Genomic DNA, 41389 nt, shown 5'->3' with positions numbered 1-41389 from the left:
TCGCGGGTATAGGTTTTTCGCTCTTGCATGGAACCTCCTGAATTGGGCGAATCATATCGCCCTTAAGAGGTGTCCGGGATCATTAGGCCAGTTCAGCTTGCCCGCGACGGCGGTGGGTCATTCAACGTCGCGGCGCCGGACCTGACGCGGTCGCGGGCAAGCGCGCTCCTACGGGGATCGGCAGTCCGGCTTGCCGGCGATTGCGCACTCGCAATCGCTGACGCCGGCAAGCCGGACTGCTACACAGCGTCGTGTTTCAGCTCACCGGCGCAGCATCCCTGCGATCACCATGATTTCGATACGGTAATGCTCCTTGGCCATGGGCGCCTGCACGCACGCGCGGACAGGTGCCTGCACGCCATCGAGCCAGGCGTCCCACAGCTGGTTCATCGCCGCATAATCGGCCATGTCCTTGAGCCAGATCTGTGCGCTTAGCAACTGGCCCTTGTCGCTGCCAGCCCGTTCCAGGGCCTGATCGATCTGTTCCAGCACATCAGCGGTCTGGGCCTGAATATCGCCGTCGACGATTTGCGACACCTTGCCCGACAGGTAAACGGTCTGGTTGTAAATGGCAGCTTCGCTGAAACGTGGGGTGGTGCCGATTTTCTGGATCGTTTCCAACATTGCAATGCTCTCGGTCAGATGAAGAAGTATCAGATGTTGTCGCTCGCGCCAGCCCCAGCACCTGTCAGGCGCGAGGCTTCAGACGCAGGCACGTAGGTGCGCGCTGCCAGGCTGTCGAGGTAATCATGCACGCTGGTGGCGAGGGTCGGGATCGAGCGCTTCGGCGTCTGTTCAAAATCACTGGCCGTCGCGATGCACCGGCAACTGACGCTCTCGACCTGCTGGCTGGCGAAGCTCTCACCGCCCATCAGCAGCCACTCCCCATTCGGTGAAAACTCAAGCACGCACCCCTCCCACGCCAACTGCAGCATCACGCCCGACTGCCTGGCACTGGCGCTGGCAAATGGCATCAGCAACTGCGGCTGACTCACGTTGCCCAGCAGAATCTCGCCCTTTTCGCGTAACAGGTATGCATGGTCGCTCAGCGTCACCCCGGCGATCAGCGGGCACATCGCGCCGTGCTCCGACGCCCAACGAGCGGTGCCGATGTCAGGGATCAGTTGCGAATACGCGCAGCCATCGTCCAGGCGCAATTGCGCAGCCAGCAGCTGCGGTCCGTCCAGGCCATTGCCGCTGAGCCAGCGTGCGGCCTTGCCGGCCTCTTCAGCCAGCCCCCAGGACAATCCCGCACCGCGAGCAGCCTTCTTGCAGAGGTTTTCGATTTCATTCAACGAGGCATTCACGATGCTGCTCCTCAAGGTCGAGACGCGGGCAGGACCAGTCGTCCGCCGGCAGGGTCGCCAGTTCATGGGGGAACGGCGCACCCTGATACAGGGTGATACGCACCCAGCGATCCGAGCGCGGGTCAAAGTGCGTGGCGCCGAAAAACGACAGCTTGCAGCGCAGCAGGTCGATCGGCAGCAGGGCCTCATCGATCAGGTTGTCCTGAATGTCTGCGTAGGGGAACGCCGGCGCCAGCTGTGCCCTGCGCACGGCGTGACGATGCTCCGGATGCTGGAGCAGGAACCCCGCCAGCCGTTGCTCATCCGCATAACCGGCCAACGCAGCCTGCAAGCGGCGAATGTCCCGGGCCACGGCCAGGGGCTGTTCAAGCTCCTGCCCCGGCTCGTTGAAGCGCTGACCGATTCGAGGTTCGAGCTTTTCTTCGGACACGTACCAGAACAGCGCCTGGCTGCTCTCGCGGGAAAAATCGATACCGGCAACCCAGCTGTAATGCGCCCGCAGGATGTCCCGCAACTGCCCTACGCTCATGCCACCCTCGATCACGAAACTCTGCTGCTCGTCCGCGTGCATGCCCTCGCCCAGCTCGTCCACCAGATCGGCGTAAGGCTCCAGCAGCAACGACACCAGGCACTCCTGCGCCTCCAGGGACAGCGCGGACTCAGCCCATCGATAGAGCCCATCCCAGGGCGCGGGCTGATCCAGCATGCCGTCGTCCAGCTTGCGTTGAACCCACGAAAGATCCTCCTGCAACTGCAGAATGCGTGCGTGTTGCAGTTCGTGTTCGCTGTGCCAGTTTCTGACGCTGGCCTGGGCCCGCTTCAGGTAGTCGGCAAACACCCGACGTTCCTCGGCACTGGCTTGCTGCAGCCCGCGAACCCGTTGCAACGCGGTCTCCCGCGCGCTGACCCAGTTATTCAACAGCACCGGGTGGTTGAGCAGAAACGGCGCCATGCCAAGACCTGTGGAGTTGCCGATGCCAAAGCGGCGGCGCAACTCCGGTGCCAGCGCCACGGCACGCTGCGGTGCGCGAACCCGGGCCAGGTGCTCAACCAGGTCGAGGGTAAACGCCCGAATCAGATACACAGTGAGCATTTCGGCCTGAAACGGTGCCGCGAGCTCCGCCCGGTCAGCGATGCTTTCACGGTCTGCGGCGCCGAACTTGCCACTGCCATAGACCGCAGTGGTGCGCATCAGATAGCCCACTTCATCGATGGCCTCACGCTCCGGCTGGTGACCTTCGGACAGAGCCTGCACGACATGGTCGAACAGCCGCACCGAGCGGTTGGCCCGTGCCATGCACAGTTCTCGGGACGAAACACGCCCGGCTTCCTGGCGTGGCACGTTGGCTTCCAGCCGCGCCAGATCATCGGCATCGGGGATTCCGTCGAACAGCGCAAACGTCGCATCCCAGGCTGTGGCGATGACCCGGTCCGAGCGCAACGCCGGGTCCAGGTCATGGGCGAAGGCCACGAGGCTGTAGCTGCGTTGCGGCCCGGTCGCGATGTACACGGCTCGCCCTACGCCCTGATCGTCGACCGTCCATACCGAACGCTGGAACTGCCAGCGCTCGGCCTTCAGGCGGCGCAGCAACTGGCGCATGAACGACAAACGGGATTGGTGGAAGGCGCCCAGTCGCGAAGCTTTCATGACGGTGGCCGGTGGTCGCATATTCATTCAGTTCACTCCCTGCTCGCGGGCCATCTGCCTGGCAATACGGATCGCATCCCAGACCGACGGCAGTATCAGCAGGGAAACCGGAACAGCCGTGATCACGATGAATGACTGCAACGCACTCACGCCGCCCTGGCCGAGCGTGATCAAGGTGGCTCCGACCAGGCCCATGCCTGCGCCCCAGAACACCCGCAGCCAGGCCGGCGATTCACCTTCGCCGCGGCTGACCGCCATGGCCACCGTGTAGGACATCGAGCCGGCGCTGGTCACCACCGAGAAGAAGCTGAGAAACAGAAACAGCGCAGAAATCAGGTTCGGCATGGGCATCGACTGGGCGACGCCGAGCAACAGCGCTTCGGGCTGCACGCCATGGCTGATCACACTGCCGGGTGACTGCAGCTCCACGCCGATCCCGGTGCCACCCACCAGCGTGAACCAGATCATGGTAATCACCGGTGCGGCCACGGACATCAGGGTAATCACTTCGCGAATGGTCCGGCCACGAGACACCTTGGCCACGTAGATGCCCATCATCGGCGCGTAACCGATGAACCAGCCCCAGTAGAACAGCGTCCAGCCATTGAGCCACGAACTGTCGTCGCGGTACATGGCCGTCTGGAAGAAGCGGGTGACGTGCAGGGCAAGACTCTGGGCGAAGGTCTCGGAAAGGAACAGCGTCGGACCGAAGATGAACAGGAACGCCGCCAGGCCCAGCATCAGCCACACATGCACCTTGCTCACCAGGCGCAGCCCGCCCAGCCCGATCACACAGGACAGGGTGTAGATCACCGTCACGGCGAGGATCACCATCGACTGGACCATGATGGTGTTCGGCACACCCCACACCGAATGCAGCACAAAGGAGATCTGCAAGCCCAGAAACCCCACCGGGCCGATGGTACCGGCGACCACCGCGATGATCGCCGAGGCGTCAGCGAACACGGCAATCGGGCCTTTCAGCGCACGCTTGCCCAGCAACGGATAGAGCAAGGTGCGCGGCATCAATGGCAGATTCTTTTCGTGGTGCAGGTACATGTAGACCACGGTCAGCAGGCTGCCGAGCACGGCCCATGCCATGAAGCCCCAGTGCAGAAACGATTGTGACAAGGCCGCCACGCCCGCAGGGGCGGTTTTCGCCACCACGCCAAAGTAAGGCGGCGGCGTGATGAAATGCATCATGGGCTCTGCGGCCGCCCAGAATGCGCCGCCGCCGGCCAGCAGGGCGCACATGATCATCGACACCCAGTTGAAGGTGCTGATGCTCGGTCTGTGCGTCACGCCACCCAGGCGAACCCGCCCCAGACGGCTGTAGCCGATGTACAGGCTGGCGGCAAAGGTCGCCAGCATCAGGAGCTGCCAATACAACCCGAAGAATCGTGTGCTCCAGGAAAAGGCGGTGCCGATCAGTGAAGAAAGCGTGTCCAGGTCGATCAGGGCAATGACCAGGAACAGCAGGAAGAACCCGCCGCTGATCCAGAATATCGACCAGTCGAGCGCATCAGCCGGGCTGTTGTGCCGTGCAGCTGTCTTGATTCCCGCGTTGATTTCGCCAGGGATTTCCATAGTGCCTCCGCAAAGTGATGGCATTCGCTGATAATTGTTATGGGTGCGTTTATTGTTCTTGGTGCTTTGCGATGCCCTTGGCAGGGCTTGCGTCAGGTCAAACGGTCAATGCTCGGGATCCTCAGACCGCGATCCCGCACGACGGAGCGCTGGGTTGGGCAACTGCCTGAACCTGCTGCTGCGCCGGGGTGAAACTCTCTTCGAAAAACCGCAGCCAGTTGCCGCCCATGATCGCGGCAGTGTCGGCCGCGCTGAAGCCAACGGCGCGCAGCCCCGACTCGATGTTGTGAAAGTCGCGGTTATCACGGAACCACTGCGGCTGGTCGGGAAACCCCGGCTGCGCCTTGGAGCCTTCGCCGTAATCGACTTCCAGGGTCCAGCGCCCGACGCGCATCCAGTCCACCACGCTATTGGGCTGGTCCTGGCAGAGGTCCGAACCGATGCCCAGATGCTCGACGCCCATCAGGTCAGCGCAGCGCGCGATCATTTCGCAGAAGCTCTGCACCGTGCAGTCGCTCTTGTCCTTGAGGTGATGGGGGTACAACGAGAAGCCGAACATGCCGCCGCTCTCCCCCAGCGCCTTGAGCACCACGTCCGATTTATTGCGCAGGGCCGCATGCCAGAACCCGGGGTTGGCGTGGGTAATGGCGATCGGGCGCTGGGAAAGCTCGATGGCTTCCAGGGTCGAGCGCTCGGCCGAGTGGGACATGTCCACCACCAGCCCGACCCGGTTCATCTCGCGGATCACCTGCTTGCCCATGCGGGTCAGGCCCGGATCGTTCTGCTCGTAACACCCGGTCGCCAGCAGCGACTGGTTGTTGTAGGTCAGCTGCATGAAGCGCGCGCCGAGGCTATGCACCACCTCGACAAGGCCGATGTCATCTTCGATCGGCGACGGATTCTGGAAGCCGAAGAAGATCGCCGTGCGCCCGGTCTGCCGCGCCAGGGCGATGTCACTGGCCCATTTGCCGTGCAGGATCAGGTGCCCGTAGCGCTGGAATCGTTGGTTCCAGGCTTCGATGTTGGCGACCATCTCGCGAAAGTTTTCGTGGTAGGCGATGGTCACGTGCACCGCGTCGACACCGCCGGCGCGCATCTGCTGGAAGATTTTTTCCGACCAGTTGTCGTACTGCATGCCGTCGATCCGCGGCCCGCGGGCGTTGAATGTCTGCGCCAGGCTCATAGCGGTGCTCCTGCGGCGATGTAGCCGGTCTTGACGTGGGTGTAGAACTCGACGGCCGAGCGGCCTTGTTCTCGGGGGCCGTAGCTTGAGTCCCCGCGCCCACCGAACGGCACGTGGTAGTCGGTGCCTGCGGTGGGCAAGTTGACCATCACGCACCCGACCCGGGCGTTGCGCCGGAAGTGAGTGGCGCGGGCCAGCGAGCGGGTCATGATGCCGGCGGTCAGGCCGAACCGTGTGTCGTTGACCAGACTCAGCGCCTCGTCGTAACTGCTGGCCTTGATCACACAGGCAATCGGCCCGAACAGCTCTTCGCGATTGATGCGCATGCTGTTATGGCCACCGATGAACAGCGCCGGTGCCTGGTAAAACCCTGGCGTGGACCGCTCAAGGCGCTGGCCGCCGGTCAACAGTTCGGCGCCTTCCTCACGGCCCAGCCGGATGTTCGACAGGTTGGCCTGCAACTGCGCCTCACTGGCTACGGGGCCGAGCTGGGTGCCGGTCTCCAGGGCATGACCGACCTTCAGCGCCGCTGTCGCCGCGAGCAGCTTCTCGACAAAGGCGTCGTGAATGTCCGCGTGCACGATCAGCCGCGACGATGCCGTGCATTTCTGCCCGGTGCCACCGAAGGCGCCGTTCACCGCGCAGTTCACGGCCAGGTCCAGGTCGGCATCGTCCATCACCGCCAGGGCGTTCTTGGAGCCCATCTCCAGTTGGACCTTGGTCAGATTGGCCGCCGCCGAAGCGGCGATGCCCTTGCCCACCTCCACGGAACCGGTGAACGAAATGGCGCCGACGCCGGGATGTTCGATCAGCGCCTGACCGATCTCGGACCCTGCGCCCATTACCAGATTGAAGAGGCCCTCGGGCAGGTCCTGACGGGAGATGATTTCCGCCAGAATCACCGCGCTGGCCGGGGTCAGGTTGGCGGGCTTCCAGACCACGGCATTGCCGAACGCCAGCGCCGGGGCGATCTTCCAGCAGGCAGTGGCCATCGGGAAGTTCCACGGCGAGACAATCGCCACCACACCCACCGGCTCGCGACGGATATCGATCTCGATGCCGTCGCGCACCGAATCGGCGGTGTGACCCAACTGGCGCAGGGTTTCGGCGGCGTAGTAGGTGAAGAACTGCCCGGCGCGATACACCTCGCCACGGCCCTCTGCCTGGGGTTTGCCCTCTTCACGGGACAGGACCTGACCGATTTCCTCGGCGCGCTTGATCAGCTCCTCACCGATGCTCATCAGCGCCTTGTAGCGTTGCTCGATCCCGCTGCGGGCCCAGACTTTCTGCGCGTCGTGGGCGGCGGCAACCGCACTGTCCAGTTGCGCCCTGGACGCCTGGGCGTACAGACCAATCAGATCATTGGTGTCGGAGGGGTTGCGATTTTCAATCTCGTTGACGCCTGCAAGCCATTGGCCGGCGATGTAGTTGCACTGTATCTGACTCATGAAACTCTCCTGAGCGGCACACTCGGCGGGACGGCGCCTCGGTGTGGTTTGAGAGAATTATGAGCCGGTGACAATTTAAGTAAATCTAATATAATTTAACGCTTGTTAAGTATTATTTAATCGAAAATCCACCCACCAACAGGGCGTGCCATGAGCATCAAGATCTCCAATTTGCAGTTCTTCGTCGCGGTCGCCACTAGCCAGAACCTGTCCCAGGCCGCCCAACGCCTGCACCGCACGCCAGCGGCGGTGTCCTTGTCACTCAAGCAGCTGGAAGAGGAACTGGGCGGTTCGCTTTTCGAGGGCGAGCGCAAGAACCAGCTCAGCCCGCTGGGACGTTTCGTATTGCTCGAGGCGCAACGTGAACTGGCGCACTTCGAGCACACCATCGGCACCATCAAGGCCTACGCCAAGGCCGAAACCGGGCTGGTGCGGGTCGCGGCAGTGCCCTCCTTCGCCATCACGCTGCTGCCGCCGATCCTTGCGCAGTTCCATGAACGCCATCCGCAGTTCCACCTGGACATCCGCGACATGGATTCGGCGCGCGTGGTGCAGGCGGTGCTCAGTGGCGAGGTGGATATCGGCATTGCGACCGTGCCCGCGATCATTCCCAACATCGAACAGGAACACCTCTTCTCAGATGCATTCTGCGTCGTGTGCAGCAGCGACAGCAGCCTCAATCAACTGGGTCGGCCAGTGCGCTGGAGCGACCTGCAAGGGCACAACTTCATCAACAGCGGGCTGGGCGCCGACATCACCGCCGCCGAATTCCGGCACATTCGTGACCAGTCGACCCTAAGCGTCAGGAACACCAACTCCCTGCTGGCCCTGGTCGCCCAGGGCATGGGCATAACCTTGTTGCCGGAGTTGCTGAGCCGTTCGGGGGCCAGCGGAAACCTGAGTTTCCTGCCCCTGGAAGACCGCAGCATCAAGCGCTCGGTGAGCGTGATTACCCAACCCAGGGAGACGCTGAATCATGCGTCCTATACGTTCCTGAAAGGGCTTAAGGAGACACGGTTTAGGTAGGCGCGACAGACGCTCTGCCCTATGTGCGGGACGTACAGCCTTCTTCACTCTGGAAAGCTGAATGTTTAGCCACGGCCAACCTAAAGATCATCAGTTCTATGCTTGCTCCCATCCCGCGCCCCGTGTGAGCATCGGCGCATGATTTCCCGTCAGATCATCGCGCCCGCTCCATCCCATTCCGCAATGCCGAAAGCCAAGGCACTGGCGGGCGCAAATCCCCTTGTCCATATCATTCTCGCCTTCTGGGCGCTGTGGCATTGCCGCCATGCCCGTCCGCCGGATCTCTCGCTCGCTGTCCACTGACACGCGTCGGCATCTTTGCCGTTACCTCCTCGACCGCCCGTAACCCAACGGTGGTCCTGTGCGCCTCTGTGCGCGAGCGAATTCGACATGCACTTTGCATCTGTAGAACAGGCAACCCGTTTCCTCAGTGAAAACCCCGATATCGAACTGTTCGAGCTGTTCATCCTCGACGCCAACGGCGTGCCGCGGGGCAAGCTGTTGCACCGCGACGAGCTGTTGGCCGTGTACCAGACCGGGCGCCCCCTGCCCAGCACCATTCTGGGCTTGACCATGAATGGCGACGACGTGGAAAACTCAGGGCTGGTGTGGGATGTGGGTGACATCGACTGCCGCGCCTATCCACTCGATGGCAGTCTGGTGCGTCTGCCCTGGCGGCGGATTCCGACGGCTGCGGTGCAGGTCAGCATGCACCCCACCGAGGGCCTGCCAGCCAGCGTCGCCGACCCGCGCCATGTCTTGCTGCGCACGATCCAGGCACTCAAGGCCGACGGCTTGCACCCGGTGATGGCGTGCGAACTGGAGTTCTATTTGCTCGATCAGCAGCGCGATGCCCAGGGCCGTCCACAACCGGCGCTGGACAACGATGGCGGACGGCCGCGCACGACTCAGGTCTATGGCCTGCGCGAGCTTGAGCAGATTGAACCCTTCCTCGCCGACCTCTACGCCGCCTGCAAGGCCCAGGGTATCCCGGCGCGCACCGCGATCTCGGAATATGCGCCGGGCCAGGTGGAGATCACCCTGGAACATGGCGATGCGCTGGAAACGATGGACCAGGCCGTGCGCTACAAGCGCCTGGTCAAGGGGGTGGCGCATGCCCACGGCATGCAGGCCTGCTTCATGGCCAAGCCCTTCGCGAATCTGGCGGGCACCGGGATGCACATGCACCTGAGCCTGGCCGACAGCGAGGGCAACAACCTGTTCGCCAGCGACGACAAGGCCGGGACGCCACTGCTGCGTCAGGCAGTGGCGGGCATGTTGCGCCACCTGCGTGATTCGCTGTTGTTGTTCTGCCCCAACGCCAACTCGTTCCGGCGTTTTCAGGCCAACAGCTATGCCCCACTGGCGCCGACCTGGGGCATCGACAACCGCACCGTCAGCCTGCGCGTACCGGGCGGTCCGGCCAACAGCCGGCATGTCGAGCACCGTATCTGTGGCGCAGATGCCAACCCCTATCTTGCGGCTGCAGCGATCCTTGCCGCCAGCCATCACGGCATCCGCGAGCAGCTTGATCCGGGCGCGCCGGTGGAAGGCAACGGTTACGCCCAGGCCACCGAGCACCTGCCCACCGACTGGCTCACCGCCCTCGATGCCCTTGAGCACTCGGAATGGGCGCGGGAAGCCCTCGGCGACGGTTTTTTCGCCGTGTACCTGAAGGTCAAGCGTGCCGAGTACCGCCAGTTCATGGCCGAAGTCAGCGAACAGGACTGGCGCTGGTACCTGCATCAGGCCTGACCCCAAAGATTCGAACAAGGTGGAACCATGAACACAGCAACGCATTCCGGGCGGGCCCAGCGGGCGCCGTCCTATTACAGCGCAACCCTCAATGACCTTAGCGAATACCCGCAGTTGCACGGCACGGTAGAGGTCGATGTGGCGATCATCGGCGGCGGTTTTACCGGCGTCGCCACTGCAGTGGAGCTGGCGGAGCGCGGCCTGAAGGTCGCGATCATTGAAACCCACCGCATCGGCTGGGGCGCGAGTGGGCGCAACGGTGGCCAGGTCACCGGCAGCCTTTCGGGCGACGAGGCCATGCGCAAGCAGATGGGCAAGCATCTGGGCGCCGAGGTCGACGATTTCATCTGGCACCTGCGCTGGCGCGGGCATCAGATCATCGAGCAGCGGGTTCAGCGCTACGGCATCGCCTGCGATCTCAAACGCGGCCATCTGCACACCGCGATGAAGCCTTCGCACATGGAGGAGCTGCGCAGCTTCAAGGCCGAGGCAGAGCGCCGTGGCATGGGCGACCAGGTGCAGTTGCTCGACCGTCAGGGCATCGCCGAACACCTGCAAAGCCCGCTGTATCAGGGCGCGCTGAAAAACCTGCGCAACCTGCACCTGCATCCGCTCAACCTGTGCCTGGGCGAAGCGCGCGCGGCTCGCAGCCTGGGCGCGCTGATCTTCGAAAACTCAGAGGTGCTGGAGATCGTCCACGGCCCGCGCCCGGCCGTCGTCACCGCCCACGGTCGGGTCGAAGCGCGCCAGGTGATGCTGGCCGGCGACGTCTATCATAAGCTGGAAAAACCCAAGCTTGGCGGCAAGATTTTCCCCGCCATGGGCGGTATCGTCACCACCGAGCCACTGGGCGAACTGGCCGAGCAGATCAACCCGCAGGACCTTGCGGTGTATGACTGCCGGTTCGTGCTCGACTACTACCGCCTGACTGCCGACAAGCGCCTGCTGTTCGGCGGCGGGGCCAACTACTCGGGCAAGGATTCACGGGACATCGAAGGCGAGCTGCGGCCCTGCATCGAAGGCACTTTCCCGGCGCTCAAGGGCGTGCGGATTGATTTTCAGTGGAGCTGTGCGATGGGCATCGTCGTCAATCGCATCCCGCAGTTGGGCAAACTTTCGCCCAACGTCTGGTATTGCCAGGGCTACTCCGGACACGGCGTGGCGACCAGCCACATCATGGGCGAAATCATGGCCGAGGCCCTGACCGGCACCCTCGAACAGTTCGACACCTTCGCCGCCTGCAAGCACCTGCGCGTGCCGATGGGCAATGTGCTGGGCAACCCGCTGCTGGCGGCAGGCATGTGGTACTACGGAATGCTGGAGAAGCTGCGCTGAGATGAAGGCGGCATGATAGGGCTGGCACCCGAGAGATGAACCAATTGCATTTCAGTATCAAACTCTCAATAATCCGACCCAAGTGAGATAAGTTCTCTTTCGATAGTGTTTCTCAGGTAAGTCAAATCAATGCCGAACCCGCCTTCTGCGTCTGTCGAGCACCTTTATGCTGAGCACAATGCCTGGTTACGTCACTGGCTGAGCTGGCGTCTGGGGTCAAGTGTCGATGCGGCGGACTTGGCACAGGACACCTTCCTGAGACTGCTGCTCAAGCCTGTGCAGCCTGTTTTCGATAACGCACTGGCTGCTCGCGGCTATCTTCGCAAGATCGCGAATGGCATCTGCATCAACCTCTGGCAGAGGCGAGAGATCGAGCAAGCATGGCTCGACACCCTGGCCGCTCAACCAGAGCGCTACGCGCCGTCGGCAGAACAGAGTGCGGCCGTATTGCAAGCCTTGCAGGAGGTCGGCCAGATGCTGATCGAGCTGCCCGCCAAAGCTGCGCAGGCGTTTGTACTGGCGGTGGTGTGTCAGATGACTGACCGTGAAGTGGCAACGCAACTGGGCGTGTCCGATCGCATGGTACGCAAATACGTGGCGCGGGCGATGCTCGGCTGCCTGCAATTGCAGGCGGCGTCCGAGGCGACGGCGCTCTGCGCCGAGACACCCTACTGATGCCTGCCCAGTCCGGGTTCAAGGTCATGGAGCAGGCCGCCGAGTGGTATGCCGAATTACGCTGTGGCGAAGTCGATCCGGCGCAGCAAGAAGCCTGGCGTCGATGGATCGAGGCCGAGCCAGCCCATCGTGAGGCATGGGAAGCCGTGCAATCCATCAGCCTGCGCTTCGATCCATTGCGAAAGCTGCCGGACCGCCGTCGCGCTGCCGACGATCTGCTGATGGCGCATCAGCGCGTCAGACGCCGCGCCGTGTTGCGGAGTCTCGGTTTGCTCGCCGGCATCGGTGCCTTCTGGTCGACGTGGCGCCTGACGCCGCTGCCCACCTGGAGTACCAGCCTGATCGCCGATTACCGCAGCGGTATTGGCGAGCTGAGGAACGTGCAATTGCCCGATGGTAGCCGCGTGTGGCTAAACACCACGACGGCCTTTGATATGGACTTCTCCGGCAGCAAACGCCTGGTGCACCTGCTCATGGGCGAGATTCTGATCGATACTGCACACGATGCCGAGCGGCCCTTTATCGTCAGTACCGCACAAGGTCGCTTCCGGGCGCTGGGCACCGAATTCAGCGTCCGATTGCGCGACCAGGAAACCGATCTCACGGTTTTCAAGGGCGCAGTTGAAGTCAGCCGTCCCGACAGCAGCGAACATCGGGTCATTCCGGCGGGTCAGCGACAGACCGTCACAGTGGGTCCGTTACCACCGACGGCCCCGGCAGACCTTGCAAGGCGGGCGTGGTCCGGGGGCCTATTGCTGGCTCAGGACATTCCCCTGGGCCAGGTACTCGACGAACTGTCGCGCTATCAGTTCGGCCACATCTCAATCGACCCTGCGGTGGCGCAGTTGAATGTATTCGGCACCCTGCCGGTGCGTGATGTCGACGCCGCACTGTCCATCCTCGCCTCGTCTCTGCCGATCACCGTTGAACGGCGCATGCCCTGGTGGACCACGATCAGTGCCAAAAACAGTGCGCCCTGAATTTTTCCTCAAATACGGTTCCGCTTTTCAGTGCCTCGCCGGGTTTAGGAGTGAATCCCTACCCAACTCATCGTCTTGAGGACAAGGAACCGATGTTTTACCGTCCCCGTTGCGCCCCCCTGGGCCTGTGCGCCTCCCTTCTGACCTTCGCCGCCTGCTCGTTGCCCAGCGCCATGACCCTGGCCGCTGAAACGGCAACCCGCGACTACGACATCTCCTCCGGCCCGCTCAGTAACGTACTGTCGCGCTTCGCCGCTGAATCAGGCATCTATCTGGTGGGCCTGAGCGAGATGGCACAGGGACGCAACAGCCAGGGCCTGCATGGCCGCTATGAAATCAACGCCGGGCTGACGGTGCTGCTGGCCGGTACCGGGCTCACGGCGCAGAGGATCGGTAACAATGAATACCGACTGCAAGTGGCAGAATTCTCCGCTATGGAGTTGGGTGCCACCACCATCAACGCCCGGCTGGGCTCGGTCACCGAGGGCACAGGCTCCTACACCACCGGTGCGATCACCCTGGGTAAAGGCGAGCACAGCATCAGGGAAACGCCGCAATCGGTGACCGTCATCACCCGCAAGCGTATGGATGACCAAAATCTCAATACCATCGAGCAGGTGCTGGGGCAGACGCCGGGCGTGACCGTCACCGGCTCACCCATGGGCGGCAGCTACTTTTTCTCTCGCGGGTTTAGGATGGACGCGCCGTTCCAGTACGACGGCGTGCCGCTGGATGTCGGCGGCAACTACGTGCAGGCCAACAGTTTCAGCAGCGACATGGCGTTCTACGACCACGTTGAATTTCTGCGCGGTGCCGCAGGCATGATGCAAGGCGCAGGCACCCCGGCCGGCGCAGTGAATCTGGTGCACAAACGCGGCCAGAGCACGCCGACCACCACCTTCACACTGTCCGGCGGCACCTGGGACAACTACCGCAGCCAAATTGACGTCGGTGGCCCGCTCAACGAAGCCAGTACCCTGCGTGGCCGGGCGATCGTCGGCGAACAGAGTCGGCACTACTTCTACGACTACGGCAAGCGCGAGGACCAGGTGGCCTACGGCGCACTGGACTATGACTTCAGTGACGACACCACCGCAGGCTTCGGCCTGGCCTATGAAAAGCTGCAGGCCACGCCCTGCTTCGGCGGCCTGCCCAGCTACAGCGACGGCTCGGACATCAAACTCAAGCGCTCGACCTGCCTGGGCGCCAGCTGGAACCATTGGGACAGCGAGCGCACCACCGCTTTCGCCGACGTCAAACACCGCCTCAACGATGACTGGAACGCACGCCTGGCCGGAACCTGGACCCACAACCAGCAAAACATGAAGTACGTGCAAGGCGTCGGGGTCGGCACGGTAGCGCCGGGCGCGACATCTTCGTCGATCCAGTCCATCGGCGCGTTGTTCGACTACGACTCGGTTGACTACGGTCTCGATGGTTACCTGGATGGCAAATTCCGCGCCTTCGGCCTTGAGCATCAACTGACCGTGGGCGCCAACACCAGCTATTCCCACAGCCATGACGTCTGGGCGCTGGCCTTCATGCAGCAGCGTGAGGACGTGTTCAACCCGACGCACTTCGTCGAACCCAGCGACAGCTACATCGTCGACAACAGCTACCGCGGCGGTGCGCCCTACCCGGCCAAGACTACGGTCAAGCAACAGGGCGTCTACGGCAATCTACGTCTGAAACTGGCCGAGCCGCTGACCCTGGTGCTGGGCGCACGGGCCAGTGACTGGCACTACACCAACGACAGCCACGCCTTTGGCGTCGCGCCCACTGACGAGCGTCGGGAGACTGGCCAGGTCACACCGTTCGCAGGCGTGCTGCTGGACATCACCCAGAACCTGACCCTGTACGCCAGCTATGCCGACGTGTTCCAACCCCAGTCCGACATCGACGCCAGCGGCAAGGTGCTGGACCCCAAGACCGGCAAGAACTACGAACTGGGGATCAAGGGCGAGTGGTTCGACGGCGCGCTCAACGGTTCGGCGAACCTGTTCCGGACTTATCAGGAACACGCCGCCATTGCTGTCGACGATGCCACGATCTGCGATTCATGCTCGGTCGACAGCGGCAAGATCCGCGCCCAGGGTGTGGAACTGGAACTCAACGGTTCGCCCCTCGATCGCTTGCAGGTCAGCGCGGGCTACACCTACACCACCACCGAAACCTTGAGCCCGGTGGACAACCTCAACGTCGCCGTGAGCAACGGCACCACCTACAACACGCTGATTCCACGCCACTCGCTGCGCCTGTGGAGCGACTACCAGCTCGACGGTGACCTGAACCGCTGGACCCTGGGCGGCGGCGTCACCGCCCAGAGCGAAATCTCGCGCCTGGCCAGCGGCTTCAAGACCGAACAGGCCGGATACGCCTTGTGGAACGCGCGCCTGCAATACCGCATCGACGATCACTGGAGCGTGGCGCTCAACGGTAACAACCTGTTTGACCGTACGTACTACGCCACCATCGGTAACCGCACCGGCAGCAACTATTACGGTGATCCGCGCAACTACATGGTGACGTTGAAGGGAAGCTTCTGAACCGCGCAGACATGCTGGGGACAACCACTGGCGTGCCGCTTCCTTAGCCTAAGGTCTGTCGAGTGGCCCTTCGTGGTGTTCAGGGCAGTTCGATATGGATCTTCCACCTGCATTGCAGATCCTGAACGGCTGGGAGGTGTTAGCAGGGCAAGGCGGGGGAAAGACGCCCTGCCCTGACTGGCTGCTAGCGGACAGAAGCAGCCCTTGGTCGATCTACCATCATCCGGCACGTTGTTTTAGGTGTGGGGACTGCCTTCGTAATCAACCACTACGGTGCCGCAGGTAACCGATACCGAACCCCAGTCCCCTTTCAGGTGGTAAGTGGCACCTTCTATCCTGAATACGTCTACATTGCCTAAATCGGTGTCACCGTTCGCATCCCTAGATACCAAAACACTCCTTTCATGCCAAAGAACGCGCTGGGTCAGGCAGAAATGAATGTGTGCATTCCAATAGCAGTACGCTTCCCCATCTGCTGGTTTCACATAGAGGGGATGTGATTCGAGCAGCACCAACTCCATTGCAAATGACAAGGTTGATACGCCCTCTTCAATCGCAAGGACGTAGCTGTCTTCCAGATAAACACTGGCAAAGCAGGTTTCATCGTAGTAATTCATAAATCGCAGATTGTGCAGATCTCAAGTGGGATCGTAGCAGCTACTGTCAATCGCCACGGTCCGCTTCGGGTCGAAAGCGGTCGCTCGTTCCCGCCGCTGATCCGACTGTTCAGTCAAAAAAGCCAGGCAGGATACTAGCGCCACTGATAGGAGGCCGCATTTACGAGGTGCCCCCGTGCCTTTTCAGAAAGCCAAGGGAAACGTGACTCAAGTCGGGCATCTGCGAGCGAGCAAATGTTTTCTAGAGCTTTGCCCGCCCGCCAGCTTGGGCACTCGATCACCTCGACCCATAAGCTGCGAAGCAGCTCACGCGCATCATCATCCAGAGCGGATGACGCTGATAGCGTCTTGTAAAAACTCCAAGGTTGTTCCCAGCACTCGAATTTCTCTATCTCCAGCACCAGTATCCGATGCAGCTCCATGTTAGCCCCCGTGGTACGTGATGACGGACAGTCGCTCCGCTGGGCAATATAATCGGATATTCATTGTGCATGTGCGTCTATGTCAAAGACGTCAGAAATCTTCACGGCGCGAGAAAACCGCCTAGCGGTCCCAAGAACCCCGAGAGGCGCAGCCCAACACAAAGTAGAAAATGGTGCTAACACACCTGATCTCTACCCGCTGCTTGATCTTGCTTCGACAGATCACTTTCGGCCAGATGCAGCCACTTTGGCCTCATGCATTGTTGGGTATTAATGAGCAGGGCCGCACTCTGCGGTCTCGGTCTCGGTCTCGGTCTCGGTCTCGGTCTCGGTCTCAGGACGAGCTGTATCACGTATAGAGGAGCGCCGCTTGAGAAATTCGGCGATGGCGCTTAAATCGGTTTGCCAGCAGCATTAAAAAGTAGCGGTAGGGCACTGACTAAATTAACCTTCCAGATCAATTGGTCTCAAATATTCAATATCGAGATAGAGATAAACAACCCTGCAAAAAACGCCGGAATGTAGCTGAGCTCAGAGCCATCATAATGATGAACAGTAGCATAGATCGTCAGTACAAAAGTGACCAGTGCGATCCAAGGCTGAGCTCTCAAAAAGCGCAGACGCACTCTTTCAGAACGGCTAACAGCGAATCTTGCCAGCCTGAAAAAAACCCAGAATAAAAGAACGGCCGACAAAGTACTCACAGCATACATTGCAAGACCTATAATCGCGAGCATTGCCATGAGGGGTGCAAATTCCTTGACTAAGAGTAGTGGACAGTTATGTATTCTCAATACAGACGTGCTAATTATTGCCATATTTCGCAGATACTTTCCACAGATCTGAGAAATTCAAAAAAGTCGCCTAATTCGCATCTGTTGTCTACGGTGTCTTGTTAGAAAACCATAGGTAATTCGGTACTTGATCATGTGCGCCGCCATACGGAAAAAACAGGCGGCTATCCGCCATAACAGGTCACCCTGAGGGAAAAAATTGAGGGCATGCTGCTGGAGTGATAGACAGGCCCACCTCTGACAGGCTGTATTCTTCACCGCCAGTAACCGGCCAAGAGCAATCTGTCGATTTAGGTGGCTTCGCATATGAACAACCCGTAAAAGTCGACAGACGCCGGGGTGTACAATTCTGACAGTTGATAAACGGCTGGGTGCCCAATAACATCAGTGCACAGAACCACCGAGAGCAAGGCATGGAAACCGCTTGGGCGAAATTGCTCAGTCCTATACTCCAGGTATCATTGGGGCCGATTTGGCGAATCCTAGTAGGGTACTTCGCACCTGGACTTTTATGGACGAGCTGCTTTAAACGCGCAGCGATCAGCGCTAACGTCGATCCGAAATTAGCACTTGCCTTGGCAAGATCTCCCTCCCTCAAGCGGCTCATGATCAATACGTTCAAATCCGATCGCTCCGTACCTACGGCCACTTGTTTCGCTGTATCTCTGCTATTCGAACTCCATGAGCTGGATCTAGCTGCGAGCGACAAACCGTCATCTGCAAGCATCAGGCACTTCGCAGTGGATGCACGTCGGGCCTGGATTAACGGCCTGATAAATAACGTGATATTGAGGAGCCGTTTTCAATCGATCCGAGACGAGCATCCTGCAAAATCTATCGCGGTGAACTCTTCCTGCCTTGATGAGCAGAGCCTGAATTTGGATGATCTGAAAGCACTGCGATGCTGGTATTTTGAAAGTTTTTCGGCTCCAGACGCGACCGAGGTCGTGTGCGTATGGCTTCCAGACCATGAGGGGATTGTTCATTACGATGCGCAGAAAAGTCACAGGATTGAGGTCGCACTGAACACGTCGACCGGAGCCGATCGAGGGTTCTTTCGAGTCGGATTTGACTACTCCATAAAGCGGACGGGCGATCATCTCCACGTATGCTTCTTGAATACGCGGACAGAGATGGAAGCCGGACACTTCGGGCGATACTGTGTGGGGAGAGCAACTAAAACAACTTTGTGGGCTCGATGATCATCATCCATATCCAGCGTCTATCAACGCTTAAAGCCGCAGGGCCCCATGTGCCAAACGTCTGCTTCGGGCCGCAAGCAGACATTTTCGCCGTCGCGAGGAGGCTAAGTAATCAGGGATTCTGGCTTTGCGCGCGGGTTCTCAGATATCCCTCCATCGCAGCGAATCGGTTGCGGGTTCCCCTTTCGAAAACGCTGTTCACCAGCGGGTCAAGTACGCGTCCCAACCACCTGGGACGGAGTTGGACGCCAAACGTATAAACCAGCTCTGAGACCCTACCGTCAATGTCGCGATGCCGCATCGAAGCGGCCCACCAGTGGAAGCAACCCGCTGGTTCCACCAGCATAGCTGCTGCAACCTTAGCGGGTCGATAATTGACGAAGCGGGTACGCATCGTAAAAAGGCGTTTCCACCCTCGCCCCTCATTTACAGTAATCGCGCCAATGTAGGGGTGATTGCCTCCGCCCTCTACTGCTGCGTGGGCTAGCAATGTATCCCATTGCTTGCGAATGGTGTGATTGTGAAACGCTTCAAATACGTCAGCAGCGCAAGCTGGCATTACAAGGATGACTCGACGTTGTGTCATTGGGTTTCCTCCTCGATGTTGGAGGTGATCACCGTCAAACCTGCGACGTTTGAAAGCCGCTGGCAGATCCGTGCCCCAAAATTACCCCAACCACCGATTACGATGACACGCATGACTAGCCCTCTGCAGCAGCCCGCAGGCGAGAGTACAGGCGCGGGATAAGCACTTCAATCATGGACTAGATAATGAAAGGTATCGACCCAGAATGTCCGACCGGGATTCACTGTCAGCAATCGGCCATGAGCGGCCAATAGAGCTAGACTGGACCGGAGTTCTGTCAGGGATCGAATGCATGCTGATTGAGTGCAAAAGGTGTGGTCAAGGCTATGTGCGAGCAATGCTTGTCCGCGCTACAGAGACTCCGCTGTGGGTGTGCGACGAATGTGAAGCAACGTGGACAAGCCGGGCTGAGGTGAATATCTGTAAATTTATAGACTACGGTACTTTGATGGCCAGCGTTGGGCTCAGCGGCTCTTGGTCTGAATTAGAGCCGCAGTGAAATCCCCATCGTTTCCTTGCTGCTGAGGGGCCACAATGGGTCGATTGCAGCCGCAGGCGACTAACCGCTAAGATCAGCCAGCCGTGTGCGGGATAAGTCCGCAGTACAGGGGCGATTTTGCTCCTCAAGGACGAACCGGAGAATGAATGAGAGCTGAGATTAGCGATGCTCCAGAACGACTCACTCGAAAGCGCCACAAACGCAATGTTTTGCATACGCTCATCTGTCTGGCCATCGGAAGCTTGGTCACGATAGGTGCAGTCGGCTTGATAAACCGAGCGACGAGCACCGAGTCGACCTACAAACAGCCGAGGAGCCATCCGGGAAGTAATGACGAACTAACTCACGCAAGTGGCACGCCGCCGAGCCGCCACCTCGATTCGTCAGGGCTTCGCGCATCATCGGAAATCCGTCCCCAAAGCGATACAAATCGGCAAACCGCTTTCAATGATCAGAACTTCACCCCAAGAGGTTCTGACAACGTCATCGCCTTCCCGGCCAGCGCCGATACACCATCACGAGACGAACCCTCAAGGAAGGCGAAGCTAACGATCGTCCGGCAGTCGCCCAGCATGAAAGACCGTGCTTGCTGGCCATACAGGCAGGGAAGCATCGAGCGCCGAAACTGCCGTTTCTCGGTTGGCCTCAAGCACAGACACTAGTCGTGGCGTAAGCACAGTGATCGATCGCTTATGGTTTCTCGACCGGCTGCAAACGGCAATAACCAGAGATGAGGGCACAGAACGAAATGGCGGCGTCACATTCAGCACCCGCTGCTTAGACCGTTCCACTGGAGCAAACAGGGGCGTATTTGAAAATCGTTGTGGTCATAGGTCTGTATGCGTTGATGGGGCTAGGACTCTATGCCCTAGGCGGCGGAAACGTCAGCTTCGGCCTGACGCTGAAGTCGTTGCCGCCGTTCTCCTGGTTTTCTGTCAGCGACGGAGTCACCCGCTATGCGTGGGTGTGCTTTGTCTATGCGTCCCTTTTCCATTTGACGTGGGCGGTATCCGTTCGAATGAAGCCTGGTCAGTGGATTGAGCGTCACACTGTAGGGGTTCTGCTTTACTACTTGGGAAAGGCACTCTTTTTCTTTCTCCTGTCGGTGTTTATTCTCGCCCTCAGCTCCGCCAGTATCACGAAGCAACCCTTCAGTGACGGTGCTCTATACCGCTCGATACTCACCTCATGCTTTTTACTCGGAGCATGGTCGTGGAACGCAGGTGTTTTCATAAAATATCTTCATGGTTTTCTCAGAGGTGTCGGCAAGCGCTAGTAACTGGCCCGAACCTCAATGCCTAAGAAATGCACACGGGCACCGGCTTCAGTGCCAGCCATGACCGACTGCTATCGGCCAGAAGCGGACATTGGTGTCTACGTCCGCTGCGATTCTTCGTGATCTGGCAACTCGATCGCATCAGCCTTCGGAGAAAGGATTTTTCCGAATAATGTCTTTAGTCCCGGTGCTGTGGCCAACCTCAACACCGCGTGACCGAGCGCGATACCAAATCGCGAATGCGGTGATGCGAGTCTAGGAGCGAATTGGGGTACGTTTTGCGCCTGAACAACGTAGGGACGCATCAGTTTCTCGTAGGCCGCAAATGCGCGGACATGGTCGGCGTGGCGGCTCAGTTCGCCAGCCAACACATAGGCGCCGCACAGTCCCAGACTCGTGCCCATGCCGCTGATAGGCGATGCGCAATAGGCTGCATCACCCACTAGCACGATGCGCCCTTTGTTCCAGCGAGGCATTTTGACCTGACCTACCGCCTCCAGATAAAGGTCGGTCGTCTCCTCCAGCGCAGCGAGCACGCGAGGTGTCTCCCAACCGGCGTCGGCAAACTTCTGCTTGAGCAGCGATTTCTGCTCGGCCTGTGAGAGTTTTTCGTAACCGCTCGGTGCTTGCTGAAACGACAAGAAGGCTCGTGTGGTGCCGAGGTTATCGGGGCGCAGACAGACACAACGGCCGCCGGGGATGTTGTGCCAGCGCATGATCTGGCCATCGCCTAGCTGTCGAGGTACGGTGAAATAGGCGGTGTATAGATCAAGCGAACGACGCTCAACTTCATTGCCGAATACCCGATTGCGTGTGGTCGAACCAATCCCCTCGGCCACGATGACAAGATCGTAAACCTGCTCACCACCCCGCTCAAAGCGCACATGCACTTGCTCTCCAGTATCCTCGATGGTTTCAATGCTGTCGCCGAATCGGTAATTGACCCTATCCTGGCTGTGCTGGATCAACAGCTTGGCCAGTTCGCCACGCAAGATTTCCAGCTCAGCGATCGGCCCCTCACCGTCAAATGCGTTGACGGCAATAAACGCCTTAGTACAGTTGGCTTGATCAACAAAGGCGATGCCCTGCTCACGGGTGGTGTTGGCCTTAATCTGATCCTCTAATCCCATACGCTGAACGACGACGCGACCGGCGCCACGTACGTCGATCGTCTGGCCCCCATCGCGAAATGCAGGCGCCCTTTCAACCACGGTGACTTCCATGCCATACCGGGACAGCCAATAGGCAAGTGCTGGTCCGGCGATGCTTGCTCCCGTCACAAGTATTTTTTGTGTTTTCATCAGGCGTGCTGATTTTCAGGGGTGGAGGCAGTGCTGCCCGGCAAGGTGCTTCGGTAGACCTCGATCACCTGCCCAAGAAACGCCTCGACTACCGAACGATTCTGGCCTTCGAGTGCGCCAAGCACAGTGTTCAAACCATGAAGCATTGGTGCGATATGGCGGTAAACCTGCGCCACTGATTCAGGTTGAGGACACACCAACACCCGGCGCTTGTCATCGAGCTGGCGTTCACGTACCACATGCCCAGCGCGCTCCAGGCGATCGATGACCTGGGTAATACCTGCGGTCGTCACTGAAAGACGCGCTGCAAGCTCGGTCGGTGGCAATGGCCCGTCGGTGATCAGGTGCTCCAGTGCTGCCACGTCGGTCTGATTAATGCCCAGGGCCGTACCTAGAGTGCCGGCTGCTCTGCGCGTCAGGATGGCGATCTCTTGCAAATGCTGGCCGACTGTATCGCCGGCAATTTGCAAACTGCGCGGGTCTTCGGCTGGAAATGGTTGAGGCGAAGGAGATTTCATGCGGAGGAACTTTCCAGAATCAAGGGCTGATCATGCTAAGGAAAGCCAAACTATCATATAGCTAACTTGCTTAGCTAGTTTTATTGAAATGATGCAATGACTACGTCCGCGGGTTCAAACTCTGGCCACCGGCAGCTATGGGTCGAAAACTGCCCCTTGCGTGCCCACAGTCAGCACAGCAAGATTCCTTGGCACCTCAGAAATGTTTCGTACCCCATCAGGGAGGATTGACCGCAAATGGAGATTCATCTGGTCACGCACCTGCCACCACAAATTCCCGCCCTTGAAAAAGAGGCAGTGGCAGAAGGCTTCAGGTTCATCACCCGGCTGAACTCGGAATGGCATTCAGGTAGCAATCGCTTCGATGCGCCAGGCGAATGCCTGATGGCCGTGTATCTAAACCGCCAACTGGTGGGCATCGGCGGTCTGTCGGTTGATCCGTTCACGCAGGCTCCTACAGGAAGGCTGCGGCGTGTTTATGTGACTCCTGCGTCACGGAGGCAACAGGTTGGGAGAAAACTGGTGGGCGTCTTGCTTTCACATGCCGCTTTGCATTTTGAAACTGTAGGTCTCCACACCGACACTGCGCAGGGAACCGCTTTTACCTGTCCTGCGGCTTCACGCTAGCTGAAGAAGCTCAGGCGACGCACATCGTGCAGCTTAGAAACCTCTGACCCTGTCAGCTTTCGGCCAGAAGCGGACGCTCAACCAGGGGCCCATCTTTGTGGCTTGGTGGTAGGCTCAGCCTAAAATGATAAGTAGGAAGCGCTTTATCGATCTTGCGAGAAGGAATGTAATTGTATGGCGCTTACACCCGTGATGCCAGTAAACTTCGCTACGCGAAATTTCGTCTTTGACGAATCACAATGCACCACCTAAAGGAGTTTTCGTGGCCCTATACCTCTCCAGCATTCAGTTCAGCAATATTCGGGGCTTCAAAGACCTTTCATTGTCGTTTGAGGAAGGAAAGAAGCACCGACAGTGGACGGTTTTCATCGGCGACAATGGACACGGTAAGACCACGATACTCCGGGCGATAGCACTTGGGCTAGGTGATGAGGTGACCTCTAGCGAGCTCTTGGCGCTGCTGCCCGGAAAATTTATCCGAATGAACAAAAGAGGAATCTACGCTCCATCAAGCAAAATCATTATCACTCTTCGGAATAGCAGTTCAAAACAGATCATTATCACCACCGAGCTGAAACCGGACGAGCACGGTGGAGTAAGTATTAGTAAAGATGTAAGCGACCCTGGATTTAAGTGGAATGATATATTTGTCTGCGGCTACGGCTCCAATCGAGGGATTGGTGGACGCATGCACAGTCAGTATGCCCTGCGAAATTCACTAATGACGCTATTCAATGACAGAGCAGGATTATTGGAGCCGGAGTCGATACTTCGAGATTTTGCTTTGATGGCGGCACAGAAAAAGGAAAGTGTAGATGACCCATTAAGAGAGATGAAAGGCTATCTCTGGAAGTTATGGGGACTGAACCCAAATCACGCTTTAGACATTACCGCTGAGCAGGTGGTTATCCATGGGCCTTGGGGCGGGATGCCATTTCACGCTTTAGGTGATGGATATAGGGGAACTGGTAGCTGGCTACTAGACCTCATGGGAAACTGCGTAAAAGCTGGTCGCTGGAACGCTTCGCAAAAGTTGGCTGGCATCGTGCTGCTCGACGAAATGGATGAGCACCTACATCCAAGATGGCAAAGAACACTGATTTCCACCCTGCGACGACTTTTGCCAAACATTCAGTTCATTGCAACCACACATTCACCATTAGCGATCGTAAATACGAAACCTGGTGAGCTTTTTGCCACTAGACTACATAACGCAGTCGCTGAGTTAATTCCTGATGCATTGCCGTCGCCGGATGGCCGAGGGGCGAATGAACTCCTTCTTGGCGAGTGGTTCGGTTTAACTTCTACGCTAGACAGCGCTAGCGAAAGATTGCTAAACCGGTATCGCAAGGCCTTCCAGCATGGCGATAAGAAACTGCTCAGGGAATTAGAGCCTCAGGTACGCCAACGCATAAAATCTTTCTTACCATCTCAGCTCGACGACATAGCGCAAGCAGACTTGGACATGCGCCGCGCATCACAGGTTGACTCTGTACCTCCTGCGGAAGAAAAGAAGCTGGTAGCGAGTGCAATGAGCAAGCGTCTTAAAAGAATGAGCAAACCGGAATGATTGCCTTGAAGGGGCGACACCCAATGGAGCCAGCCTGCCTGGTAAAATCAAGTGAGGCAGCTGTCAAAGCTCTCTTGGCGCGAGCCATACCCAACACCGTATCAATATACAAAGAAGAAGACTTTCCGAACCATTGGGGAAAATACAAGCACCATTTCATTTTACCACAGTACAACGGTAAATGTGCTTACTGCGAAACGCCTACTATTTCCGGCAGTCCTGGTGATGTAGAGCATTTCCGCCCTAAAGCGTATTGCCAACAACTCAGCCTCGCGAAAAATCATGATGACTTTGGAGGCCAACCCCCAGGCAGGAGCAAAGGACCTGCGACCGAAGGATATTGGTGGCTGGCATATAAGTGGAGTAATTATCTGCTGAGCTGTAATCGATGCAATTCTATCTGGAAGAAAAACCAGTTTCCTGTGGCAGGTATAAGGGCCACTCGCAGCACCAAATTAGCTACTGAAAATGCCTTACTTATCAATCCTTTCAAGTTGAACCCAGAGCGCCACTTTGAATTCGATGCGCATACTGGCCAAATTCGCGGACTGACTCCACAAGGCGTGGCTACGATCGATGTCTGCGGACTTGATCGCAAATCGTTAGAGGTGCAGCGAGCTACCAAGGGAGCCAAGTTAAACAGAAGGTTCAAGGAACTTGTCATTGCTTTAAAAGACAAAAATACTGCTGCGCAAAATAATGCATTGAGAGCCATGCTGGACGAATGCCGTAGCAAAGAGCCTTATGCGGCGGTGGCGCGCTGCTTTGTAAAGGAAAAATTGAACATGAGTTATTCCGAATTATTGGCTATGAGGCGACAGCACCTGATCTAGGAATGCGCAATTTCTTAGCGTGAATTAGTAGCCAACATGTGGCGAACGCAGCCTTGTATGAGTAGCCACTTCAGGCCTAAGCTGTCCGTAGTGAAGGGCAGCTTTAGGTTGATAGCCGTCGCTCGCGGATGGAAACTCGCGATTCCAGTCACTACTCCGCTAACCTAAGCTGAATATTTCATACAACACAATTCTAAGATTCGCCAGCGCGTAAATGCAGTGTCCGCTTTGGGTCGAAAGCTGCCATTCAGTGCAGATGAAAAAGCCTCAAAATCAAGCCCGACGCTTTCTCGCCGTCAGCCTCATAAAGGCTACCCAATGCAGCCTGATCGGTAATTTTGTGCAGTTGGAAGTGGTTATAGAACGCTTGGCCCAGCCGCTGCTGCTCGAAGTTTCCCTGGATCCACAAACGCGTGAACTCTTCATAAGCGGCGCGTTCGATCTGCAACGACGAATCGTTTTCCATTTTCAGGCTACCATCAGCAAGACGACCGAAACGTACCAACTCGCTACCAAACCTTCAAGCTTCTCCCAGGCAGACTATCAGCTATCGGCCAAGAGCGGCCGCTCCTCTCAAGCCCGGCGCGCTCTCGCCGCCCGCATAGTGAACGAACGAATTTTTTGCGCAAACCGACGTTACTCCTCGTCTTACGGAGCATAAATGTCAACGTAAAGAGAGATGCCAAGGTCACCAAGCATTCGCATCATTTGGGGCGAAACCGTGACTCCCTCGATGGATTCGCGCATGAATCACCCACTAAAGATGTCTAATTCGAATCGACTCGCTACCAAAGCCCAGACATCCAATCTAGCGTCGATACTGCCCAATGGCCGTAAAATTTGACCATCAAAATCTGCGTTCTCAACTGGTTCAGCTTCGAGGATCCACCCACGAGTTTTCTTGGTAACAACCGCTCAATAGATCCACAACGGCATGAACGAAGAGTTTCCTCGAAAGCACCACTAAAATAAGCGAATACTCGAGCTGTCACTGAGAACTACAACAGCACACTACGCGAATGAACTAGACCGTCCAATGTCCGCTCTGGATCGATAGCAGCCACTGCAACCCCGGCCACCCCGTCGATACTGCAAACGAGTGTTAGAATCCCCCACGTCCAGACTACTTCGATAGATCCACCCATGCTTCTGAACCTCGAAATCCGCAGCTATGAGCGGGAAAACCGTCATCACTCCCATGACCATGCTCAGTTGGTCCTGCCGGTTCGTGGCCAGATGGAAATTGACGTGGACGGGCGTGGCGGGTGCATTGATCAGTCATTGGCAGCGGTTGTCACCCCGGGCTCGGTACACTCCCAGCTCAGTCATGCAGGCAGCCGCTTTCTGGTGCTGGACTGTGCGCCGAAGCTGCTGGAGACGCTCCAGATGGGGCGGCTGGCTCAGAAGACATACCTGCCTATTTCCCCTGCAACGCGGCGCTTGATCGAGTTCGCCGAGCTGATAGGCAATGAGCAACTGGCCTTCGGCGCTGCACAGTTAGGCTCGCTGCTTCTTTCTTCATTGGGCGCTGACACCTTCAGTTCTCCATCCCTATGGAGCTGTTGATTGCCCGCCTGCGGGCCAATCCGGGGGCGAACTGGAGCAACGAAGCCATGGCCCAGGCCGCGAACATGAGCATGAGCCAGATACACCAGCGATTCAGGCAGATGTTCGCGATGAGTCCTCAAGCCTGGTTGACGCAGTTACGCATCCAGGAAGCTCAACGATGGTTGCGAGGCACCTCCCTGCCGATAGCCGAGATCGCCTTGCGCGCAGGATTTTGCGACCAGGCTTCGCTGACCCGAGCGATGCAACGTATAAGCGCCACCACCCCGGCTGCCTATCGCAAGACGCAAAAACAGTCCGGGTAAAAAATCCCACAGTTACTGACAATACTCCCCAAGTCCCGCGCATCAGACTTCACGCTTCAGTCTTTGGAGCGTGGGTGAAATGTTGGTTGATCGGTCGCTGTTGAAGGGCATTGTTTACGGGGTTTGCGCGGGGCTGTGTTGGGGAGTGATCTTTCTTGGACCGCAGCTCACTCAGGGTTTGAGCGGCCTGCAATTCGCGGTGCTCAGATTTCTCTGCTACGGCGCGATTTCAGCGGCTCTGCTCATGCCCCGCTGGCGGCGGGTTTGCGCAGGTCTTGTCTGGGCTGACTGGAAGTCACTCTTCTGGCTCAGCCTGATCGGCAATATCGTCTATTACGCGCTAGTGGGCACCGGTGTGCAGCTAGTGGGTGTTGCGACGACGTCTCTGATCGTCGGGCTCATCCCGGTGCTGGTAACGTTGGCAGGTCGGCATGACGCAAATGCGGTCCCGCTCCCCAGGCTGCTACCCTCGCTGTGCTGCGCATTGGCTGGAGTCGTGCTCATTAGTTGGCACGCTCTGATCGATGGCGAGACGCCTGACACCTCGACAAGCATCGGCGGGATTCTATGTGCCACGGGTGCCTTGGTGACGTGGAGTTGGTTCGCCGTGAGCAATGCCCGGCGGCTGATTCAGGTCGCCAGCATCTCCTCCCATGACTGGGCCCTGCTGACGGGGGTCATGACGGGCGCTCAGTCGCTGCTTTTGGCGGTGCCAGTCCTGGCTTTTCAGGCAGAGACCCATGGCAGCGGCGAATGGCTGCACTTCTTCCTGGTGGCAGGTGGAGTGGCCCTTCTCTCTTCGGTCGTGGGTGGCGCGTGCTGGAATCAGGCAAGCCGACTTCTGCCGCTGGCGCTCAGCGGGCAAGTGCTGGTGATCGAGACGCTGGCGGCGCTGGTTTTCGGTTTTCTATGGGAACAGCGGTTACCCGATACCTACGAAATGGCGGCCATCGCACTCCTTGTAACGGGGGTGGTCTGGTGTCTGAATTGCCATCGCAGTCCACAGTACTCTCAAGCTGCCTAGCTCATGTACCGACTCTGAGCCCGAGCTTCACCCTCAGCTATTGGCGACGTCATGCCGACCTTTCAGTCGCAATACAATCACAACCCACACCAGAAACATAAGGCCTACAATTACGCCGCCAACAATAGCCGAGCTTTTTATGTTGAATCGATCCAGGGATCTGGTCCTTTCTGGATCACGTATGATGTTCGCGCCGTCATCGAGTGCAACCAGCTTGTTGTTCCTGATCCCGCCATAAACCGACTGACGATACCAGTGAGCCGTTACACGCTTACCGGTCAAAGCTCGAAGCTGCTCTTCTGAAAAACATCGCGTCGTGCCAGTGATACCCAGTGAGCAACTGAGAACGATGGCCCCCTGCTCATTGGAGATCGACAAGTACTCATCCCGCCCTCCACTTTTAACGGAAAAGGTCCCGACAACCGCCTCCAACTGTTCGGGCCACCTGGCCGATATCAGCTTGTCGACCACGAACAGGCATTCAATGCCAAAAAGCATAACTATCGTCATCAAATAACGTCTCAGCATCAAAGCCCTTCCTGGAAAATGATGAGCACGGCGTGAATCAGGCTGCTCCGCCAACCTCACATCACAGTAGATCAACGTTGGACGGTCTGTTGGTTCGAAGCAGACCCTCGCCCCGCCACGTGACCACCAAAACCGAAACAGGTCTTCCCATGGAATAAATACATCTGTAAATTCGTATATACGCAGAAACGAATATACAGGTCAGACATGCCGACTCAGCCCCACACGTTCTTCAAATGTCTCGGTGACGAAACCCGCGCCCGGATCATGCTCATGCTCGCTGCCGAGGGCGAGCTATGTGTCTGCGAGCTGATCTGGGCGCTCGACGATCATCAACCGAAAGTCTCCCGACACCTTGCACAGTTGCGTACCTGCGGGCTGCTGGAGGACCGCCGTCAGGGGCAGTGGATCTATTACCGCCTTCATCCAGAACTGCCTCAGTGGGCAGTGGATGTACTTCAAACGACGCTGGAGGCTAACCGTTCGTGGCTAGGTGATGACCAAGGCCGCCTGGCTGCCATGGAAGGTCGCCCGGTACGCCAGGTTTCCTGCTGCTGAGTGCTTCTGGAGAACTGACATGCTGCGGGCAATCCCAATATTTCTGGTCACGCTGGCACGGTCGGCCGCGTCCTCACCTCTCCCATTCATCTTGCGACACTGGCACTACTTGCCGTGCGCTTGAGCATCAGCGCGTAGGAGTCAGCTTATGAAAGTCCTGTTCATGTGTACGGCCAATAGCTGCCGTAGCGTCCTGTCCGAAGGGTTGTTCAATCATGTGGCCCCGGACGGGTTCACCGCCATCAGTTCGGGCAGCTTCCCCAGCGGCAAGCTCAATCCGCGTGCGGTGAGCACTTTGCAAGGATTGGGAATCGACACGTCCGGCCTGTACAGCAAAGGTTCGGAAGCCTTGGCAGACACACCACCCGATGTCGTCATCACCGTGTGCGACAAGGCAGGCAGCGAGCCCTGCCCGGTGTATTTCGGCGCGGCCATAAAAAGCCACTGGGGGCTGTCCGACCCGTCCGAGGCAGAGGGCACCGATGAGGATGTTCAGGCGGCATTCGATGCGACGGTTGAACACATCAAGAGGCGATTTTCCGCGTTCTTCACCCTGGATCTGAAAACGCTTCAGGGTGCTGATCTGAAACAGGCCCTGGACCGGATTGGAGCACTGTGATGAGCGAATTCGATACGGACTTTGCCGAGACCTTTCCAGCCCTTGATCTGTCGCTGATGGATTTGCCCAGCACCGACAAGCTGGGCCTTGCAGCTGCTTCGAACGTCAAGCCACGAATCCTTCTTCTCTATGGATCGACCAGAGAGCGTTCGTTCAGCAGACTGCTGACGCTGGAGGCAGCACGTCTGCTCCAGCACATGGGGGCCGAGACGATGATCTTCGATCCATCAGGGCTACCCTTGCCGGATGACGCGCCGGCCGATCACCCCAAGGTGAAGGAGCTACGCGATCTGGTGCTGTGGTCAGAGGGTCAGGTGTGGTGCTCCCCGGAACGTCACGGCGCGATGTCTGCGGTGTTCAAAGCGCAGATCGACTGGATTCCTTTAACCATGGGCGCCGTGCGGCCTACCCAGGGCAAAACCCTCGCGGTGATGCAGGTGTGCGGCGGCTCGCAGTCCTTCAACACCGTGAATCAGATGCGTGTTCTGGGTCGGTGGATGCGCATGCTGACCATCCCGAACCAGTCGTCGGTGCCCAAGGCCTATCTGGAATTCGATGACGCAGACCGAATGAAGCTTTCGCCGTACTACGACCGTGTAGTCGATGTGATGGAAGAACTGGTCAAGTTCACGCTGCTGGTTCGTGGCCGCGAGGACTATCTGGTTGACCGCTACTCCGAACGGAAAGAGAGCGCCGAGGCCTTGTCGGCACGGATGAATCAGCGCTCGATCTGAGCCCGTTCTGGCGAGGGCGGCTCTTACCTGAGCACCAGGTGTTCAGGTGCTCAGGCAAGATGAACCGCGCGTCCGCTTTCGGCCACAAGCTGACACTGAGAAGGCCAGGGTTCAGCACGCTCGCATGTTTTTCGATGATTGAGCGCATTGACCCCAGTGCATGCAGAAGCACACCCTAGTGAGTACTCACGTCGTAGGGGATCTAAAGCTTTCGATTCGCGGGATGATATGCCGGAAAAAAAACAGCTCCCGCGAATCCGTCCAAGTAGACAGAGGTGATCAACAGTCACGGGAGCTGGAAAAGAGCGAACAATTACTGCGTGCCTGGGAACCGATCCCAGGGCAGAGATTCTGGTGCAGGCTCAGCCCTGCCTTTCGAGCACGTGATCGGTCAGGTTCATGAATTCGACTGCACGCCCGATGACGTCTGTGTCGGCAAGGATGCGTCGATGGCCGAGCCCGTGGGTTTCAACCAGAGTCGAATGCACCCACGCCTTCTGCAGCGCCCGCGATTGCGCGACCGGCACGACCCGGTCATCGCGATCATGGATGATCAAGCCTGAATGTCCGAGCCCCATGCCCAGCGCGGGAAGATCGACAGACGCCAGCGTAGCTCCCATGAACGCCTCCACCCAGCTGCAGAAAGCGGCTGTTTGCCGATCGTCAAGACAGTGGGCACGTGCAATCCCCAGCACGACAGAAGTCATCGAACTGGGCCCGCAAACGTGAACGCTTCGCCGGGCCGACAACCCGTTGTTCAAGGCCCATAGCGCCGCAGTTGAGCCTGCGGAATGGCCGATAACCCCATGAACATCGCCCAAATGCTTCGCCAGTTTCAGTGCTGCCTTGCCCGCGTGAATCACGCTCGACACCTCTGCACCAGAGTGGCCGTGGCCCGGCGCATCGAACATGGCAACGGAGAACCCTGCGGCAACCAGTGGTTTTACAAACCCCATCAGGTGAGAACCCCGGCTGGACCAGCCGTGCATCAGCAGGATGAGCGGCCCGCTGCCATACATCCAGAAAGCCAGGCGCTCCGCGTCGACGTCCAGCGACGCCTGCCATCCCTTACCCAGAAAGCTCACTTCACTCCACGAGGCAGAAACCCGGTCGGGGACGGCAAACGCTCGGCACGCCGCTTCAAGATCGGGGTCGGCGACGTTCAATTCGGCAAGAAGGTTCACGATGCAGCTCCTTTGGACGATGACAGCACCGGGTCACAGGTCACTGAGGCACGGGGAAATCGACCACCGTGTCGTTGATGCGGTTGAACACGTTGGTGAAGGTAATCACCGAGATCGCCAACCCGATGTGAACGATTTCTTCGCCGCTGTAGCCTGCGGCCTGCAGTGCCTGGACATCCTCTTCCGGCAACGTGCCAGGCTTGAGCGCGAGGCTGCGTACGAAGCTGACCAGAACATCACGCTTGGCATCGCCAGTGGCGTTGCCCTGGCGAATCTGACGCAGGGTCTCCGGGCTTAGGCCTGCCATCTTGCCTACCATGCTGTGGGCGGCGACACAGTAATCGCAACCTGCCAACTCGCTGATGGTCAGTTTCACGGTTTCCTGATCCGCTTTGCTCAGCGGACCACTTGCCAGAACCTTGTCTGCCGAGAGCATCGCCGTCAGCGCTTGTGGGGCTAACGTTCCCAAAGCAGCGTAAGCATTGGGAACTTTCCCCAGAGCCTGTTTGATACCGGCGTACACTTGAGCGGTAGCGCCGCTGGCCTGATCGGTCGCAATTGCAGTGAAACGTGCCATGGTTGAATCTCCTCGGTATGAAAGTTGATGCCCATAAACTTGTTTTGAAGTCGCAGATGGGCACATCGAACTCAAGGCGGCTTCGGTTTGAGTTGTGCACACCTGCAGTTCACCTGTATCGCAGCCCGCTCTACAGATGGCGTAACTGTCAGACTTACTACGCAGTAGTCATAGCACGTGTCGCTCTTTGCTCAAGTAACTGGCGTGCAGAGTCAGCAATCATGACCACGGCCCCAGCGAGCATCAGCACATCTTTAAGCACCAGTCTTCCGCCGCCCGACAAGTAAGGAAACCCGAACTCGGCATCCCCCATGCTTTGCACCCACGCCTCAGGCGTCGTTATGAGAAAAGATAACGTGACCAACGGGGTCAGGAATGCCAGTACCGACCCGACCATGCCAAGCCTGCGGGAAAAAAGGTAGGACAGCACCAGCACACCAATGAGGATTTCAACCGTCCCCAATCCGTTGGAAAACGCATAGGTGTGATTGGCGGCCTGCCATTCACGCTTGGCCGGATCTAGCTGACCTTCATGGGTGAGGTGTTCCTTGTACTGGTCCGGGTGCGCATAGAACAGGGACATCACCGGATTGTTTGCCACGAACGGGGTAATACTATCGGCCTCATAGGGCACGAACTTCAATGCGCCAATCCATAGAAATATAATAGCGACGCCTATGCGAATCAGGTGGATACCGATTTTATCCAGGCGACTGACGCGTAAAAGCAACCCATTCACAACTGATGGTTGATGTTTCATGATTTCCTGCATCCGATAATTGAGTCAGTCAAATGGTACGGCGAAGAAAGCGGGCCGTTATGTGTGATCGGCTCAGTTTTTTGTCCGATGCTCTCAAGCCCATCTAAATCCCACCCGGAAAACATGTAGCCCCAAACAAAACACACGCCGGGCTATTTGAACGCTGGTGAACAGGCTAACCGCGCACGCCCACAGCCGACAATTAACCCAAGTAACAGATGCACTAAACCAACGTATAGTCAGTTAGTCATGCACGACCAATTTCGGGCAGCCCGCGGCTCAGTCGCGAGGCACGATGCGCTGGATGCAATCGATGATGGTCTGGGCGTTGTAGGGTTTGTTCAGGAAGCATACGGCCCCAGCCGCCAGCGCCCTCTTGCGCAGCGACTCTTTCGGGTATGCGGTGATGAAGATGATCGGGATGGATCGGCCACTGCTGATCAGCGTGCGCTGCAGCTCCAGACCGTCGATGCCAGGCATGTGCACATCGGAAATGAGGCAATCGGTGCTATCGATTTCGCTTGAGGCCAGAAACGCTTCGGCACATGAAAACAGGCAAGGCACATAACCCAGTGAGCGCACCAGGCTGCTCAGGGCCAGTCGACACGATGTGTCATCATCGACAATCGAAATACGGGTAACGTTATTCACTTTTTATTATCCTGGGCCCACGAACACGAGCATGCAGATGCCACGTACGCCCGCCTGTTGACCGCCACCGCGAGGCGGACGCTCATTCGTTGGATGCATCGCTGAAGACGCCTGCCGCCTGCGCGCAATGCTGCAACCGCCAGCGCCTGGGGCTGATTCCATTGAACTGCCTGAAGACCCGGGTGAAATAAGACTGGTCCGAGAACCCACATTCCTGGGCCACGACACAGATCGACAGCTCTCGCGTGCGCAGCAATGCCTGGGCCTTGCGAATCTGTTCTCGTCGAAACCAGTCGTGGGGCGCCAGCCCCGTGGCGTTCTTGAAAGCGCGGGAGAAATGACTGCGCGAGATGGCACAGGCATTGGCAACCTTTTCAATCGAGCACCCTTGAGCCATGAGATCGACCATTAGCTCCTTGGCTTTTTTCACCCGCCAGGGCGCCAGGTTCTCGAGCGTGCGCTTCGCGCCGTTCTGTGTAACCCCTTGGGTGAGCGAGGTGCCGTCCCAGTGCCCGGAGAACGTCACACTGCCCTGCATTACGCTGACGCCGGGCACACTGGGAATCGTTGGCAAACGTTGGTCCTGGGCCATGAAGTCACCTGAAAAGTCGCGATACCGAGCCTTGGGACGTGTCTGCGACGTCAGTCAGGCGGACAGCAGATAGAGTCGCCCCTCGCGGGGGCGCATGGAGTACGCCTGATGGAGCGATGTCAGTTTTTCGAACCGGACTGCGACAGCTCCAGTTGATGGCCAGCCCGAACCACGTCCGCGATGCTGCGGGCGCCTAGTTTGCGCATCATGTTGGCCCTGTGCAGTTTTACCGTGATCTCGCTGACCGCCAGATCACCTGCGATCTGCTTGTTGAGCCGGCCCTTAACCACGCCCGCCAAGACTTGTTTCTCCCGGGGAGTCAGGCATTCGAAGCGCTGGCGCAGGGCGTCCATCTCAATCTGTTTCTCGACAAACTCAGAGTGGCTGGCCACCGCAACGGCCACGGCGTCGATCAGATCCTGAGAGCGGAATGGCTTGGTAAGAAAATCGGCGGCACCGGCCTTCATGGCTCGCACAGACATGGGGATGTCGCCATGACCGGTCATGAAAATGATCGGCACCCGGTTCTCCGATTCCGCCAACCGCTGCTGCAAATCGAAACCGCTGCTGCCCTGCAGCCTGACGTCCAGAATGAGGCACCCTGCCTTTCGCGCCAGTGGATGGGCGAGCATGTCCTCGGGGCCGGAAAAGGCCCTTGTGTCGTAACCGACCGACTTCAACAGGCTGGCGACCGAGCCGCTCAATACCGAGTCGTCATCGACAATCAAGACAACTGGCGCATTCACTTGCGCGGTGCTGGGTGAAGTTAAGTGATACATTCAGCCTCCCTGGCGACAGGGTTCAAGTTGACTGGGTTGATTGTTTCCAACACCCGTTTCTGTATGCCGAATTCGCGACTTGCGCCCCATCTAGCGACACTGTTGATGTCACAGTTCACGCGCACCCTGCAACGACGAAACATTAGCGCAGACGTCAATAATCAACATCTACGCTACTTAGGCTTACGGGCAACACGTCGGTGTGAACTTTGTACCCGCAGGGTGAACGGGTCAATTCATACCTAAGGTTAGGTAGTGCTTGCGGCTGAAGCGCAATCTTGTCCGTCCCTGGCATCACGCCTGAGCGATTGCGGGGACACTCCCAACTTGCGGATAAATACCTCGCGCAGGTGGCGCCGGTCACGAAATCCCGTCTCCCTGGCGATGATTTCCAGTGAATGGTGCCCGCGCTGAATCATGTTCCGGGCAGTTTCAAGGCGTAGTTGCTCCACCGCCTTGGCCGGTGACAAGCCGGTTTCCGCGAGAAATACCCGCCTGAATTGCCGCTCGCTGAGGTGGACAATCTTCGCCAGGGCGTCGGCGCTCAAATCGCCCGTCAGGTTGGCCCGGGCGTGGTCGAGCGCGGCCTGAACCCGGTCTGAACGGGGCGCGATGTTGAGCATTTCCGAATGCTGGGACTGCCCCCCGGAGCGGCGGTGATACATGACTAGAACCCGCGCAACGCGGTTGGCAATCTCATGCCCCAGGTCCTTTTCGACCATTCCCAGCACCAGGTCCATCGCCGCCGAAAGGCCGGCGGAGGTCCAGATGGAGCCGTCATTGATGAAGATGCTGTCCGGCTCGACCAGAGTGTTCGGGAAGCGCTGCTGGAGCACCCCGGCATAAGCCCAATGGGTCGTGACGCGCTTACCTTCGAGCAACCCCGCCTCGGCCAGCACGAAAGCGCCGGTGCACATCCCGCCGACTCGCTGGGCGCGGCTGGCGGCGGTCTTGACGAAGTCCAGCTCTTGAACAGTACTGTCGCGGGCCAGCGGATCCACTATTCCGGACACCATCCAGGTGTCGGCCTGAGACTCGCTGCTGGCCTTGAGGGTGTTGACCGACGCCCCGATCGAGGAGGTGATCACCCCGCCGGTCAACGAATAGTTGGTGACCTGATAAACCTGTTCCTTGGCCACCACATTGGCAAATTCGAACACTGACTGGGTCCCCAGCGCCATGACCTGAAACCCTTCCGTGAGGAAGTAACCGATTCTGTGCATTTTCACTCCGTCCGGCGTCATGTCCGAAAACATGACCCTAAATGTCGTTTCAATTCCCGTCAACGCGATGCACGATGAGCCAACGACACAAAAACGGACACAGGTGACACGAAAAGAGGATTAAACAGGTCATCGGGCGATGATTACTGTTGCATCCTACGCGCAACTAAGCGAACAGGCCAGCTTGTAAGATCAATTTAACCTACTCGTGTTTAACCCGGTGTAGCGACTAACTGCTGGCCAACTAAAAATACAGGCATCCGCACTTTATACGCATTAGGTGAAAACGCACGAGAGTCCTATTCATCCTGCGCCCGTGATCGCTGTAATGGCAGTCCAATGATCACACCCATAGTTTATTGATTGAAGTGTTGATCACATCGGTCGTTTAACGTTCCATCACAACGAGCACACCGCAATGACTGAACACTCCGTAAGTTTTCATGCAGCGACCCACTACCTTGAAGTGGGCGGCAGAACCCTGGCCTATCGCACTTTTGGACACGGCACCCCCTTGGTACTCTGCGTGCGGTTTCGAGGAACGATGGAGTCCTGGGACCCGGCGTTTCTGGACGGGCTGGCGCAGCAGGGTTTTCAAGTCACGGTCTTCGACTACAGCGGCCTCGGGCGATCGACCGGCGAGCGGACCTATAACCCTACCTCGCTGGCCAAGGACACCATCGAGCTGATCACGGCCCTGAAGTTGGGCAAGGTGGTCCTGGGAGGCTGGTCGATCGGCGGCGTGGCCGCACAGATCGTCCTCGCCCAGGCGCCCCAGTTGGTCAGCCATCTGGTGCTGATCGCAACCACCCCTCCAGGGCTTCTGGCCAAGCCTGGGGAACAGCTGTTCTACGAACTGGCCAAGCGAGATAACAACTTCGAAGATTTCGTGAGCCTGTTCTTCGAACCCGCCTCGCCCTCCAGCCGGGCCGCCGCTGAGCGTTCATGGAACCGGCTGGCGTCCAGGCGCGAAGACCCGAGCCCGGAAGTCCCTTACGAGTGGGCCGGCGCGCAACTGGGCGAAGGTCCCAAGAACCCCGTGTTCCCGGTTGAAGCAGTGTTGCACGTGTTGAAAAATACCGAGGTGCCCGTGCTGCACCTGGGCGCCGATCACGACATCGCCTTCCCCGTCGAGAACTGGTACGCCTTGAGCGATCAGTTGCCGACGCTGCACATCGTCACTTTCCCCGGTTCCGGCCACGGTCCGCAGCTCCAATACCCGCGCACGGCGGCCAAGCACATTGCCGCGTTCGTCGAGGCTGCCCACGACTGACCTCTGATCGCCCGGGCCTGCGTTCGAATCACCGCAACGCGGGCCCACCCTGATTCATCGATAGCAACGGACCGCTCTTCTTCGCCAGAACCGCGCCATAAACGTCGTGCTCAGAGCGAGCGGGACGGCGGCCGTGTGCCTGTTCAACACTTTTCACGACTAAGGTGATTTATGACAAAGCCTGCAACGTATCGCGCCGTCGTGGCGACCGCCCCCGGCAAACTGGAACTGGTGGAGCGCCCGATTACGGAGCCTGGCCCCGGCCAGGTACGAATCCAAGTGGAAGCCTGCGGCGTCTGCCACTCTGACAGCGCCACCGTGGAAGGCTTCGCAGGCGTACTGTTTCCTCGTGTGCCGGGGCATGAAGTCGTTGGACGCATCGACGCCATCGGCGCCGGCGTACAGGGCTGGACCGTTGGCCAGCGAGTGGGTGTGGGCTTTCTGGCGGGCGAAGACGGCACTTGTCCGTCGTGCCGCCAGGGTGATCCAGTGACCTGCCAGAACCCGGTGATCAGTGGCATGACCGTTGACGGTGGCTATGCCGAGATCATGATCGCCGAGGCGCGCGGACTGGTTCGTGTCCCCGAAGAGCTGGATGCCACCCTTGCCGCGCCCCTGCTCTGCGCAGGCCTGACCACGTTCAACGCCTTGCGCAACTCCGGTGCGCAAGCGGGTGACGTAGTGGCGATCCATGGTCTGGGCGGGCTGGGCCATCTGGGTGTGCAGTTCGCCCGCAAGATGGGTTTCCATACCGTGGTCATCGCCCGAGGCGCCAGCAAGGCCGAAATGGCGCTGTCGCTGGGGGCTCATCGCTACATCGACGCCACCGAAGAAAACGTTGCCGAGGTCTTACGCTCGCTGGGCGGAGCGAAAGTAGTGCTCGGGACTGCTCCAACCGCACAAGGCATGGCAGAGACAATTCCAGGCCTGTCGGCTCGGGGGCAATTGGTCGTGGTCGCCGTTCCCAACGAACCCCTTTCGGTGAACGCAACTGACCTGATCTTCGGCGCGCGCTCGGTCAGCGGCGCCCTCACCGGCACGGTGATTGACAACGAGCAGACCCTGGCTTTCGCCAACCTTCAGGGTGTCCATCCACTGGTAGAGACGTTTCCCCTGGAACAGGCGAGCGAGGCCTACGACCGGATGATGCGGGCAGACGTTCGATTGCGTGCCGTTCTGGTCATGGGAGCGCAGCATCATTCCAGCGGCGGACCTGACCAAGCGCACCCATGACATCCTCGTCAACTTCCCCAAGCCTGACTGAATACGCAGTGAGGACGGCCGAATGACTCAACCCATCACCCTCGCCGAAGCCGAGGTATTTGAGCGCTTTCACGACGCGGTGTTTGTGCGTGACATGGAGGGAACCATCTGTTTCTGGAACTCCGCATCGGCTGCGCTTTACGGCTGGCCCTCACATACGGCGCTGGGGGCGCACGCTCGTACGCTGCTCAAATGTAGGCACGAGCGCGAAGGACACGACACGGCAGACGACCGACTGTTGGCGGATGGCTATTGGGAAGGCGAGCTCTCCCGGCTTACGGGCTCGGGGACACGTCGATTAGTGAATGCCCGATGGTCGCTGCGTCGAGATGCTGCCGGTCATCCCGTCGGCATCCTGGAAACCGGCTATGACATCTCGCTGGCCAAAGAAACCGAACAGCATCTGAAGGCCAGCGAGTACCGCTATCGCAACCTGTTTCAAGCCATGGCGGCGTCGTTCTGGGAGCTGGACTTCACCGCTGTCGGCCCCAGAATCCGCACCCTGCTCGACGCCGGGGTGCGCAACCTGGAGGCGCATTTTCTGGCTCACCCCGAGGTGGTGCGCGACTTCATGCGCAGCACTCAGGTGGTGGACCTGAACGATCACAGCATCCGCCTGTTCGGTCGCGGTGATCGTAGCGAGATGCTCGGAAACATCGACCGTTACTGGCCCGACGAGAGTATCCAGGTGTACGCCCGTTGCGTTGTCAAATCCCTCGCGGGGTACCCCAACAACATCGAAGTCACGCGCCTGAGAACCCTTGAAGGCAAAGAATTCGAGTGCCTGTTCACGGCCTGTTTTTCCAGGGAGAACATCGCGCGCGGGGTAATCCTGATCGGCATCATCGATCTGTCTGAACTGGCTGCAGCGCGCCATGCGCTGGAGATCATGCAGACCGAACTGGCCCACGTGGCACGCATTTCGATCCTGGGCGAGTTGAGTGCGTCAATCACCCATGAGATCAATCAACCCCTTACCTCTATTTCGACGTATGCCCAGGCTGCACTGCGCTGGCTGCGGCGGCCCGAGCCTGACTTGAAAGAAGTGGAGATTGCCTTGATGCAGATCGTCGATGAGGCCCAGCGCACCGACGACGTCATCACGCGCATTCGCGGCATGGCTCTGCGTCGACCTGCGGAAGAGTCGGACGTGGCGATCAACGACGTCATTCAGGACTCACTGCAATTCACCGACCATGAACTGCGCAAGCATGCCGTGCGCCTGACCACTGACCTGGCGGTCTCATTGCCGGCGGTGCGCGCCGACCGGGTGCTGCTGCAACAAGTGATCGTCAACCTGCTGATGAATGCCGCACAGGCAATGGCGTCTGCCGATTCCCCTTCAAGGGAGCTGACTATACGCAGCGAACACCTGTCCAGCGGTGAAATCAGGCTTCAGGTACTCGACAGCGGCCCAGGCATCGCGCCGGGGCTGGAGGGCAGGCTGTTCGACAGCTTCTTCACTACCAAGGCCACGGGAATGGGCATGGGGCTGCCGATATGCCGTTCAATCGTGGAGGCTGCGGGCGGGTTGATCCAACTGGCGAACAGGGATGACGGCCAGACCGGGGCCAAGGTGACTCTCACGCTGCCCACATTGTGACGACAGCGGTTCAGGCCACGGCAAAGGGCCCTTCACTGTCTGGCAATGAAGGGCCCTGCGCATCAGGCCTTGATAAAGGCCAGAAGGTCCTCGTTGATGACTTCCGGATGCGTCGTGCACATGCCGTGCGGGTAGCCCTTGTAGACTTTCAGCGTGCCATTTTTCAGAAGCTTGATCGAAAGCTCCGCTGAGTCTGCAATCGGCACGATCTGGTCGTCATCGCCGTGGAGAACCAGCACCGGCACCGTGATTTTTTTCAGGTCCTCGGTGAAGTCGGTTTCCGAAAACGCCTTGATGCAGTCGTAGTGGGCTTTGGCGCCGCCCATCATGCCCTGACGCCACCAGTTTTCCTTGATGCCCTCGGACACCTTCGCGCCTTCCCGGTTGTAACCATAGAACGGCACCGGCACGTCCT

At 58.6% G+C, this 41389-nt stretch carries 38 protein-coding genes and 1 pseudogene (1 of these 39 cut by a window edge); 18 read left to right on the top strand and 21 right to left on the bottom strand.

Annotated elements, in window-relative coordinates:
* Positions 1–261: 261 nt before the first annotated feature.
* The 6 genes from ACIPO9_RS09875 to ACIPO9_RS09850 form a co-directional block, all read right to left on the bottom strand.
* Complete coding sequence (locus tag ACIPO9_RS09875; protein ID WP_400780508.1) at positions 262–624, bottom strand: RidA family protein; 363 nt, start codon at positions 622–624, stop codon at positions 262–264.
* A gap of 29 nt (positions 625–653) precedes the next feature.
* On the bottom strand, positions 654–1307 hold the full coding sequence (locus ACIPO9_RS09870) for a DUF3726 domain-containing protein (RefSeq protein WP_400780506.1): 654 nt from the start codon (positions 1305–1307) through the stop codon (positions 654–656).
* Positions 1288–2982 carry a hypothetical protein gene (locus ACIPO9_RS09865; protein ID WP_400780503.1) on the bottom strand — a complete coding sequence of 565 codons (1695 nt, stop codon included), beginning with the start codon at positions 2980–2982 and terminating at the stop codon, positions 1288–1290. Before ACIPO9_RS09865 ends, ACIPO9_RS09870 begins: the two co-directional genes overlap by 20 nt.
* Entirely contained in the window at positions 2983–4542 is a 1560-nt protein-coding gene (locus tag ACIPO9_RS09860; protein WP_400780501.1) for a BCCT family transporter, read from the bottom strand.
* A 121-nt stretch (positions 4543–4663) separates the two neighbouring features.
* Positions 4664–5725, bottom strand: coding sequence for a membrane dipeptidase (locus ACIPO9_RS09855; RefSeq protein WP_400780499.1), 1062 nt, complete (start codon positions 5723–5725; stop codon positions 4664–4666).
* Positions 5722–7173 carry an aldehyde dehydrogenase family protein gene (locus ACIPO9_RS09850; RefSeq protein WP_400780498.1) on the bottom strand — a complete coding sequence of 484 codons (1452 nt, stop codon included), beginning with the start codon at positions 7171–7173 and terminating at the stop codon, positions 5722–5724. Before ACIPO9_RS09850 ends, ACIPO9_RS09855 begins: the two co-directional genes overlap by 4 nt.
* A gap of 150 nt (positions 7174–7323) precedes the next feature.
* On the opposite strand from ACIPO9_RS09850, the gene ACIPO9_RS09845 reads away from it, so the two are divergent.
* The 6 genes from ACIPO9_RS09845 (at position 7324) to ACIPO9_RS09820 (ending at position 15490) form a co-directional block, all read left to right on the top strand.
* Complete coding sequence (locus ACIPO9_RS09845) at positions 7324–8199, top strand: LysR substrate-binding domain-containing protein (protein WP_400780496.1); 876 nt, start codon at positions 7324–7326, stop codon at positions 8197–8199.
* Positions 8200–8589: 390 nt separating this feature from the next.
* Positions 8590–9954: a glutamine synthetase family protein gene (locus ACIPO9_RS09840; protein WP_400780493.1), complete on the top strand. Its 1365-nt coding sequence runs from the start codon at positions 8590–8592 to the stop codon at positions 9952–9954.
* Positions 9955–9981: 27 nt separating this feature from the next.
* The gene (locus ACIPO9_RS09835) at positions 9982–11289 is read left to right on the top strand and encodes an NAD(P)/FAD-dependent oxidoreductase (RefSeq protein WP_400780492.1); all 1308 of its coding nucleotides are present in this window, start codon (positions 9982–9984) and stop codon (positions 11287–11289) included.
* A 129-nt stretch (positions 11290–11418) separates the two neighbouring features.
* Positions 11419–11964: a sigma-70 family RNA polymerase sigma factor gene (locus tag ACIPO9_RS09830; RefSeq protein ID WP_274130410.1), complete on the top strand. Its 546-nt coding sequence runs from the start codon at positions 11419–11421 to the stop codon at positions 11962–11964.
* The gene (locus ACIPO9_RS09825) at positions 11964–12944 is read left to right on the top strand and encodes a FecR domain-containing protein (protein ID WP_400780489.1); all 981 of its coding nucleotides are present in this window, start codon (positions 11964–11966) and stop codon (positions 12942–12944) included. Before ACIPO9_RS09830 ends, ACIPO9_RS09825 begins: the two co-directional genes overlap by 1 nt.
* Before the next feature lie 92 nt (positions 12945–13036).
* Positions 13037–15490 (top strand): TonB-dependent siderophore receptor, encoded by a 2454-nt coding sequence (locus tag ACIPO9_RS09820; RefSeq protein WP_400780487.1) that lies wholly within the window; start codon positions 13037–13039, stop codon positions 15488–15490.
* A gap of 236 nt (positions 15491–15726) precedes the next feature.
* Here the strand turns inward: ACIPO9_RS09820 and ACIPO9_RS09815 are convergent, their stop codons facing one another.
* The 3 genes from ACIPO9_RS09815 to ACIPO9_RS09805 all read right to left on the bottom strand — a co-directional run bounded on the left by ACIPO9_RS09815 (position 15727) and on the right by ACIPO9_RS09805 (position 19111).
* Positions 15727–16107 (bottom strand): hypothetical protein, encoded by a 381-nt coding sequence (locus ACIPO9_RS09815; protein ID WP_274130414.1) that lies wholly within the window; start codon positions 16105–16107, stop codon positions 15727–15729.
* Between the two features lie 889 nt (positions 16108–16996).
* Entirely contained in the window at positions 16997–17272 is a 276-nt protein-coding gene (locus ACIPO9_RS09810; protein WP_400780484.1) for a hypothetical protein, read from the bottom strand.
* A 1365-nt stretch (positions 17273–18637) separates the two neighbouring features.
* Positions 18638–19111: a hypothetical protein gene (locus ACIPO9_RS09805; protein WP_400780482.1), complete on the bottom strand. Its 474-nt coding sequence runs from the start codon at positions 19109–19111 to the stop codon at positions 18638–18640.
* Between the two features lie 1310 nt (positions 19112–20421).
* Between ACIPO9_RS09805 and ACIPO9_RS09800 the strand changes: the two genes are divergently transcribed.
* Positions 20422–20886, top strand: a complete 465-nt coding sequence (locus ACIPO9_RS09800; protein ID WP_400780480.1) for a hypothetical protein — start codon at positions 20422–20424, stop codon at positions 20884–20886.
* Positions 20887–20984: 98 nt separating this feature from the next.
* Here the strand turns inward: ACIPO9_RS09800 and ACIPO9_RS09795 are convergent, their stop codons facing one another.
* Positions 20985–22187 carry an FAD-dependent monooxygenase gene (locus ACIPO9_RS09795; RefSeq protein ID WP_400780477.1) on the bottom strand — a complete coding sequence of 401 codons (1203 nt, stop codon included), beginning with the start codon at positions 22185–22187 and terminating at the stop codon, positions 20985–20987.
* Positions 22187–22705, bottom strand: coding sequence for a MarR family winged helix-turn-helix transcriptional regulator (locus ACIPO9_RS09790; protein WP_400780475.1), 519 nt, complete (start codon positions 22703–22705; stop codon positions 22187–22189). The genes ACIPO9_RS09795 and ACIPO9_RS09790 overlap by 1 nt, the downstream gene beginning before the upstream one ends.
* 237 nt (positions 22706–22942) lie before the next feature.
* Between ACIPO9_RS09790 and ACIPO9_RS09785 the strand changes: the two genes are divergently transcribed.
* The 3 genes from ACIPO9_RS09785 to ACIPO9_RS09775 all read left to right on the top strand — a co-directional run bounded on the left by ACIPO9_RS09785 (position 22943) and on the right by ACIPO9_RS09775 (position 25735).
* On the top strand, positions 22943–23332 hold the full coding sequence (locus tag ACIPO9_RS09785; protein WP_400780472.1) for a GNAT family N-acetyltransferase: 390 nt from the start codon (positions 22943–22945) through the stop codon (positions 23330–23332).
* A gap of 262 nt (positions 23333–23594) precedes the next feature.
* On the top strand, positions 23595–24902 hold the full coding sequence (locus ACIPO9_RS09780) for an AAA family ATPase (protein ID WP_400780469.1): 1308 nt from the start codon (positions 23595–23597) through the stop codon (positions 24900–24902).
* Entirely contained in the window at positions 24899–25735 is an 837-nt protein-coding gene (locus tag ACIPO9_RS09775; RefSeq protein ID WP_400780467.1) for a hypothetical protein, read from the top strand. The genes ACIPO9_RS09780 and ACIPO9_RS09775 overlap by 4 nt, the downstream gene beginning before the upstream one ends.
* A 247-nt stretch (positions 25736–25982) precedes the next feature.
* Here the strand turns inward: ACIPO9_RS09775 and ACIPO9_RS09770 are convergent, their stop codons facing one another.
* On the bottom strand, positions 25983–26201 hold the full coding sequence (locus ACIPO9_RS09770; RefSeq protein WP_400780464.1) for a hypothetical protein: 219 nt from the start codon (positions 26199–26201) through the stop codon (positions 25983–25985).
* Positions 26202–26878: 677 nt separating this feature from the next.
* Here ACIPO9_RS09770 and ACIPO9_RS09765 point away from each other — a divergent pair.
* Both ACIPO9_RS09765 and ACIPO9_RS09760 read left to right on the top strand, forming a co-directional pair.
* A pseudogene (locus ACIPO9_RS09765) lies at positions 26879–27606 on the top strand (helix-turn-helix domain-containing protein).
* A 79-nt stretch (positions 27607–27685) separates the two neighbouring features.
* Positions 27686–28630 (top strand): DMT family transporter, encoded by a 945-nt coding sequence (locus ACIPO9_RS09760; protein WP_400780461.1) that lies wholly within the window; start codon positions 27686–27688, stop codon positions 28628–28630.
* 33 nt (positions 28631–28663) lie between these two features.
* Here the strand turns inward: ACIPO9_RS09760 and ACIPO9_RS09755 are convergent, their stop codons facing one another.
* Entirely contained in the window at positions 28664–29158 is a 495-nt protein-coding gene (locus ACIPO9_RS09755; protein ID WP_400780459.1) for a hypothetical protein, read from the bottom strand.
* 207 nt (positions 29159–29365) lie between these two features.
* Here ACIPO9_RS09755 and ACIPO9_RS09750 point away from each other — a divergent pair, with 207 nt between their 5' ends.
* From ACIPO9_RS09750 to arsH, 3 genes are all read left to right on the top strand, one after another.
* Complete coding sequence (locus ACIPO9_RS09750) at positions 29366–29716, top strand: metalloregulator ArsR/SmtB family transcription factor (RefSeq protein WP_274130419.1); 351 nt, start codon at positions 29366–29368, stop codon at positions 29714–29716.
* A gap of 148 nt (positions 29717–29864) precedes the next feature.
* On the top strand, positions 29865–30335 hold the full coding sequence (locus ACIPO9_RS09745) for an arsenate reductase ArsC (protein WP_400780456.1): 471 nt from the start codon (positions 29865–29867) through the stop codon (positions 30333–30335).
* Positions 30335–31069 carry an arsenical resistance protein ArsH gene (gene arsH, locus ACIPO9_RS09740; protein WP_400780453.1) on the top strand — a complete coding sequence of 245 codons (735 nt, stop codon included), beginning with the start codon at positions 30335–30337 and terminating at the stop codon, positions 31067–31069. Before ACIPO9_RS09745 ends, arsH begins: the two co-directional genes overlap by 1 nt.
* A 362-nt stretch (positions 31070–31431) precedes the next feature.
* Here arsH and ACIPO9_RS09735 read toward each other — a convergent pair whose 3' ends face one another.
* From ACIPO9_RS09735 to ACIPO9_RS09705, 7 genes are all read right to left on the bottom strand, one after another.
* A complete protein-coding gene (locus ACIPO9_RS09735; protein WP_400780450.1) occupies positions 31432–32253 on the bottom strand; it encodes an alpha/beta hydrolase in 822 nt (273 codons plus the stop codon).
* A 40-nt stretch (positions 32254–32293) separates the two neighbouring features.
* On the bottom strand, positions 32294–32830 hold the full coding sequence (locus tag ACIPO9_RS09730; RefSeq protein ID WP_400780447.1) for a carboxymuconolactone decarboxylase family protein: 537 nt from the start codon (positions 32828–32830) through the stop codon (positions 32294–32296).
* A 157-nt stretch (positions 32831–32987) separates the two neighbouring features.
* Complete coding sequence (rclC, locus tag ACIPO9_RS09725; protein WP_400780445.1) at positions 32988–33590, bottom strand: reactive chlorine resistance membrane protein RclC; 603 nt, start codon at positions 33588–33590, stop codon at positions 32988–32990.
* Between the two features lie 279 nt (positions 33591–33869).
* Entirely contained in the window at positions 33870–34241 is a 372-nt protein-coding gene (locus ACIPO9_RS09720) for a response regulator transcription factor (RefSeq protein ID WP_274130426.1), read from the bottom strand.
* An 82-nt stretch (positions 34242–34323) separates the two neighbouring features.
* Positions 34324–34833 (bottom strand): AraC family transcriptional regulator, encoded by a 510-nt coding sequence (locus tag ACIPO9_RS09715; protein ID WP_274130427.1) that lies wholly within the window; start codon positions 34831–34833, stop codon positions 34324–34326.
* A 119-nt stretch (positions 34834–34952) separates the two neighbouring features.
* Positions 34953–35612: a response regulator transcription factor gene (locus tag ACIPO9_RS09710; protein ID WP_274130428.1), complete on the bottom strand. Its 660-nt coding sequence runs from the start codon at positions 35610–35612 to the stop codon at positions 34953–34955.
* Positions 35613–35860: 248 nt separating this feature from the next.
* Entirely contained in the window at positions 35861–36835 is a 975-nt protein-coding gene (locus tag ACIPO9_RS09705; protein WP_274130429.1) for a GlxA family transcriptional regulator, read from the bottom strand.
* Positions 36836–37253: 418 nt separating this feature from the next.
* Here ACIPO9_RS09705 and ACIPO9_RS09700 point away from each other — a divergent pair, with 418 nt between their 5' ends.
* The 3 genes from ACIPO9_RS09700 to ACIPO9_RS09690 all read left to right on the top strand — a co-directional run bounded on the left by ACIPO9_RS09700 (position 37254) and on the right by ACIPO9_RS09690 (position 40974).
* Positions 37254–38108, top strand: a complete 855-nt coding sequence (locus ACIPO9_RS09700) for an alpha/beta fold hydrolase (protein ID WP_400780442.1) — start codon at positions 37254–37256, stop codon at positions 38106–38108.
* A 171-nt stretch (positions 38109–38279) separates the two neighbouring features.
* The gene (locus tag ACIPO9_RS09695) at positions 38280–39341 is read left to right on the top strand and encodes an alcohol dehydrogenase catalytic domain-containing protein (RefSeq protein WP_400780440.1); all 1062 of its coding nucleotides are present in this window, start codon (positions 38280–38282) and stop codon (positions 39339–39341) included.
* A 52-nt stretch (positions 39342–39393) separates the two neighbouring features.
* Positions 39394–40974 carry an ATP-binding protein gene (locus ACIPO9_RS09690; RefSeq protein ID WP_400780437.1) on the top strand — a complete coding sequence of 527 codons (1581 nt, stop codon included), beginning with the start codon at positions 39394–39396 and terminating at the stop codon, positions 40972–40974.
* Between the two features lie 62 nt (positions 40975–41036).
* Here ACIPO9_RS09690 and ACIPO9_RS09685 read toward each other — a convergent pair whose 3' ends face one another.
* On the bottom strand, positions 41037–41389 hold the end of the coding sequence (locus ACIPO9_RS09685; protein ID WP_400780546.1) for an alpha/beta fold hydrolase. The gene runs 469 nt beyond the window's last position; only the last 353 of its 822 coding nucleotides appear in the window; its start codon lies off the right edge, out of view — the gene reads right to left on this strand; the stop codon is at positions 41037–41039.

The organism is Pseudomonas sp. NPDC090203 (genome assembly GCF_044746765.1).
GTDB lineage: Bacteria > Pseudomonadota > Gammaproteobacteria > Pseudomonadales > Pseudomonadaceae > Aquipseudomonas > Aquipseudomonas putida_AD.
This window is presented reverse-complemented; position numbering and strand designations above follow the sequence as displayed.

Excerpts from the sequence above, each read along its gene's own strand:
- ACIPO9_RS09875 (WP_400780508.1), bottom strand. The coding sequence starts at position 624 with ATGTTGGAAACGATCCAGAAAATCGGCACCACCCCACGTTTCAGCGAA.
- ACIPO9_RS09865 (WP_400780503.1), bottom strand. The coding sequence starts at position 2,982 with ATGAATATGCGACCACCGGCCACCGTCATGAAAGCTTCGCGACTGGGC.
- ACIPO9_RS09860 (WP_400780501.1), bottom strand. The coding sequence starts at position 4,542 with ATGGAAATCCCTGGCGAAATCAACGCGGGAATCAAGACAGCTGCACGG.
- ACIPO9_RS09855 (WP_400780499.1), bottom strand. The coding sequence starts at position 5,725 with ATGAGCCTGGCGCAGACATTCAACGCCCGCGGGCCGCGGATCGACGGC.
- ACIPO9_RS09850 (WP_400780498.1), bottom strand. The coding sequence starts at position 7,173 with ATGAGTCAGATACAGTGCAACTACATCGCCGGCCAATGGCTTGCAGGC.
- ACIPO9_RS09845 (WP_400780496.1), top strand. The coding sequence starts at position 7,324 with ATGAGCATCAAGATCTCCAATTTGCAGTTCTTCGTCGCGGTCGCCACT.
- ACIPO9_RS09840 (WP_400780493.1), top strand. The coding sequence starts at position 8,590 with ATGCACTTTGCATCTGTAGAACAGGCAACCCGTTTCCTCAGTGAAAAC.
- ACIPO9_RS09835 (WP_400780492.1), top strand. The coding sequence starts at position 9,982 with ATGAACACAGCAACGCATTCCGGGCGGGCCCAGCGGGCGCCGTCCTAT.
- ACIPO9_RS09830 (WP_274130410.1), top strand. The coding sequence starts at position 11,419 with ATGCCGAACCCGCCTTCTGCGTCTGTCGAGCACCTTTATGCTGAGCAC.
- ACIPO9_RS09825 (WP_400780489.1), top strand. The coding sequence starts at position 11,964 with ATGCCTGCCCAGTCCGGGTTCAAGGTCATGGAGCAGGCCGCCGAGTGG.
- ACIPO9_RS09820 (WP_400780487.1), top strand. The coding sequence starts at position 13,037 with ATGTTTTACCGTCCCCGTTGCGCCCCCCTGGGCCTGTGCGCCTCCCTT.
- ACIPO9_RS09815 (WP_274130414.1), bottom strand. The coding sequence starts at position 16,107 with ATGAATTACTACGATGAAACCTGCTTTGCCAGTGTTTATCTGGAAGAC.
- ACIPO9_RS09810 (WP_400780484.1), bottom strand. The coding sequence starts at position 17,272 with ATGGCAATGCTCGCGATTATAGGTCTTGCAATGTATGCTGTGAGTACT.
- ACIPO9_RS09805 (WP_400780482.1), bottom strand. The coding sequence starts at position 19,111 with ATGACACAACGTCGAGTCATCCTTGTAATGCCAGCTTGCGCTGCTGAC.
- ACIPO9_RS09795 (WP_400780477.1), bottom strand. The coding sequence starts at position 22,187 with ATGAAAACACAAAAAATACTTGTGACGGGAGCAAGCATCGCCGGACCA.
- ACIPO9_RS09790 (WP_400780475.1), bottom strand. The coding sequence starts at position 22,705 with ATGAAATCTCCTTCGCCTCAACCATTTCCAGCCGAAGACCCGCGCAGT.
- ACIPO9_RS09785 (WP_400780472.1), top strand. The coding sequence starts at position 22,943 with ATGGAGATTCATCTGGTCACGCACCTGCCACCACAAATTCCCGCCCTT.
- ACIPO9_RS09775 (WP_400780467.1), top strand. The coding sequence starts at position 24,899 with ATGATTGCCTTGAAGGGGCGACACCCAATGGAGCCAGCCTGCCTGGTA.
- ACIPO9_RS09770 (WP_400780464.1), bottom strand. The coding sequence starts at position 26,201 with ATGGAAAACGATTCGTCGTTGCAGATCGAACGCGCCGCTTATGAAGAG.
- ACIPO9_RS09760 (WP_400780461.1), top strand. The coding sequence starts at position 27,686 with ATGTTGGTTGATCGGTCGCTGTTGAAGGGCATTGTTTACGGGGTTTGC.
- ACIPO9_RS09755 (WP_400780459.1), bottom strand. The coding sequence starts at position 29,158 with ATGCTGAGACGTTATTTGATGACGATAGTTATGCTTTTTGGCATTGAA.
- ACIPO9_RS09750 (WP_274130419.1), top strand. The coding sequence starts at position 29,366 with ATGCCGACTCAGCCCCACACGTTCTTCAAATGTCTCGGTGACGAAACC.
- ACIPO9_RS09745 (WP_400780456.1), top strand. The coding sequence starts at position 29,865 with ATGAAAGTCCTGTTCATGTGTACGGCCAATAGCTGCCGTAGCGTCCTG.
- arsH (WP_400780453.1), top strand. The coding sequence starts at position 30,335 with ATGAGCGAATTCGATACGGACTTTGCCGAGACCTTTCCAGCCCTTGAT.
- ACIPO9_RS09730 (WP_400780447.1), bottom strand. The coding sequence starts at position 32,830 with ATGGCACGTTTCACTGCAATTGCGACCGATCAGGCCAGCGGCGCTACC.
- rclC (WP_400780445.1), bottom strand. The coding sequence starts at position 33,590 with ATGAAACATCAACCATCAGTTGTGAATGGGTTGCTTTTACGCGTCAGT.
- ACIPO9_RS09715 (WP_274130427.1), bottom strand. The coding sequence starts at position 34,833 with ATGGCCCAGGACCAACGTTTGCCAACGATTCCCAGTGTGCCCGGCGTC.
- ACIPO9_RS09710 (WP_274130428.1), bottom strand. The coding sequence starts at position 35,612 with ATGTATCACTTAACTTCACCCAGCACCGCGCAAGTGAATGCGCCAGTT.
- ACIPO9_RS09705 (WP_274130429.1), bottom strand. The coding sequence starts at position 36,835 with ATGCACAGAATCGGTTACTTCCTCACGGAAGGGTTTCAGGTCATGGCG.
- ACIPO9_RS09700 (WP_400780442.1), top strand. The coding sequence starts at position 37,254 with ATGACTGAACACTCCGTAAGTTTTCATGCAGCGACCCACTACCTTGAA.
- ACIPO9_RS09695 (WP_400780440.1), top strand. The coding sequence starts at position 38,280 with ATGACAAAGCCTGCAACGTATCGCGCCGTCGTGGCGACCGCCCCCGGC.
- ACIPO9_RS09690 (WP_400780437.1), top strand. The coding sequence starts at position 39,394 with ATGACTCAACCCATCACCCTCGCCGAAGCCGAGGTATTTGAGCGCTTT.